The organism is Litorimonas sp. (genome assembly GCA_029936425.1).
Taxonomy (GTDB): Bacteria; Pseudomonadota; Alphaproteobacteria; order Caulobacterales; family Maricaulaceae; genus Litorimonas.
Genome location: JAPYSU010000013.1, coordinates 1 through 56995 on the forward strand (window position 1 = coordinate 1; position 56995 = coordinate 56995).

General features: G+C 52.5%; 55 protein-coding genes (1 of these 55 cut by a window edge). 33 read left to right on the plus strand and 22 right to left on the minus strand.

Translation table 11 applies throughout. The annotated features are described in order from the left end of the window. The first annotated feature begins 167 nt into the window (after positions 1-167). The 3 genes from ACN0IC_RS11005 to ACN0IC_RS11015 all read left to right on the plus strand — a co-directional run bounded on the left by ACN0IC_RS11005 (position 168) and on the right by ACN0IC_RS11015 (position 3076). On the plus strand, positions 168-515 hold the full coding sequence (locus ACN0IC_RS11005) for a hypothetical protein (protein ID WP_416878829.1): 348 nt from the start codon (positions 168-170) through the stop codon (positions 513-515). Positions 516-524: 9 nt separating this feature from the next. Beyond that, a complete protein-coding gene (locus tag ACN0IC_RS11010; RefSeq protein ID WP_416878830.1) occupies positions 525-2108 on the plus strand; it encodes an ABC-F family ATP-binding cassette domain-containing protein in 1584 nt (527 codons plus the stop codon). A gap of 137 nt (positions 2109-2245) precedes the next feature. After that, a complete protein-coding gene (locus tag ACN0IC_RS11015) occupies positions 2246-3076 on the plus strand; it encodes an EF-hand domain-containing protein (protein ID WP_416878831.1) in 831 nt (276 codons plus the stop codon). Here ACN0IC_RS11015 and ACN0IC_RS11020 read toward each other — a convergent pair. Next, positions 3060-4382, minus strand: coding sequence for a penicillin-binding protein activator (locus ACN0IC_RS11020; protein ID WP_416878832.1), 1323 nt, complete (start codon positions 4380-4382; stop codon positions 3060-3062). The two genes, ACN0IC_RS11015 and ACN0IC_RS11020, sit on opposite strands and share 17 nt — an antisense overlap. A 38-nt stretch (positions 4383-4420) precedes the next feature. On the opposite strand from ACN0IC_RS11020, the gene rsmI reads away from it, so the two are divergent. From rsmI to ACN0IC_RS11045, 5 genes are all read left to right on the plus strand, one after another. Beyond that, positions 4421-5317, plus strand: coding sequence for a 16S rRNA (cytidine(1402)-2'-O)-methyltransferase (gene rsmI, locus ACN0IC_RS11025; protein WP_416878833.1), 897 nt, complete (start codon positions 4421-4423; stop codon positions 5315-5317). A gap of 18 nt (positions 5318-5335) precedes the next feature. Further along, complete coding sequence (locus ACN0IC_RS11030; protein ID WP_416878834.1) at positions 5336-5713, plus strand: YraN family protein; 378 nt, start codon at positions 5336-5338, stop codon at positions 5711-5713. Between the two features lie 149 nt (positions 5714-5862). Continuing rightward, positions 5863-6897: a hypothetical protein gene (locus ACN0IC_RS11035; RefSeq protein WP_416878835.1), complete on the plus strand. Its 1035-nt coding sequence runs from the start codon at positions 5863-5865 to the stop codon at positions 6895-6897. 387 nt (positions 6898-7284) lie between these two features. After that, a complete protein-coding gene (locus ACN0IC_RS11040; protein WP_416878836.1) occupies positions 7285-7734 on the plus strand; it encodes a hypothetical protein in 450 nt (149 codons plus the stop codon). A 195-nt stretch (positions 7735-7929) separates the two neighbouring features. Continuing rightward, on the plus strand, positions 7930-8691 hold the full coding sequence (locus ACN0IC_RS11045) for a BON domain-containing protein (protein WP_416878837.1): 762 nt from the start codon (positions 7930-7932) through the stop codon (positions 8689-8691). A 2-nt stretch (positions 8692-8693) separates the two neighbouring features. Here ACN0IC_RS11045 and ACN0IC_RS11050 read toward each other — a convergent pair whose 3' ends face one another. The 4 genes from ACN0IC_RS11050 to ACN0IC_RS11065 form a co-directional block, all read right to left on the minus strand. After that, positions 8694-10796 (minus strand): TonB-dependent receptor, encoded by a 2103-nt coding sequence (locus tag ACN0IC_RS11050; protein WP_416878838.1) that lies wholly within the window; start codon positions 10794-10796, stop codon positions 8694-8696. Positions 10797-11251: 455 nt separating this feature from the next. Continuing rightward, positions 11252-11968 carry a ribonuclease PH gene (gene rph / locus ACN0IC_RS11055; protein WP_416878839.1) on the minus strand — a complete coding sequence of 239 codons (717 nt, stop codon included), beginning with the start codon at positions 11966-11968 and terminating at the stop codon, positions 11252-11254. A 90-nt stretch (positions 11969-12058) separates the two neighbouring features. Continuing rightward, positions 12059-12646: a hypothetical protein gene (locus ACN0IC_RS11060; RefSeq protein ID WP_416878840.1), complete on the minus strand. Its 588-nt coding sequence runs from the start codon at positions 12644-12646 to the stop codon at positions 12059-12061. Between the two features lie 74 nt (positions 12647-12720). Then, entirely contained in the window at positions 12721-15609 is a 2889-nt protein-coding gene (locus ACN0IC_RS11065; RefSeq protein ID WP_416878841.1) for a M16 family metallopeptidase, read from the minus strand. Positions 15610-15724: 115 nt separating this feature from the next. Between ACN0IC_RS11065 and ACN0IC_RS11070 the strand changes: the two genes are divergently transcribed. From ACN0IC_RS11070 to recF, 11 genes are all read left to right on the plus strand, one after another. Then, positions 15725-16234 (plus strand): MgtC/SapB family protein, encoded by a 510-nt coding sequence (locus ACN0IC_RS11070; RefSeq protein WP_416878842.1) that lies wholly within the window; start codon positions 15725-15727, stop codon positions 16232-16234. Next, positions 16227-16829, plus strand: coding sequence for a hypothetical protein (locus tag ACN0IC_RS11075; protein ID WP_416878843.1), 603 nt, complete (start codon positions 16227-16229; stop codon positions 16827-16829). Before ACN0IC_RS11070 ends, ACN0IC_RS11075 begins: the two co-directional genes overlap by 8 nt. Positions 16830-16879: 50 nt before the next feature. Beyond that, positions 16880-17971: a heat-inducible transcriptional repressor HrcA gene (gene hrcA, locus ACN0IC_RS11080; protein WP_416878844.1), complete on the plus strand. Its 1092-nt coding sequence runs from the start codon at positions 16880-16882 to the stop codon at positions 17969-17971. A 12-nt stretch (positions 17972-17983) separates the two neighbouring features. Then, positions 17984-18715: a nucleotide exchange factor GrpE gene (gene grpE, locus ACN0IC_RS11085; protein ID WP_416878845.1), complete on the plus strand. Its 732-nt coding sequence runs from the start codon at positions 17984-17986 to the stop codon at positions 18713-18715. Between the two features lie 66 nt (positions 18716-18781). After that, entirely contained in the window at positions 18782-19618 is an 837-nt protein-coding gene (mutM, locus tag ACN0IC_RS11090; protein ID WP_416878846.1) for a bifunctional DNA-formamidopyrimidine glycosylase/DNA-(apurinic or apyrimidinic site) lyase, read from the plus strand. A 101-nt stretch (positions 19619-19719) separates the two neighbouring features. Then, positions 19720-20496: an enoyl-CoA hydratase gene (locus tag ACN0IC_RS11095; protein WP_416878847.1), complete on the plus strand. Its 777-nt coding sequence runs from the start codon at positions 19720-19722 to the stop codon at positions 20494-20496. Between the two features lie 165 nt (positions 20497-20661). Then, a complete protein-coding gene (rpsT, locus tag ACN0IC_RS11100; RefSeq protein WP_416878848.1) occupies positions 20662-20925 on the plus strand; it encodes a 30S ribosomal protein S20 in 264 nt (87 codons plus the stop codon). Between the two features lie 473 nt (positions 20926-21398). Then, positions 21399-22919: a chromosomal replication initiator protein DnaA gene (dnaA, locus tag ACN0IC_RS11105; RefSeq protein WP_416878849.1), complete on the plus strand. Its 1521-nt coding sequence runs from the start codon at positions 21399-21401 to the stop codon at positions 22917-22919. A 69-nt stretch (positions 22920-22988) separates the two neighbouring features. Beyond that, positions 22989-24410 carry a phospholipase D-like domain-containing protein gene (locus tag ACN0IC_RS11110; RefSeq protein ID WP_416878850.1) on the plus strand — a complete coding sequence of 474 codons (1422 nt, stop codon included), beginning with the start codon at positions 22989-22991 and terminating at the stop codon, positions 24408-24410. Positions 24411-24577: 167 nt separating this feature from the next. Next, a complete protein-coding gene (gene dnaN, locus ACN0IC_RS11115; RefSeq protein ID WP_416878851.1) occupies positions 24578-25681 on the plus strand; it encodes a DNA polymerase III subunit beta in 1104 nt (367 codons plus the stop codon). 32 nt (positions 25682-25713) lie between these two features. Further along, positions 25714-26838: a DNA replication/repair protein RecF gene (gene recF, locus ACN0IC_RS11120; protein WP_416878852.1), complete on the plus strand. Its 1125-nt coding sequence runs from the start codon at positions 25714-25716 to the stop codon at positions 26836-26838. Positions 26839-26968: 130 nt separating this feature from the next. On the opposite strand, the gene ACN0IC_RS11125 is transcribed toward recF, so the two are convergent. Then, positions 26969-28195 carry an FAD-dependent monooxygenase gene (locus ACN0IC_RS11125; protein ID WP_416878853.1) on the minus strand — a complete coding sequence of 409 codons (1227 nt, stop codon included), beginning with the start codon at positions 28193-28195 and terminating at the stop codon, positions 26969-26971. A gap of 15 nt (positions 28196-28210) precedes the next feature. Between ACN0IC_RS11125 and xth the strand changes: the two genes are divergently transcribed. Next, a complete protein-coding gene (xth, locus tag ACN0IC_RS11130; RefSeq protein ID WP_416878854.1) occupies positions 28211-29131 on the plus strand; it encodes an exodeoxyribonuclease III in 921 nt (306 codons plus the stop codon). 1 nt (position 29132) lies between these two features. On the opposite strand, the gene ACN0IC_RS11135 is transcribed toward xth, so the two are convergent. Together ACN0IC_RS11135 and ACN0IC_RS11140 are read right to left on the minus strand one after the other, a co-directional pair. Beyond that, the gene (locus tag ACN0IC_RS11135) at positions 29133-30173 is read right to left on the minus strand and encodes a cupin-like domain-containing protein (RefSeq protein WP_416878855.1); all 1041 of its coding nucleotides are present in this window, start codon (positions 30171-30173) and stop codon (positions 29133-29135) included. Between the two features lie 27 nt (positions 30174-30200). Next, positions 30201-30908, minus strand: a complete 708-nt coding sequence (locus ACN0IC_RS11140) for a response regulator transcription factor (RefSeq protein WP_416878856.1) — start codon at positions 30906-30908, stop codon at positions 30201-30203. A 111-nt stretch (positions 30909-31019) separates the two neighbouring features. Between ACN0IC_RS11140 and ACN0IC_RS11145 the strand changes: the two genes are divergently transcribed. Next, complete coding sequence (locus ACN0IC_RS11145) at positions 31020-31550, plus strand: L,D-transpeptidase family protein (protein WP_416878857.1); 531 nt, start codon at positions 31020-31022, stop codon at positions 31548-31550. Here ACN0IC_RS11145 and ACN0IC_RS11150 read toward each other — a convergent pair. Further along, positions 31541-32245, minus strand: coding sequence for a YggS family pyridoxal phosphate-dependent enzyme (locus tag ACN0IC_RS11150; protein ID WP_416878858.1), 705 nt, complete (start codon positions 32243-32245; stop codon positions 31541-31543). The genes ACN0IC_RS11145 and ACN0IC_RS11150 overlap by 10 nt on opposite strands. On the opposite strand from ACN0IC_RS11150, the gene ACN0IC_RS11155 reads away from it, so the two are divergent. Together ACN0IC_RS11155 and ACN0IC_RS11160 are read left to right on the plus strand one after the other, a co-directional pair. Continuing rightward, the gene (locus tag ACN0IC_RS11155; protein ID WP_416878859.1) at positions 32244-32882 is read left to right on the plus strand and encodes a thiamine phosphate synthase; all 639 of its coding nucleotides are present in this window, start codon (positions 32244-32246) and stop codon (positions 32880-32882) included. The two genes, ACN0IC_RS11150 and ACN0IC_RS11155, sit on opposite strands and share 2 nt — an antisense overlap. Further along, positions 32872-33195: a GNAT family N-acetyltransferase gene (locus ACN0IC_RS11160; RefSeq protein ID WP_416878860.1), complete on the plus strand. Its 324-nt coding sequence runs from the start codon at positions 32872-32874 to the stop codon at positions 33193-33195. Before ACN0IC_RS11155 ends, ACN0IC_RS11160 begins: the two co-directional genes overlap by 11 nt. Positions 33196-33201: 6 nt before the next feature. Here ACN0IC_RS11160 and ACN0IC_RS11165 read toward each other — a convergent pair whose 3' ends face one another. Further along, positions 33202-35016 (minus strand): porin, encoded by a 1815-nt coding sequence (locus ACN0IC_RS11165; RefSeq protein ID WP_416878861.1) that lies wholly within the window; start codon positions 35014-35016, stop codon positions 33202-33204. A gap of 231 nt (positions 35017-35247) precedes the next feature. Between ACN0IC_RS11165 and ACN0IC_RS11170 the strand changes: the two genes are divergently transcribed. The 5 genes from ACN0IC_RS11170 to ACN0IC_RS11190 all read left to right on the plus strand — a co-directional run bounded on the left by ACN0IC_RS11170 (position 35248) and on the right by ACN0IC_RS11190 (position 41070). Further along, positions 35248-35712, plus strand: a complete 465-nt coding sequence (locus ACN0IC_RS11170) for a DUF3576 domain-containing protein (RefSeq protein WP_416878862.1) — start codon at positions 35248-35250, stop codon at positions 35710-35712. A gap of 168 nt (positions 35713-35880) precedes the next feature. Next, a complete protein-coding gene (gene leuS, locus ACN0IC_RS11175) occupies positions 35881-38565 on the plus strand; it encodes a leucine--tRNA ligase (RefSeq protein WP_416878863.1) in 2685 nt (894 codons plus the stop codon). Positions 38566-38574: 9 nt separating this feature from the next. Beyond that, positions 38575-39111: a hypothetical protein gene (locus tag ACN0IC_RS11180; RefSeq protein WP_416878864.1), complete on the plus strand. Its 537-nt coding sequence runs from the start codon at positions 38575-38577 to the stop codon at positions 39109-39111. Between the two features lie 10 nt (positions 39112-39121). After that, on the plus strand, positions 39122-40171 hold the full coding sequence (gene holA / locus ACN0IC_RS11185; protein ID WP_416878865.1) for a DNA polymerase III subunit delta: 1050 nt from the start codon (positions 39122-39124) through the stop codon (positions 40169-40171). Positions 40172-40176: 5 nt separating this feature from the next. Further along, a complete protein-coding gene (locus tag ACN0IC_RS11190) occupies positions 40177-41070 on the plus strand; it encodes a mechanosensitive ion channel family protein (protein WP_416878866.1) in 894 nt (297 codons plus the stop codon). A 24-nt stretch (positions 41071-41094) separates the two neighbouring features. Here the strand turns inward: ACN0IC_RS11190 and ACN0IC_RS11195 are convergent, their stop codons facing one another. From ACN0IC_RS11195 to mnmE, 5 genes are all read right to left on the minus strand, one after another. Then, complete coding sequence (locus ACN0IC_RS11195; RefSeq protein ID WP_416878867.1) at positions 41095-42057, minus strand: ParB/RepB/Spo0J family partition protein; 963 nt, start codon at positions 42055-42057, stop codon at positions 41095-41097. A 32-nt stretch (positions 42058-42089) separates the two neighbouring features. Next, the gene (locus ACN0IC_RS11200) at positions 42090-42899 is read right to left on the minus strand and encodes a ParA family protein (protein WP_416878868.1); all 810 of its coding nucleotides are present in this window, start codon (positions 42897-42899) and stop codon (positions 42090-42092) included. Continuing rightward, entirely contained in the window at positions 42900-43520 is a 621-nt protein-coding gene (gene rsmG / locus ACN0IC_RS11205; RefSeq protein ID WP_416878869.1) for a 16S rRNA (guanine(527)-N(7))-methyltransferase RsmG, read from the minus strand. After that, a complete protein-coding gene (gene mnmG / locus ACN0IC_RS11210) occupies positions 43510-45381 on the minus strand; it encodes a tRNA uridine-5-carboxymethylaminomethyl(34) synthesis enzyme MnmG (protein WP_416878870.1) in 1872 nt (623 codons plus the stop codon). Before mnmG ends, rsmG begins: the two co-directional genes overlap by 11 nt. A 102-nt stretch (positions 45382-45483) precedes the next feature. After that, a complete protein-coding gene (gene mnmE / locus ACN0IC_RS11215; RefSeq protein ID WP_416878871.1) occupies positions 45484-46836 on the minus strand; it encodes a tRNA uridine-5-carboxymethylaminomethyl(34) synthesis GTPase MnmE in 1353 nt (450 codons plus the stop codon). 180 nt (positions 46837-47016) lie between these two features. Here mnmE and ACN0IC_RS11220 point away from each other — a divergent pair, with 180 nt between their 5' ends. Next, entirely contained in the window at positions 47017-47817 is an 801-nt protein-coding gene (locus ACN0IC_RS11220) for a glycerophosphodiester phosphodiesterase family protein (RefSeq protein ID WP_416878872.1), read from the plus strand. 3 nt (positions 47818-47820) lie between these two features. Here the strand turns inward: ACN0IC_RS11220 and dnaQ are convergent, their stop codons facing one another. From dnaQ to ACN0IC_RS11245, 5 genes are read right to left on the minus strand one after another with little or no spacing between them, the layout of a single operon-like run. Next, on the minus strand, positions 47821-48546 hold the full coding sequence (dnaQ, locus tag ACN0IC_RS11225; RefSeq protein WP_416878873.1) for a DNA polymerase III subunit epsilon: 726 nt from the start codon (positions 48544-48546) through the stop codon (positions 47821-47823). Then, positions 48547-49143: a dephospho-CoA kinase gene (gene coaE, locus ACN0IC_RS11230; protein WP_416878874.1), complete on the minus strand. Its 597-nt coding sequence runs from the start codon at positions 49141-49143 to the stop codon at positions 48547-48549. After that, positions 49140-50009 (minus strand): shikimate dehydrogenase, encoded by an 870-nt coding sequence (gene aroE, locus ACN0IC_RS11235; protein ID WP_416878875.1) that lies wholly within the window; start codon positions 50007-50009, stop codon positions 49140-49142. Before aroE ends, coaE begins: the two co-directional genes overlap by 4 nt. Next, the gene (locus ACN0IC_RS11240) at positions 50006-50617 is read right to left on the minus strand and encodes a Maf family protein (RefSeq protein ID WP_416878876.1); all 612 of its coding nucleotides are present in this window, start codon (positions 50615-50617) and stop codon (positions 50006-50008) included. The genes aroE and ACN0IC_RS11240 overlap by 4 nt, the downstream gene beginning before the upstream one ends. After that, entirely contained in the window at positions 50604-51443 is an 840-nt protein-coding gene (locus ACN0IC_RS11245) for a pyruvate, water dikinase regulatory protein (protein WP_416878877.1), read from the minus strand. The genes ACN0IC_RS11240 and ACN0IC_RS11245 overlap by 14 nt, the downstream gene beginning before the upstream one ends. 474 nt (positions 51444-51917) lie before the next feature. Here ACN0IC_RS11245 and hemE point away from each other — a divergent pair, with 474 nt between their 5' ends. The 3 genes from hemE to rho all read left to right on the plus strand — a co-directional run bounded on the left by hemE (position 51918) and on the right by rho (position 54824). After that, a complete protein-coding gene (hemE, locus tag ACN0IC_RS11250; RefSeq protein WP_416878878.1) occupies positions 51918-52952 on the plus strand; it encodes a uroporphyrinogen decarboxylase in 1035 nt (344 codons plus the stop codon). Further along, positions 52945-53382 (plus strand): protoporphyrinogen oxidase HemJ, encoded by a 438-nt coding sequence (gene hemJ / locus ACN0IC_RS11255; RefSeq protein WP_416878879.1) that lies wholly within the window; start codon positions 52945-52947, stop codon positions 53380-53382. The genes hemE and hemJ overlap by 8 nt, the downstream gene beginning before the upstream one ends. 143 nt (positions 53383-53525) lie before the next feature. After that, complete coding sequence (gene rho / locus ACN0IC_RS11260) at positions 53526-54824, plus strand: transcription termination factor Rho (protein WP_416878880.1); 1299 nt, start codon at positions 53526-53528, stop codon at positions 54822-54824. On the opposite strand, the gene ACN0IC_RS11265 is transcribed toward rho, so the two are convergent. Continuing rightward, the gene (locus ACN0IC_RS11265; RefSeq protein ID WP_416878881.1) at positions 54821-55294 is read right to left on the minus strand and encodes a hypothetical protein; all 474 of its coding nucleotides are present in this window, start codon (positions 55292-55294) and stop codon (positions 54821-54823) included. The two genes, rho and ACN0IC_RS11265, sit on opposite strands and share 4 nt — an antisense overlap. A gap of 38 nt (positions 55295-55332) precedes the next feature. Here ACN0IC_RS11265 and ACN0IC_RS11270 point away from each other — a divergent pair, with 38 nt between their 5' ends. Then, positions 55333-56463, plus strand: a complete 1131-nt coding sequence (locus ACN0IC_RS11270; RefSeq protein WP_416878882.1) for a PQQ-dependent sugar dehydrogenase — start codon at positions 55333-55335, stop codon at positions 56461-56463. Between the two features lie 44 nt (positions 56464-56507). Here ACN0IC_RS11270 and secB read toward each other — a convergent pair whose 3' ends face one another. After that, on the minus strand, positions 56508-56995 hold the 3' portion of the coding sequence (gene secB, locus ACN0IC_RS11275) for a protein-export chaperone SecB (RefSeq protein WP_416878883.1). Its footprint extends 91 nt past the window's final position; the window shows 488 of its 579 coding nt (coding positions 92-579); its start codon lies off the right edge, out of view; the stop codon is at positions 56508-56510.

Consider the following 56995-nt stretch of genomic DNA (forward strand, 5'->3'; position numbering starts at 1 on the left):
TAAGAGGCCGCTCCGGTTCCAATCGCTGCCGCGGGGTTAGCGCCCTTGCGAAACATTACCAAATTCGGTCTCCGGCAAGGATACCGACCCCGCGGGCAGTCCACTTTATTCAAGGACGAACGCCAAAGCTGACCCCCCGATGGGCAGTGGGACGAAAGGTCTGGGCAATGCGCACTTCAGAAATTACCGTTGCATCCCTACCCATCGTCATTACCCGACTTGATCGGGTAATCCATATGGTGAAGGTGCAATTGAATAAGGTCTATCGTTGGCACTTCAATGCTTCTGCTTACGCTCAACGCTCAATTTACACCCCAACGAACGAGAACCGCATGGATTCCCCGGTTAAACCGGGGAATGACGGAAAAAACATCAGGCAGTCAATCGCTCAACCTTGCCCTTTGAAGACGCAGAGCCCCGCATCTTCGCTTTGCAGCCTGCAAAAAACAGGTCAATCTGCATTGCAGATGCCGCGTTCAGCGCTTTCCCCTTGCGTTTATACCGGCAGCCCTTAAGTCGCGCCCATGTTAGCAATTAATGATTTAGATTATGCCGTTCAGGGCCGTCCGCTTTTTGTCAAAGCCACAGCCTTCATTGCGGCCGGGTGGAAAGTCGGGCTTATCGGGCGAAACGGAACGGGGAAATCCACCCTGCTCCGGCTTATCCGCGAAGAGATCGAACATCCCACCGCCGACGCCGCCATCAAACTGAATAAAAATGCCCGCCTCGGCTGGGTGGCGCAGGAAGTGGCCGCAACGGATGACACCATTATGGAGGTGGTCCTTGCCGCTGACCGTGAACGCGCCGCCCTGATGAAAGCCAGCGAGACGGAGACCGACCCGGACAAGCTCGGCGATATCTTTGAACGCCTGACCCATATGGATGCGTGGAACGCCGATACCCGCGCCGCCATCGTTCTGACGGGTCTTGGCTTTTCACAGGAAGATTTCTACCGCGCGACAAAGGAATTTTCAGGCGGCTGGCGCATGCGCGCCGCGATTGCGGGCGTCCTCGTCAGCGAGCCGGATGTGCTACTGCTCGACGAACCGACTAACTATCTCGACCTCGAAGGCGCGGCCTGGCTCGAGGGCTATATTCAGCGTTATCCGCATACCGTCATCATGGTCAGCCATGACCGCGAAATGCTGAACCGCTCCGTCACCCATACGCTGGCGCTGGAACATCAGCAGCTTATGCTGACCCCCGGCGGCTATGATGACTGGATGACGCTGGCGGCGGCAAAACGCGCGCAGCTCCAGGCGCAGAAGGCCAAGCAGGACGCCGAGCGCGCGCATTTGCAGGCCTTTGTCGATCGCTTCAAGGCTAAAGCCTCCAAAGCCCGGCAGGCGCAATCCCGCGTTAAAATGCTGGAGAAGATGCAGGACATCGCAATTCCGATTTCCGAACGCGCGACGCCGTTTAATTTCCCCGAACCCAAAGGCAAACTCGCCCCGCCCATGCTCGAGCTGGAAAATGCGGATCTGGGATATGGCGAGGGCGCAAAGATTTTGTCCGGCGTGAACCTCCGGCTCGACCCGGATGACCGAGTCGCCATTGTCGGGGCAAACGGTCAGGGCAAGACTACTCTGGTCAAATCCATCGCGCAGCGCCTGCCGCTTATGGACGGAAAGCGCAAAGCGTCCAGCTCTTTGCAGATCGGCTATTTCTCGCAGGATCAGCTCGACGAGCTGACGGCGGGCGAGACCGTGCTTAACCACGTCACCCAGAAACTGCCCAAAGGCACGCCCGAACACAAGGCCCGCGGCGCGGCGGCGCAGATGGGGTTTTCACATGAAAAGGTCGAGACCAATGTCGAGAAGCTCTCCGGCGGAGAAAAGGTACGCTTGCTATTGGGCCTGATGTCCATTGACAAGCCGCATGTGCTTATCCTCGACGAGCCGACCTCTCATTTGGATATCGACAGCCGCGAAGCCTTGATCTACGCGCTCAATGATTTTCCGGGGGCCGTGCTGCTCATTACCCATGATGTCTATCTGGCCGAAGCGACCGCCGACCGTCTATGGCTTGTCAATAAGGGCAAGGCCAAGCGCTATGACGGCGACCTCCGTGACTATAAGAAATTAGTGATGGCTGCCGACAGGGCGTAGAGAGGTATGTTATTTTGCTTGGAGCAAAGCCTCCCTCCCAAGACAATCAAATTGGAAGCGTATAAGGCGTTACAGAAATAAAGCTGGAAATAAACAACTTTTGGTGTAATTCTTAGTCTCTAGCTAGGAATGACATTATGCATAAACATCTTTTCCCGATTGTCCTCTCATTTACCTTCGCGCTCTTGGCCTCAGAAAGCTTTGCCGCCCCGACCGCCGACGCAAATAATAACGGCGATATAACCCGGACGGAATACTTGAATTTTATGGCAAATAAGTTTGCGGAAACAGATAAAAACTTTGATGGTAAGTTGACCCAAGAAGAATTAAAATTCTCGAGGCAACATAAACTGGAAGAACTAGCGCGCGGAAACTTTCGTTTTTTAGATCAAGATAAAGACGGCATTCTTAAATTAGAAAACTTTTCAGAGCAATTCGAGACGATTGCGGTAAATCCAAGGATGGAGGAGTCCGCCGCCGACCAATTCTTTGAGCTTCTTGACAAAAATGGGAATGGAAATGTTTCACGTTCAGAATATATCGAATACGTTCAAGCCCAGAAACAATTGGCCACGGATCAACGAAAAGAAATGGCGGCGAATTATTTTAAGTCACTCGATTTAAATCAGGATGGTTACGTAGACGAAGACGAATTTATCTATAAAGGTCGTAATTCTAAGGCGACAATAAATGATACTAGCGCAAACCCTTTCTCTAACCTCCGCAACACCTCGTCTTCCCAGAATAAAAGTGTACGGCGGGACGGAAATAGCGACGGTATTATTACCAAATCGGAAGACAGGGAATATAATCTCTATCTATTTGAAAAATTTGACAGCAATGGTGACGGCATTGTGTATGAAACCTCCCATAGTGACTTCTTTTCCGACGTCGACAATATGAATATGGGGAACACCTCAAGCTTAGTAATCAGGGCTAGAGAAAAACTCTCTAACTCGGGCCCATGACGGTTCTTGGCGCTGGGTCGATGACTACAAACTTGCCGTTTCGGATTTGATAGACGGCGAGGCCGCGTTGCGGCTTTCCGTCGGCTTCGAACCGGATCAGGCCGTCCGCGCCGTAAAAGCCGTTCGGATCTTCGAGACGCTCCATCCGGTCACGCGGGCGGCCTTCGGCCACATAGGCGCCGATCGCCACGGCGTCATAGGCCTGACTCGCCAGTCGGGAATTATCTTCGCCGTAAGCCCGGTCATAGCTGGCCTCGAAATCGGCCTGTGCGTCCGGGTCCGGTCCGGCGAAGACCCCGCCATTCAAGGCCGGTTCGCGCACGGTGGCGTTATTCTTCCAGAGGCCGGTGCCGAGGAACTGAACGGATGAGGGGTCGACATTGTAATAAGGCAGGAGCGGCGCAAGGCTCCGCAATGCCGTTCCGCCTTCCGGCAGGATAATGGCTTGGTAACGGGTCGAACGATATTGATTGGCCATGCTCCGCGCCGGCTCCTGCATGACGGTGATATCATCACCGCTATAGCTCGCAGAGGCCGTAATCTCTCCGCCGTTTTCGCGGACGGCCTTACGGTAGGCGTCATTGACGCGGCGGCCATATTCGCTCGTCGGGCCAAAAAAGGCAAAACGGTCTACGCCCGTATCGGAGGCATATTCGACAATGCGTTCAACTTCCGCCTCGGGCGGGAAAGATAAAAGATAGGCCCCGTCCCCCGCCACTCTTTGATCGGTGGAGAAAGCCAGAATAGGGGTCCGGCTTGAGCTGGCAACCTGCTTGGCCGCATTGACTGAACCTGACAAGATAGGTCCAAGAATAACATCCGCCCCGGAATTTAAGGCCGCGCGCGCCGCGGATTGCGCCCCTTGCGCCGTACCGCCGGTATCCAAAGCGATCAAAAGAACATCCGCCGAGTCCCGTTCAAACACAGCCAGTTCGGCGGCCTTCATCATGGAGTCTGCTTCGGCACGAAGGCGTTCGGAAGAGGAGGAAAAGGGCAGAAGCAGGGCCAGCCGTTTAACGTCCCGTCCTTCCATATGCGGCGGGGTCAGACCGTCCCGGCGTTCTGCGTCCTCATATTCATCCACCTCTTCTTCAGGTGTTTCTATTTCCGGCTCTTGCGCTTCCGGCATCGGCTCAGGTTCGACTGGACGGGGCTGAACCGGATCCGTGGGATATTGCGGCGGATAGGTCGGCGTTGAGGAACAGGCTGCCATTAGAAGGGCAAAAGCGGACAGGGCTATGACGCTGCTGCCGACCTGAAGTCGTTTGTGAATTCCGTCATGGCCAAAACGCTTAAATTTCATCATAACACTTAAACCTTAGTTCAATGCCCCGGAGGGTTTCTTTGTCCATACCCAAGAAAAGCCCTGCGCCGCAACACCTATCAGAGGAAAGCCCTAAGGCCGAGGCAGTGCCGGAGTTGGCTCCGGGCTTATACATCGTTTCGACTCCTATCGGAAATCTCCGGGATATTACGCTCCGGGCGCTGGATGTGTTGCAGGCCGCCGAGCATATTCTGGCGGAAGACACCCGGCAAACCCGTAAGCTCTGCGAAGTCTATTCTATTTCGACTCCTTTATCGGCCTATCATGACCATAATGCGGCAGCGCGTGTGCCCGATTTGATTGAGCGGCTGAAAGCCGGCGCCAGGATTGCGCTGGTCAGCGATGCCGGGACCCCGCTCGTCTCTGACCCCGGTTTTCGCCTCGTGCGGGCCGCAGTCGAAGCCGGAATTGATGTTTGGCCCGTACCGGGCGCCTCTGCCCTTCTGGCCGGCTTGGTCAAATCGGGTCTACCGTCTGACGCCTTCCACTTTGCCGGGTTTTTGCCGCCCAAATCAGCCGCTAGGCAGGCCGCTCTTTCCAGGCTGTCAAATGTGCATGCTACACTCGTCTTTTTTGAGACCGGGCCGCGTATTGAAAAGGTCTTGGCAGATATCGCAAAGGTTTTAGGTGAACGTCCCTGTGTTCTGACTCGAGAACTCACCAAGCGTTATGAAGAATCTCGTCATGGTACGGCAAAAGAACTTTTAACGGGCGTTTACGAAATCCCTCCCAAAGGGGAACTGGTTCTATTGATTGCTCCGCCCGAGGCAGACAGTCTCTGGACAAAGGATCAAGTGACTTCCGCCTTACGAGAGCAGATTTCCGATGTCGGGGTAAAACGGGCCAGCGCAGCAGTCGCGGAATTGAGTGGCTGGCCGAAGCGAGACGTCTATGCCCTGGCTCTTAGCCTGAAATGAAGCCTTGTATTTTCAATTATGATTAATCGTGCTGAAAGTGAAAAACAGGGGCGGAAAGCCGAAGCGCGGGTTGCCAGCTATCTACGGCTTCGCGGATATAAAATCCTCGAGACCCGATTTAGAACCGCTTATGGTGAGGTCGATCTTATTGCCCGAAAGGGTAAAACTCTTGCCTTCATAGAAGTCAAACAACGCGCGACACAAAAGGCCGTTGAGGACGCCATGGACTGGCGAACCGAACAGCGCGTCATGTCGGCCGCGGAAATATGGGTGGAACGAAACTTCGCCAATATGCCCGATGATTTTGAAATGCGGTTTGATTTCGCTGCAATCATAGGCGTGGTCACTCCGGTTTCCCGTGTGCGGTATTTAAAAAACGCCTTTCGTCCGGACTAAAAGTTTGACAGGATTGAAAGAGACAGAAAAGGATCGGAAACGCCATCAAACTAATTGAAAGTTCAATGCTTCTCTGATTTAATAAACCATGCCTGTGGGGGATCTTAAGGAGCAAAAATATATTAAGCTTGCCTCATATTACTGAGCCTATGAAAACCTACTCTGTAGGCTCGGCTCAAATTCTTGCCGATAAAGTGTCTCACGACATGACCGTCTTTGTGAAACGCCATGTTTTCCCCGATTTACCTCAAGCGAACGCCCTGAATTGGCGGGATATATTTGTTCTGTCCCAAACCCTACGTTACCCAGAGGGCCTTACGCCTGCGGATATTTCTGCGAATACACGTCTGGACCCTGCAACCGTCTTAAGGGCCAACGAAAAACTTTACAAAAACCGTCTTATTACTATTCTTGAACAAGCTCGGGACGCTCGCTCCAACCTTGTCCAAGTTACCTCTGGCGGGGCAGATTTTCTGCAAAATCTTTTTTCCGTTTATAGAGAGAAGCAGGAAAAAGTTTTTTTACGCTTCCTGCCCAGATTGGAAACCAATGACATTAAGGAGATTTTCGAAACCTGTCTGAACGTTCAGGAACACGCAGAAAAATTTGCGTCATTGCGGCCAAACGGAAAAATTCGTCATGACGACCGAACGAGCTATTCCCGTCATGCCTTTCAGGAGTCTTTTGAAGAGTTTCAAAGGTTTCCGGAATTTATCCTTCAGGTCTATTGCCGACGCATTTCTTCAGATTATATGTTTTTTCTCAAGTCCCACGCCATGTCGAAAATGTCGGATAAGATTCTGCGAAAAAGCCGTGAGTTACTCACGCTCATGACGCTGGATTATATTGAACATGATGCAACAGCCATGGACGTCGTCAGGCTCTTACGGTTTGACCCCGCCACCGCGACGAGAGCTGTAGCCATATTGTCTCAAGAAGGATTTATTGCCCCGGCAAACGGTTACCGCGATGATGACCGAAAGAAACCGCTCATTCTTTCTGAAAAAGGCCGCAATGCAGTTGCCGAGTATAAACATCTTATGATTCAGGCATCTGTATTTTCTAATGAGACTCTTGGCCTGAAGCGGTCTCAAAAGGAGATTAATAAACAACTGGGTATTTTGGCCTTTATCAGCAATCGCACTGAGATTTTGGCGTCCATTAAACCAGGGAAGCTTGTCTAACGGTGAGCAGAAAGACCTTATCACCACCAGGTTTTCTTGAAACTTCAAATAGTTTATTGAATTTTCAAGCTATTGATAACATTGCGTTTTTTACAGCCACATTAACGTTTCCGTAAAGACTGATTTCTACTGTTCAGTTATTGTAAAGCTTGAATGCCAAGGCTCTTTTGGAGTCTGAATCGATCCGTAAGGTTTGTCTCCCGTGAGTCGCGCCTTGCCCCCGAATAGCGCAAGGATTGCGCTCCCGTAGAAATTTTTTTTTGGAAAGGCTGTTTCAGCCTTCTCTTCATACAATTTCACGGGCCTAAATTGTAACTTTAAACCGTCGCATATGTTTCAGCTCGCCCTCCCGGCTGATTAATGCGCTCCAATCTAGACCAAAGCTATATGAACAGATCTGACTCTTTCTTTGTCAAAATGAGCGTTCTTCTGGTTCAGCCAGAGGACTCATTCGGTCAAATCCTTCGCGAGAACTTGATGAAAGAAGGCTATGAAGTTGTGGGTCCTGTCAACACAGTTGCGGACGCCTATTTGGCAATTTTGGATGAAGATCCGGACATGGCGATATTAGACCAAAAAGTCTGCCAAGATCAGACGGAAATTATGTCTGATACGTTAATTCAGATTGGCATCGAACATTTGGTACACTGTCACAATCCTCCGCATATTCTCAAGCGTGAGATAGGACATGGGGCTATGCGAGGAGTCGTCATGGCGCCCCATAAAAATACCGCAGAAGGAATTAGCCATGAGCTCTGTTACATGCGTGCCGAAAAAATCCGCCGCGAAACGGAACGCTCAACTCATAAAGTTCGCGCCCAGAATTCACCTCTTTAGAGGGCCCGCCGCTTAGTGATTAATCGTCAAATCTATTGATGAGCTCCGCTAAGGTTCGTCTGATTGGAAGAAGGTCCCTGGCTTTTTGGTAAGACTTCATTCACCATAAAGCCTTAATCTGATGCTATGAAACATCTTATCTTACCCCTGCTCTGTGCCTCTCTTTTATCCGCCTGCTCAGTTACAAGCGCAGGTTTGAGCAAAAATGATGAACGCAGTTTTGCCGGAGCGCTTAATGATGTGAATGCGGGGCGGGCAATCAAGGCGCGCATGACCCGTGCCTATGATTATAACCTCAAGAACGTGGATATCGAAGTGGCCGAAGGGGTTGCGCTGCTTTCTGGAAATGTACCAGGTAAAGAAGACCGTATCGAGGCCGCCCGCATTGCCTGGTCCGCCCCTCATGTCCAGCAGGTTGGAAATGAAATCTTGTTAGGTGAAAAACGTGGCTTCATACGGGGGGCGAAAGACGGCGTTTTGGAAAAAGCCGTGCGCACCCGCCTCTTGGCGAATGGCGCCATCAAGTCTCAAAATTTCAACGTCGAAACACATCAAGGCATTGTTTATCTGTTAGGCGTCGCTCGCACCCCGGAGGAATTGGAACAGGCCGCTCAGACGGCGGCCCAGACGCGAGGAGCAAGAGAAGTTATCTCCTATGCAAGGCTTTCTGATGATTACGCCGGTATGGCAGCACAGCTCGGCCCCGATCCTGTGCCGCAGGGTTATCCGCCGGCGCAAACTCCTATGCAGCGGGAGTTGCCGGAATTTCTAAAGACCGAGCCGCTGGCTCCGGAGCAGGACTCCGCCCCGATCCGGAACGCGCCTTATGATGAACCTATCCGCCTGCACCGTAACCAGGCGGACGACTCCTCAGTGACCGAGGAGCCTTATTATATTGATCCGAATACGGGGAAACAAATTCCTGTTTCCAACATTATTCGAAAACATAAGAATTAGTCCTAAAAGCTCGTCCCGATTGAGAAACGAACATTTCGTCCCGGAAGCGGCACGACGTCTTTCAGGAAAGATGTATGCTGTCTGGCATCAACATCAAATGCATTATGCAATGAAACGCTGATACGGACAGGTTGAGCTTCAACAGGCGCGCGCCAGGTCGCGAAGAAATTCGTCAAAGCATAATCTTCGGTCGGTAGCTCGAATGGGCCAACATCGTTTTGCTCTGCTGCATAGTCCAGCTCCGCCCGGAATTTCAGACGATCGAACTCAGCTTCTATGCCGCCCAAGACGGATAGCGGCGGTATACGCGGCAGGTTTCCACTATCGGTTTCCGCCCGGACATATTCCACTAATCCGTCCACTTTGACATCAAAGTTCCCGACCCGCGTAATTGGCGCGCCGCCTTGAATTTCAAACCCTTTGAATGTGGCGTCCTCGCCTGTGAACTGGAAGACATCCAGACCGTCTTCGACATCGCCCGTGGCCGCCTCAAAGATATAGTCTTTATAATCGGTATAAAAAGCGTTCAGGGTCAGAAAACGTCCATCCTGACGGTAGCGAATGGCGGCCTCTACGCCCCGGGCCGTTTCAATATCCAGGGTGGGGTCGCCAAGTTCAAACTGTTCCGTCGCCAAATGTGGCCCATTGGAAAACAGCTCTTCGGTTGTCGGCGCGCGCTCCGTCCGGAACACCGTGCCTCCAAAACGCACCGTATCCGAAAGATGGTAATCCCCCCCTGCGGAGACGCTGATTCCTTCGAAATTCAGATTTTCGCCTGTGACGGAGTTTTCCTGATCCGTGGTCTCGTATCGGACAGCCCCTTCCAAATGAAGGTCTCCAAATTCCTTTTCCTGGAATGTGTAGAGGCCCAGCTCCTGCGTGCTCGTGGGCGGAACGAAAGCTTCATCGCCAATCGCGGCGAAATCACGGTCTCTGTATTGAACGCCGTAAGCCGCGCTCCATCCGCCGCGTTCGCGTTGTATCGCTTCGCCTCTTATCTCATAGCCTTCATTGGTGAAAACCGTCCCGGGTTCACCGGGGGCTTCAAATTCGGTATGTTTATAGTCGGCATAGCCGCCAAAGACCTGCAAGGTTTCGATAAAGCCGTCCAGATCCAGTCGTCCGTTCATATCGATCCGGGTTTGATCCAGACTGATCGTGACCTGCTCTTCGCCCTCTTCGCCATGTTCATGGCCTTCTTCTTCGTCGTCATGACCTTCTTCGCCATGACCATGGCCCCCGGGAATGCCGTAATCGGATTGGAAATTATGGACAGAAAAACCTAGGAAGCCGCGATTGCCGACATAGGACAGACCGCCCGTGACAGAATGTGATTTGGTCGCAGAGTTCTCGAGCGTACCGAAAGCTTCGGCTTCTTCCTCATGCTCATGCTCTTCTTCATGTTCTTCTTCTTCATGACCGTGTTCTTCTTCCTCGGCGGCCCGAAAAGCGGCACTTTCCGCAAAGCCCGGAATATCGTAATCATCGCTCTCTCTAAATGTGCCGTCCAGGTGGAGAACGAAATTCCCCAAGGCCTTGTCGACTGACCCGGCGACTTCACGCCCGGCATCCACACTGGAGGCGCCAATGCGAAAAGCTCCGTCGAGGCCGTCTTCCGGCAGGGCGTTCGGAATACGGCCATCAATCACATTCACAACTCCGCCGGAACCGGACGACCCATAACGGAGAAGCGCCGCCCCGCGCAGAACTTCAATCCGTTCCGCCTGCGCCGGTTCGGCCGAGACGGCATGATCCGGAGACGCCGCAGAGGCATCAATAGAGCCAACGCCATTTGTCAGGATACGTACACGGTCGCCACCTTGTCCGCGCAAGATAGGACGGGACGCCCCTGCGCCAAAGAAACTCGACGTCACGCCGGGTTCGGATTTAAGGGTTTCGCCGATCGTCGCTGCAAGACGATCCGCAAGCTCGTCTCCGCTCAGAACCGAAACACCTGTAATGGCTTCATCTACGGAGCGGTTAAGTGGAGATCCCGTGACAATGATTTCGTCAATTTCAGAATCGAGATTTTGCGCCATGGCCGGCGCGGTAATTATAAGGGTGGCAGAAAGCGCCGAAAAACTAAGCAAAGAAGACCGCAACATGGGTACACCTTTCATACAATAAACAAGAATAAGCCCATGCGAGAACACGGACAGAAATTAAGAGGTTTATTGTGCGAAAGGGGGCGCTCGGGGGGGCGGAGCGCGGCTCTGCGCTGAGGGAAGCCTGACCGAACGCAAGGTTTCGATGAACGTCTCTTTGAAGGGGACGCCCAAATAGTCAGGTAGAGCTGGCGCCGGGATAGGCGCAACACTCTCATGCGAGGTGAAATTTACAGCGCAAACCGCGTCATCATGCTGATGCGGGCCATCTCCATATGTCGTTGCGTGCGAAACAGAGAAAGACTGAGCAAGCAGAAACCATCCCGCCAATAGCAGGAGGAAAAAACGATATGTCCGAGACAGCGTCACGTTACCTTATTACACATAGTGGCAACAGGGGAGCAAGAGAGAATGCGGGTCTGACTGCATACTCTCAGTTGCCCCTTCCTTGGTGATTAGGCCCTTAAAGTCTCGGCCTGCATCTTACAAAGTTCTTCAATGCCTTTGGCGGCCAAACGGGTCAGCTCTGCCATTTCGGCGGCTGTGAAGGGGACGTCTTCGGCGCTGGCCTGGACTTCGATAATGCCGCCGGTTTCGGTCAGGACAAAATTGGCGTCAGCCTGTGCGTTGCTATCCTCAATATATTCCAAATCGAGGCGGCATTCGCCTTCGACAATTCCGCAGGAGACAGCCGCCATTTTATCCGTGATAGGACTCTCCGAAATCAGTCCTTGCTCCACAAGCTTATCGCAAGCTTGAGACAGAGCCACCCAAGCGCCGGTAATTGACGCTGTGCGGGTGCCGCCATCGGCCTGCATTACATCGCAATCGAGAATAATCTGGCGCTCGCCGAGCTTCGTCAGATCAATCGCGGCGCGTAAGGAACGCCCGATCAAGCGCTGGATTTCGACCGTGCGCCCGCCTTGTTTACCGCGGGCGGCCTCGCGGCTATTTCGGGAATGAGTCGCCCGGGGCAGCATGCCATATTCCGCTGTCACCCAGCCCTTGCCCGACCCCTTCATCCAGCGCGGTACATTTTCATCAACACTGGCTGTGCAGAGGACGTGAGTTCCGCCAAACTTGGCCAAACAAGAGCCTTCTGCGTAGCGGGACACTCCGGCCTCCAGGGTAACGGGGCGTAAATCATCACGGTTTCTGTTGTTCGGGCGCATGTTATAACCTTTCCTGACTGAGCCTTTGCGTTAGACATCTTGGCCCGCAAAGACCAGACCGAATTACGGCTAAACTCAACTAAAAAAGGTCTATGAAGCCGGCACGCGGCGCCACATAACCGAGTAGGGCAGCTCTTTTCCGGCGTCTTCCGCGACTTGGGTTTCGTAAATATAAAACCCGTTTTCCGGCGCTTTAAACCGGCTGATACCGCGTTTTGGACCTGCAACTTCCCGACTGGAAATCAGCACAGGCTCGCAATTTAACGCTTCTAACAGAAAGAAGCCTTTACATGACTTGATATTCAGAACCGCTGAATATCCTGCGGGAATATTATAATCCACCTGAAGCATTTGACCCGCGCGGAAATACCCTCGCTGGACATGAAATAAATCAAAGAACGGGGAAAAAACCGTGCGATTTTTTTCGTAATCGATCTTAGGTAATGTTTTGTCCTGAGTAGACACCGCCAGGACAGAACGATTGGACAGCATGGACGGCAGATAAAACAGGGAACTGTAACTTAGGCAGAGGCCGACAAACAAAGCCACTACGGTGGCCAGTAAGCGGCGATCACTCATGCTACGCCGCTTAGGCTCAATATAACCCTGCCTGAAGCGGGCGACTTCATCTTCGCTCCGCTTTATGACCTGGTTGATTTGAACGGTACGAAACGACATGTTTTCCTAAATCAGCTCCAAAGTTCCCCTGCCCTTATCAGGAAAACCTTAGAAAACCGTGAAGGATGAGAGGTCTACTCTTTGGTTTCAATCGCGTTTCCGTAAATATCGAGTTCGATGACGTCGCCTTTTCCGGCCTCTTTCGCAAAGCTCTGAACTGGCTCAAGCTGCGTTTTTCGATCCCCGACAACGAGGTAAATCATATCCTCTTCCTTCAGATATTTGGCGGCAATATTTTTGAAATCCTCTACCGTCATATCGACGAGTTCGGCCTGCTCGGCCTCGACAAAGTTTCGGCTTTTGTCAAAACGACTGATTTCGTTCAACAAGCCGAGCTTGGCATTCAGGGATTCAAAGGCGCGGGTACTGTCTTTAATGACCTTATTCTTGGTCAGCTCTGCCGCCGCCGCGTCAAACTCGGGGCCGTAATCCTGGAGCATACCGCGAATGACTTTAAGAGACGGCTCCGTTGCATTTGCGCGAACGCTCGTGCCGATACGGTATGGCTGGGCCATTTCTCCGGCCCCAATTCCGGAATAGGCGCCATATGTGTAGCCTTTTTCAATCCGGAGAGTCTGAGACAAATCTCCGCTAATCCCGCCGCCGAATTTTTCATTGGTAAAGTCAATTTTATTGAAATCAGGGTGGGTCGCGGGGACCCCTAACCGTCCGATATAAAGCACGCTTTGCTTGCTTTCGGGTACATCGATAAAGAAGACCTTTCCGGCGTCATCCTGCTTGGGAATTGTGAAAGACGGCGCTTCGAAGTCGTCCTGATTCAACTCTGTTGCCAGCGGGGCGAATGCCGTTTCTGCCTGCTCCGGTGACACGTCCCCGACAATATGGAATGTCGCGGGGACACTGAAAAGTTTGGAATGGACGGATGTCATATCCTCCAATGTCAGGGCAGAAACCGTTTCTTCGGTTCCGTCGCCAGGAAGTCCCATGGGATTGTCATCGCCATACACACGTTTTGAAAATGCCAATGAGGCGATAGAATTCGGATTGGCTTCACGGCCTTTAATGGACGTGAGAGCGGCCGACTTCACCCGTTCGAACTCATCGCTCTGAAAGCGGGGCTGTAAGAGAATTTCTTCTACCAGCTCTAAAGTGGGGGCAAGATTTCGGGCCAGGGACGTACCGTTAATAGAGACCGTCTCGCGTCCGGCGGAGACGCCGACAAATGAACCTAAAAGCCCTAATTCCTGTTCAAGCTCTGCTGCGGATTTTGTTGCCGTACCTTCCTCCATCAAGCGGGAGAGAAGCTCAATCGAGCCTTTTTCGTCTAACGTTTCGAGCTCGTTTGATCCGGCAGCAAATGTAATATTGAAAGCCACTAATGGCGTTTCGTTATTTTCTATTCCGAGCAAAGTCACATTATTGGCCAGCTCTGCGTCCCAGATATCGGGCATTTTCACCAAAGGCAGTTCCCCGAAAGGCGGCTCCGAGCGGTCAAATTCGGTCGGTGTTTTTTCATATTCCGCTTCTTCGCCCTGACTGACCTCTTCGCTGGCCACATCAGACTTGACCTCTTCTATCCAGACCTCCGCCAATTCAGAGCCTTCCAATGCCAGTTCCGCTTCGCCCTTGGGGACAAAGCTGGTCATGATGGCGGGCTTATCTTTGAGGTATTTATTATAGACCGCCATAACGTCTTCGGCTGTGACGGACTTTAATAATTCGGCTTGAACCGTAGCATAGGCCGGATCACCGGCAAATTCATTGGATTGGGCCAGCTCTTGGCCTTTCCCCAATATCGTCGCGACACTGGAATAAAGCCGGGTTTCCTGCTCCGCCTTAATCCGCTGAAGGTCTTTGGGGTCAACGCCGTTTTCTTCGAAATTATCTAGCGCAGCCTGGAGCGAGGCATAAACGGCATCAAGATCCATGGCGGCATTGGCGCGAATCCGGAAAACGAACTCCCCGGCCAGTTCCATGCTGTTATTATAGGCACTGACAGAAGGGGCGAGTTTATCCGTCTCGACAACCTGTTTGAACAAGGCCGAGTTTTTACTTCCGGCAATAATTTCCCCGAGAACCCGAAGCGGAATTTCGTCTTCATTATAACTTTCAACTGTCGGGAAGGTCAGGCGGAGCTCGGGAAGTTTGGCAAAGCTGTCTTCGAAGTAGAGCTTCTTATCGGCTTCGAGCGTGACCGGCATGGGCGGAAGCGCGTCCACCTCCTGCCCTTTCGGGATTTCGCCAAACCATTGGCGGACTTTACGCTTGGTCTCCTCGATATCGATATCGCCCACAATAGAAAGTGTGGCATTATTCGGGCCGTAAACTTCCCGGTAAAAGGATTTCAAATCTTCCAGGGTCGCCGCTTGTAAATCGGGAAGGGATCCGATGACTGTCCAGTTATAGGGATGGCCTTCCGGATAGAGCGCTCCGCGTATAACCTCCTGCGTATAACCGTAAGGCGCATTATCAACGCGCTGACGCTTTTCGTTTTTAACGACCTGTTTTTCCCGGTCGAGAGCCGCCTGTGTCACCGTGTTGAGCATATAGCCGAGCCGGTCGGAATCGATCCAGAGAATTTTATCAAAAGCATCTTTCGGGACAACTTCATAATAAATTGTGCCGTCGCTCCAGGTTCCGCCATTTCTTAGCCCGCCCCATTCAGGAATGGCTTTACGGTTCCACCCACGCGGAACATTCTCAGAGTCATTAAAAGCCATATGTTCAAAAAAATGGGCAAAGCCTGTCCGGCCCGGCTTTTCGCGGTTGCTACCCGCATGGATGACCGTCGTTACCGCGACAATTGGATCGGATTTATCGACATGGAGAATAACTTCCAGGCCATTTTCCAGCGTGAACTTCTCATAGTCGAGTTCAAATTCGGAAGATTGAACTGCGGATTCGACGCTCGGCTCGGTCTGCGGAGCGGCATGAGCGATGCCTCCAAAGGCTCCGAGGATAAGCGCCGCAGCGCCGGTATATAAAGTAGTTTTAAATGACATAAAATTTCTCCTTTCCGGTGTCTTAGCGGGCTAGAGCCGCGCTGTCACCTCACTCAAAAATCTGAGCTTTTGGCGTGCCCTCGGAACCTGTCATGCCGCCTGTCGTTAAGTTCCTATGACGGAAATGCTTTCATCGGAATATTTTGACTCGCTTTCTCTTTGGGAAATGGTCGCTCGATTAAGCCTGGCGTGTCTCTTGGGCTTTGCCGTCGGATTTGACCGGGAACTGAAATCCCGGGCGGCCGGACTCCGCACCCATATGCTGACCTCTCTGGCCGCCGCAATCTTCATGATTATTGCCCTGGAGTTGATTGCCGCTATCGGATCAGACGATGACCGCACCCAGTTGGACCCCTTGCGGGTCATTGAGGCCGTGACCGCCGGCGTGGCGTTTCTCGCCGCCGGGACAATCATTCAGGCCAAAGGGTCGGTCAAAGGGTTGACGACCGGCGCGAGTATGTGGCTATCCGGCGCGGTCGGGCTGGCCTGCGGGTCGGGCTTTTACGTTTTAGCGCTTCTCGGCACGGGCTTGTCCTTAATCGTCTTGATTCCCATTCGCTATTTCGAGCGACACCTGCCGAAAAAAGACAAATCCGATATTTTAAGTCAGTCTGAAAATGAGTGATCGGGACGTCACCTATGAATTTCGCATTTGGGATAAGAACATTCAAATTTCGCCGGACGATTTAACGGCGCTTTTTGGCTCTCCCCGCCGAGAGGCCCGGACAGATTTATACTGGCCCCCAAAAGAGCCTTACCTTCCGAAATTCAGGTCCCATGACCGCCTTGAGCTGAAAGAGAGGATCGCAAAGAAAGGCGGGCTGGATATTTGGAAGCGTTCTGTCAGCGCAGAATTCCCTATACCAGAGCGAGACCTAAAGGCATTTTGCGTCTGCTCGCCCGAGCTCCCTCTCGCCGCGAATGACTTTGCAAGCTTTGAAGCGGCCATGAATTATCTGATGAATAAAGTTCCTCTGCTGCCGGTCACGAAACAAAGAGCGCTTTATCAGGCGACTGAAACCGGAGAGGAAAAGGCAGAAATTGAAGTGTCCGAAATTCTGGTTTTAGGGAAATCTCACACAACACTCGCTATTGAATGCTCTTCAAAAGATGCGGCTCTTGATTTGGTGTCTCAATTGAATCTCTTTGAATTTGACAATATGTCCTATCTTGACTGGTTCGCAGAGAGAAAAGGATTCACTTTCGATAAAAGTGTTTAACTCTGCTGCCTCTTGCAAGGCTTACGGAAACTGACCACATAAGAGCCGATATGAGTGATGTTTTCTCTACATTTACGCTGTCTGACCTCGACAGCCGCGCGCGGCATATTTTCCGCGACATTGTCGAGAGCTATTTAGAGACCGGCGTCCCCGTCGGGTCAAAAACGCTGGCCTTGTCCGGCGGGCGATCCCTCTCTCCGGCGACAATACGAAACACAATGGCCGAGCTGTCCCGATACGGCTTATTAGCCTCGCCCCATGTCAGCGCAGGACGGGTCCCGACTCAGGCCGGACTGCGCCTGTTTGTCGATGGTCTTTTAGAAATCGGAGATTTGGGCGGGGCCGAACGCCAGAGACTCGAAGCCAGACTGGCAGGAACAGAGCAATCCTCGGATCAGTTTCTGGAACAAGCCAGCGGAATGCTCGCCGGATTGGCCGGCGGTGCCGGCCTAGTTCTCAGCCCTTCTGCCGCGCCGCAATCTCCGCCCTTACGCCACGTTGAATTTGTCGCTCTGGATGACGGGCAGGCGCTGGTCGTACTTGTTTATACGGACGGGCGAATTGAAAACCGCCTCATGCCGAGACCCGAAGGTCTCTTGCCCGCCTCACTGGAACGGGCCGGGAATTTTCTGTCTGCCCGCCTGAAAGGCCGCCGCCTGGAAGAGGCCCGCGCCGATATCTTGGAAGAAATGGCAAACGGTCAGGCCCAAATTGACGCCGCTGCCGAAGGCCTTATCAAGCAAGGACTGGCCGAATGGTCAGGAAGCGAGGAGGCAACTGACAATAAACGCGCTTTAATCGTGCGCGGACGGGCACAACTCCTTGACAATTTGGAAGCGCAAACCGATTTGGAGCGCATCCGTCTCTTATTCGAGGATTTGGAACGCAAGGAAGAACTGATAGCCCTTCTGGACAGGACCGAAGAAGCGGACGGTGTAAAGATTTTTATCGGCACGGAGAATCCCCTATTCTCTTTGTCGGGATCGAGCCTGGTCATCGCGCCTTACCGTGATGCGGCTCAAAACATTTTAGGGGCGGTGGGCGTGATTGGCCCGACCCGCCTGAATTACGCGCGGGTTATTCCCATGGTGGATTATACCGCACAACTGGTTGGGCGCAGGCTCGGCCCGAATGCAAGATAAAGAGAGACAGATATGTCCGACCCGAAAAAACCGACCATGCCAAACGTAAAAGGCATGGATGATTTTCCGAGCGACTCCGAACTGGACGCCCTGCAGGCCGAAATAGAGAAAGCCAAAAAAGGCATGGGCGATCATGAAATAAATCTGGGCGAAACCAGTCTGGGCGCTCACGCCGAAGCGGCTGCCAAAGCGGATTTCGAAGCAGAAAGCGCCGAAGAAGCCAATTCCGAGTTCGACACGAACGCCCCCGATGCCGGGGCTGCCGCTATTGCGCGCATTCAGGAACTGGAAGCCGAAATCGCCAAGATCAAGGATCAGTCTCTTCGCGCTCTGGCGGATGCCGAAAACACCAAACGCCGCGCCGAACGCGAAGTGAAAGCCGCAAAAACCTTCGGGATTGAAAAATTTGCCCAGGACATGCTCTCGGTACACGACAACCTCTCCCGTGCTTTATCGACGCTCGAAGGCACAGATAAAAGCGATTTGGGCGAAAACGCCAAAAACCTCGTGGACGGTATCGAATTGACAGAAAAAGACCTGATCATGGTGCTCTCCCGTCATGGCGTGAAACCGGTGGCCGGGGTTGGCAGCAAATTTGACCCTAATGTCCACCAAGCCGTTGCCAATATCCCGTCTTCCGAAGAAAAAGGCCATGTCGCAACAGTCATGCAAACCGGCTTTACACTCGGAGACCGCACCTTGCGCGCTGCTATGGTGGCCGTCAGTACGGGATCTGCATCCTAATCTGCCTGTTGTATCCGGCTGTTAATACATAGCCGGAGATTACAGGTTTAAGTGAGGAGAGGCGCCATGCCAGAGCTCCCCGAAGTTGAGACGGTTCGGCGCGGGCTTGCTCCCGTCATGGAAGGACATGTCTTTCAAACGGTCACTTTAAACCGTCCAGACCTTCGTTTTCCCTTTGACCCTGAATTTATAGACCGAGTGCAAGGTCAGCGCCTGATCCGTCTCTCCCGACGCGCCAAATTTCTACAGGCCGAGCTGTCCAGCGGGGAACGTCTTTTTATGCATTTAGGCATGAGCGGACGCTTTATAATCGAAAACGCCCCGACCGCTCGATTTGTGCATGAGCACAAGGCGGATCCGAAACACCACCATGTTGTTTTTACAATGGAAAACGGTACGCTCATTACGTTCAATGATCCGCGCCGCTTTGGCTTTATGGAACTCGCCGCCAAGGGAGCCGCTTACCGTCTTGACCATATCGGGCCGGAGCCGCTTTCGAATGCTTTCAACGGCCCGGTTTTGCGCGAGGCGCTCCGCGGTAAGACCTCCAAAATCAAGGCGGCTTTGCTTGACCAGCGCGTGGTCGCGGGGCTGGGTAATATATATGTCTGCGAAGCGTTGTTCCGAACGGGGGTTTCGCCGCGCCGCGCCGCCGGACGATTGAAAGTGGCCGAAACCGATGCTCTTGCCCGCAACATTAAAGATGTTCTTTCCGAAGCGATAGAAGCCGGGGGGAGCTCTCTCCGGGACTTTTCCAATACGGACGGAAAGCTGGGCTATTTTCAGCACAGTTTTGACGTTTACGGACGGGAAGGACAGCCTTGCCCCGCCTGCGCGGCGCCGATACAGCGAATTGTACAAAGCGGACGCAGCAGTTTTTTCTGCCGAAACTGCCAAACTTGAGGCCAGTTCGGCAGAAGGGAACACGCCTTGCCACCCTTGGGTCTCCTGCGTTACAACCCGTTCACAATAAAAGGGCAATATTCCCTAAACGAGAGAGAGTTATGGCTTACAAATTGATTGATCTGACGCGCGATGGCGGGGTTGCTGTTATCCAGCTGGATAGACCCAAGGCGCTAAATGCCCTTAATACTGAAATGATGGGCGAAGTTGCGGACGCGCTTGCCGCCCTGGAGGCAGATGACGCGATTGGCTGCGTTATTCTGACCGGTTCCGAGAAAGCCTTTGCCGCAGGCGCGGACATTAAGGAAATGTCCCAGAATGATTATCTCTCAATTTATAAAAACGACACGTTTGAGGAAAACCACTGCGCGATTGAGCGTTTTCGCAAACCTATCATTGCCGCGGTTGCCGGATACGCGCTCGGCGGGGGCTGCGAGATTGCGATGATGTGCGACTTCATCATCGCGGCAGATAACGCCAAATTTGGTCAGCCTGAAATAAATCTGGGCGTGATGCCCGGTATTGGCGGCACGCAGCGGCTGATGCGCGCTGTCGGCAAAGCCAAGGCGATGGACCTCTGCCTGACGGGCCGGATGATGCCTGCCGAAGAGGCTGAACGCGCCGGACTCGTTAGCCGGATTGTCAAACTTGATGATCTGATGAGCGAAGCCAAGGAAGCGGCCACAAAGATTGCCGGCCAAAGCCAGCCCGTGGCCATGATTACCAAGGAAACCGTCAATGCCGGGTTCAATATGACCCTGGAACAGGGCATAAGGTTTGAGCGCCGCTTGTTCCAAAGCCTGTTCACGACACAGGATCAGAAAGAGGGCATGGCCGCTTTTATTGAAAAGCGCAAACCCCACTTTAAAAACAAATAGGCGATTTACTCTTACAGCGCTGAGTTTTAACGAACCGGTTTTAAATCCCGTAAGTCTCTGCGATTGCAGAGTTGACGGGGTCAATTCGGGCGCGTATAGGCGGCGCTTGAAATTCGGGTAGATCAATGGATCTGCCTCTTTAGGATATGAAGATAGAGGAATAACATGGCAAATACGTCATCTGCCAAGAAGAACGTCCGTAAAATGGCCCGCAAGACCGAGGTCAACCGGAATCGTCGCAGTCAAGTTCGCTCGTTTTTGCGCCGCGTTGAAGATGCGATCACAGCCGGCGACAAGTCTGCTGCGAATGAGGCGCTGAAAAAAGCTGAGCCGGCTTTGATGCGTGCTGTCAATCGGGGGATTTTTCACAAAAATACTGCGGCCCGGAAAATTTCTCGTTTGAACAAGCGCGTTAAAGCCATCGGGTAAGCCTTATTGCTTTCGGCTTTCCGCCAATCTAAAATTTATACAGCCGGGCAATAGCCCGGTTTTTTTTATGTCTGAAATTTTGAGGGCTCCCAAGGACGGCTAATCCGCTCGTTGAAGAAAGTTGGGCTGATAGCTCTGCTCAAATAGACAGCGCTGACACTCAAAATGTGTAGCTTTGAAACATTGTCTGATAAAATTTTTAAGAAATATGAATTTTTTGCAACGCCAGCTTTTTGAGATTCTTACGTTTTTTTGAGTCAACAGAAAAGGCATAAAGAATCAGGACTTTTCGCCGTTGACGGGAGCGAAAAGAGTCGGTTTATTAGGGAGGTCAGCGGCCATGGGGGGAAGCTGGCGGTCGAGGGAGTTCTGGACGGAGAAGGGTATCACCTTCCCGGTTGGATCCATGAAATATTTATAATAATCAAGGGTTTAGTCAATTTACCCTCTGGGTTCGTGCGGAGTAAATTTCAATGCAGGATGCGAAAGTCAGTCCCAAACTGTCCAATATTTCTAATCAAAATACCACACCCGATTTATATACGGGAGAACCGCCTTTGAAGAGTGCTAACAATACGTGGGCAAAAGTAAAAACCGATCTTGGCTATGCGCTCGGACCTAATGTGCACCGCTCCTGGACGGGCCAGCTCCGCGTTAGCCAGGCCAATGACCGTATCGTGACTCTTGCGGCTCCCTCGCGTTTCATTGCGTCCAAAATTGAATCCAATTATGCGGACACAGTGCGCCGTCTCTGGAAAAAATATGATATGGTCGCGCCGCCGCGTGATATTATTTTTTCCGCAGCAACTGATCGGACGGCCCAAACAAGCGGCCAGTCAAGAGGTCAGGGCTCACATAAATCGGTCGATACCGCGCAGCCTTTAAGGCCGATTAATCCGTCCGCACGTCAGGCGGCTCAAGCCAGTTTAGAAACATCCGCCCCTAAAACCGAAAACCCGCGGGACCGTTTTACTTTTGATAATTTCGTTGTGGGCGCATCTAACGAGCTGGCCTTTGCCGTGGCGCGCCAGATTGCGTCCTGCCGCGCGCCGCAATATAATCCTATTGTTATTCACGGCGCCAACGGCATGGGCAAAACCCATTTGCTTCATGCCATTGAGGACGCGATCACAGAGTCTGATCCGAATTATCGCGTAAAACTGATTTCTTCGGAAAGTTTCGTGTCCGCCTTTGTCTCTTCCGTTCGCGGCGGAGGTCGGGACGCCATAGATGACTTTAAAAAGAGTCTTCGCGATGTGGATCTTCTGATTATCGACGACGCCCATTTTATCGCAGATAAGCCCGGTTCTCAGGAGGAGCTCCTCCACACATTAGTCAGCCTGGTCGCGCAGGGACGTCAGATTCTGATCGCCGCTGACCGTCACCCCGATAAAATCGACAAAGCATCTGATCGATTGAAATCCTATCTATCCTCCGGTCTGGTTTGCCGCATTGGCGCGGCGGATTACGAATTGCGTCTGCGCATATTGGATCGTTTGATCCAGCGCCGCCGGGCTTCCGGAAATCCGGCTCTCGCCATCCCGCAAACCGCCCGCGACCATCTTGCGGCGCGCATGAATGCCACGCCGCGCGACCTCGAAGGCGCGTTTAACCAGATTGTGGCGCAAAGCGAATTTCTCGGCACGCCAATTACGTTGGAAACTGTGCAGGAAACCCTGTCAGACTCTCGTTACATGGCCGGACAACGCCTGACCGTTGACCGAATTCAACGCGCCGTCTGCGAGGAATTTAATGTTACGCTCACAGATATGACGTCCAAGCGCCGCGCGCGGGTCATTGCCCGCCCAAGGCAGGTCGCCATGTATCTGTCCAAAAAACTGACCAAGCGCTCCCTGCCCGATATCGGCAGACGTTTTGGCGGACGCGATCACACCACGGTGATGCACGCCGTCAAACGAATAGATGAGCTTCGCGCAGCGGATACGGAATTCAACGCGCAAATTGAAACGGTTGAAGGCGTTTTAAAGGCATAAGGGCCGCGCCCTCTTGGGGGCGGGGCTTTTGATAGGCCTTTATTCCCGGGGCAAGGATTTGATCCTGATATGAAATATCTTAAAAGGTCTATTGCCCTTCTTATTTTTGTTTTTATCGCATTTTTTGCGGCTTGTCACAGCTATAAACCCTTACCGGAAGGCCTTGCCCATACCGGCCAGAAATTCCCGGCTTCAGAAGTGACCTTTCTCGGCGATAATTCCTGGATAGATGAGGCCGGAAACCGCCAGCTTGATCACGAAATCTTTGACGCTGTTTTTGAACTTATAGGCGAGGCCCGGCGGCTCGTTATATTGGACATGTTTTTGTTCAATGACTTTCAAGGCCCGCAGCCGGAAAGGCACCGCCTTCTCTCCTCGGAACTGACGGCGGCTCTCTTAGCGCAAAAGGCCGCCTATCCCGATATCCGGATTGTGGTCATCACTGACCCCCTGAATACAATTTACGGAGGGCAGGAGTCGGCGTATTTTCAGGACATGCGGGCGGCAGGAATTGATGTCGTGATGACTGACCTTGCGCCATTGCGGGATAGCAATCCGATCTATTCCTGGTTCTGGCGACTTTTTATTCGCCCGTTTGGCAATGAAACAGGAGGTGTATTTCCGAACCCGCTGGGGCAGGGCAAGGTCACTGCGCGTAGTTATTTGGCGCTCGCCAATTTCAAAGCCAATCACAGAAAAACCCTCTTCGCCGATACACCGTCCGGTTACGCCGGTCTTGTCACTTCGGCAAATCCCCATGACGGCAGTAGCGCTCATCGAAACACAGCCGTCCGTTTTACGGGCGCAGCCGCGATAGATTTGCTTAAAACCGAAAATGCGGTTTTGGCTTTATCGGGCCGGGCCCCCATCCCCTTGCCCAAGCCCGCGCCTCAACGTGACGCCGAAGCTTACGTTCAAATCGTCACGGAGCGCGCCATCAAAGCTTCTGTGCTCAACCATATAAACGCGGCCGGCCGCGGCGATCAGATAGATTTGATAATGTTCTATCTCTCCGAAGACGACATTATTGAGGCTCTCCTGGCGGCCAAGGAACGGGGCGCGAATCTGCGTTTACTACTGGATCCTAATAAGGATGCATTCGGTCATGAAAAAGACGGCGTTCCCAACCGTCCTGTTGCGGCCAAACTTCACAAACAGGACATAAAAATTCGTTGGGCCAATGTTAAAGGGGAGCAGTCTCATACAAAAATGCTTCTGCTCACAGCTGAGCAAGGGGAGTCCGTCATGATTGCCGGATCAGCCAATTATACGCGCCGCAATATAAATAATTATAATCTGGAAACCAATGTGGTCGTGACAGGGCCGGCAGAGGCGGAGGTCTTTTCAGAGGCCCAAAGCTATTTTGAGACCTCATGGAAGAACAAAGACGCTCAGAGTTACAGCCTCCCCTATACTGCCTATGCCGATGACAGTCTGTTATTGCGCCTGAAGTCCGGATTTATGGAAAAGAGCGGCATTAGCACATTTTGAAATTCAATTTTGCCGGAGTCCCTTTCTCTGGCTCAAAGCGTAATTTCTCCCCACCTCTCACGGCATTGCCTCTTGCCTATAACCCACGCATGATTATGGTTAGCCTCCACGTTTTCGGAAGGGGTCGAAAGCCTTTCCCACATGCCAAATAGAATGGAACATAGCAGATGAAACTGTCCATTGAACGCAGCGCCTTGATGAAGGCCTTGGGCCATGTCCAGAATGTTGTGGAACGCCGCAACACGATCCCGATTTTGTCCAATGTCCTGATAACCGCCGAAGAAGGCCAGGTTAATATGGTGGCGACCGATCTTGATATTGAAATGTCCGAAGCGACAGAGGCCGATGTCAGCCAACCGGGCCAGATTACTGCCCCGGCCCATACGCTCTATGACATTGTTCGTAAACTGTCTGACGGAGCGCAGGTGGTTTTGCAGATAAATAGTGAAGACCGTCTCGACGTCGATGCGGGGCGCGCCCACTTCACTCTGCCGCTATTGCCCTCCGGAGACTTCCCCAAAATGACGGCGGAAGGCTTTACACATGAGTTCGTTCTGCCGGCCAAAGCTCTGCTGCGTTTGATCGACAAAACAAAATTTGCCATCTCGACCGAAGAAACGCGCTATTACCTCAACGGCATTTATATGCACGCCAATGCGGGTAAATTACGCTGCGTCGCAACAGACGGCCACCGCTTGGCTCTGGCCGAGGCGGAGCTGCCTGCCGGCGCAGACGGACTTCCCGGCGTCATTGTCCCGCGCAAAACAGTTGCGGAAATTCGCCGCCTGATTGACGGCTCTGACGCCGAAGTCGCCATCAGCGTGTCCGAGGCCAAAATCCGCTTCACAACCGGAAACGCGGTTCTGACGTCTAAACTGATAGATGGTACTTTCCCGGATTACGAGCGGGTCATCCCAAAGAACAACCCGAAAGAACTGACCATCGACAACAAAGTTTTCGCTGATGCCGTAGACCGCGTCTCGACCATTTCAGCAGAAAAATCTCGGTCTATTAAAATGGGCCTGGGCGACGACAATCTGGCTCTGACAGTGAATAACCCTGAATCCGGCCATGCACGCGAAGAGCTTAAAGTCGATTACAGCGAAGAGGCGCTGGAAATAGGGTTCAACGCCAAATATTTGCTTGATGTGACGGCGCAGATCGAAGGCCGCGACGCGACTTTCTATCTCGACAGCCCGGCCAGCCCGGCTTTGGTCAAAGACAGCGAAGACCCGGACGCTCTTTTTGTGCTCATGCCGCTTCGTGTTTAAGGTTTGAAGGCTTTTGAATTTATAGGTGACGTGTGACTTATATCGCGTCTCTACGCCTTTCAGACTTTCGCAATTACAGCTCGCTGGATATCAATTTCGGGCCGGAACCTGTTGTACTTTACGGCCCGAACGGCTCAGGTAAAACCAACCTTCTTGAAGCGCTTTCCTTTCTTTCGCCCGGACGCGGTCTGCGGCGCGCAAAAGTCAGCGATATTGCAAGACGGGATGGCGCCGGGCAGGCCCCGGCCTGGGGCCTGAATGTCACCCTCCCGGATGAAACCCGTATCAATATAGGCCAAATTCCAGAACACCCCGGACGCCGCGTGCTTCGTGTAGATGGCAGCCCGGCGACAGGGACGCAGCTTGCGGAACGACTTAATCTAATGTGGCTGACCCCGGCCCAGGACAGACTTTTTACAGGCCCGGCCGGAGACCGCCGAAAATTTCTGGATAGATTCGCCATGGCGCATAACTCCGGACATGGGCTGACAAGCTCCCGCTATGAAAAAGCCCGTTCGGAACGCAACCGTCTGCTTTCGGATCAAATCAATGATTCCCGCTGGTTTGACGCTTTGGAAACGGATCTCGCCTATCACGGCGCGCGAATTGCGGAGGCCCGCGCCATAACTCTGACAGCGCTTCGCGATGAAATTGCGGCGCGTGACACCGTCTTTCCGAAGGCCGGATTGTCGCTAGACGGAGACTATGAAACCGCAATTCTGGAAGGGCAAAATGTTGAGGTGGTAGAAGAAAGTCTTCGGCGAGCCCTGCGAGATGGCCGGAGCCTTGCCCAGCGGGCCGGGCGCACCTTGATAGGACCGCATAGATCCGATCTAAAAGTAACGCATATAGCCAAGTCCATGCCCGCCGAAGACTGCTCTACCGGAGAACAAAAAGCTTTGTTAATCGGATTATTTCTGGCTCAGGCGCGGTCTAAACAATCGGGAGCGCAACAAGGCCGTAAACCGATATTACTTCTGGATGAAGTGGCGGCCCATTTGGATGAAGGGCGCCGCGCCGCCATGATAGAGGAGCTCCTCGCCCTGGAGACGCAACTTTTTATGACCGGCACAGACCGTCATTTGTTTGAGGCGTTTCAGGGGCGCGCACAGTTTTTCGAGGTGTCCGCTGGCGAGGTCGAAAGGAAAGCTTCCTGAAATCGCTAAACTTCAAATAAAATGCCCTGACACGCGAAGGTGACAGGGCAAAGCATCGGAACGGGGCACAATGTCCGATGGTAACTTAGTTACGTTCCATATCGGAAGAGGGGGCAATAAAAAACTGAGTTTATTTGCTTAAAAGTTCAGGCAGGTCACCTAAGTCCCCTGCCGCCTCTCGCATAATCAGGTCTTTCAGGCCCTCGGACCCATTAACGGCGCTAAGACCTAATCGCCGAATGTGGCCTAGCGCCTTGCCAAAAGGACGGCGTAACGGAGATGTAGACGGATTGAATATATAAGACAGCCCATCTGTCGCGGTGGCAAGCGCCGTCACGTCGCTCCGCCGCCAATCCTGATAATCTCCCAATATGGCCCCGCCAATATCCTGCCCTGTTTGCCGCGCAGACTTGAGAACATCATGCAAGGTCGCCGCGTCGCGCAGACCCAGATTTAGCCCCTGACCCGCGAGCGGATGAATGACGTGAGCCGCATCCCCGACCAGAACCAGGCGTGTTGCGACATAATCCTGCGCGAGTTGAAGGTGAAGTGGATAGCTTTGGCGCGGCGCGCTCAAAGACAGCTCGCCGAGATGATCGCCAATCCGCAAAGTCAGCTCCGTCAAAAAGTCGGCGTCGGAAATGGTGATTGCCGCTTTCACGGCCGCGCTCTTATCGCTCCAGACAATCTGGCTGCGCTGGCCCGTGAGAGGGAGGACGGCCAACGGCCCGCCCGGCAAAAAACGCTGCAAAGCCAGGCCGTCATGCGGGAGGCTATGGGAGATCGTTGTGACGAGAGCACTTTGTCCGTAATGCCGCCCGTCTATGGCGATGCCTGCGCCGCCCCGGATTCCTGACTTCGCGCCGTCCGCGGCAATGAGAAGTTTTGCCGTAACGCTTTTACCGTCAACTTCCGCCGTTACGCCGGAAATAGTGTGAGTGACATTTTTTACCTGCGCCGGAGAGATTATGTCTATCTGATCGGCTGACTTGAGCTTCTCTTGCAGGGCTAAATAAAGCTGCTTGTTCTCAATCATCTGAGCCGTATCGGAGTCAGAGACTTCGGGCCCGAAATGCAATCGCCAAACCGGATCGTCTCCGACATTTCCGTCAGTAATCAGCATGTCATGCATCGGCTGCAAATGGTTGGAAAGCGGCAATTCAAGTCGGTTTAAAAACCGCAGTGAAGACGCAGACAACGCGGAGGCCCGGCCGTCATCTTGTCCGGACGTATTGGATAGAATATCCCGCCCATCTGCCAGAGCAATTTTCAGCCCGTCAAGTTTGGCGCAGGCCAGGGCTGTCACCTGACCCACCAGACCACCCCCGACAATCAATATATCATATTCATTTTTCACGAGATGAAACCTAACATGAAAACAGTTGGGAAACAGGGCCTAAAATTGCGGCATTTAGGGTTACAATTGCGCCCTGAACCGCCTATCCCTGCTCTTATGAAAATTAAACTCGCCAGCTGGAACATAAATTCCGTTCGTCTCCGGATCGATCAGGTCATCCGTTTTTTAGAGGAGCAGAAACCGGATATACTTGGCCTTCAGGAAATCAAATGCCAGGAAGAGCAATTTCCTTTCGAGGCGTTCAAAGAAGCCGGTTATCCCTATATCGAAGTGTCCGGACAAAAAGGCTATCACGGCGCGGCGACAGTCTCCCGCCTACCCATGGAGCGCCTGCCGACCAGCTTCTGTCCGCTGGATCATGCCCGCCATGTCAGTACACGCGTTATCGCCAAAGGCGAAAATTGCGATCAGGACTTTGAATTTCATAATTTCTATATTCCCGCCGGCGGAGATATCGCTGATCCCGAAATAAATGATAAGTTTCGGCACAAGCTTGATTTTCTTGAGACCATGCGCGTTTATTTCACCGAACGCTTTGCCAAGGGCGATAACCAGCAGGTCCTGGTCGGAGACTTTAATATCGCGCCGCATGAAAATGACGTTTGGAGTCATAAACAGCTTTTGAAAGTGGTCAGCCATACCCCTATGGAAGTCGAAACCTTGGCTACGCTTCAAGCGACGCATGACTTCACGGATACGGCGCGGCTGTTTCGCGAAGACGACGAAAAACTTTACAGCTGGTGGTCTTACCGCGCGCGGGACGTGATGAAATCAAACCGGGGCCGCCGTCTGGACCACATCTGGGTCAGCCCAGCGCTCAAACCCTGCGTCGAAGCGGTGGGTCGAGAGGGGTACGAAATCCACACGCCTTGCCGGATTTGGGAAAAACCGTCAGACCACGTTCCGATTACGCAGGTCATGGATTTAACAGATTAGGTTAGGAGAGGGGCGGGGGAGATAAACCCAGAATAGGCCCCAAAACTGTGAGTAATTGATGCGCCGCGGCCCGGCGGTCTGCTTCACTTAGCCCCCCAAGCATACCTCTTGCCTCTTCAGGTAAATGGGACATTGGCGTTTCGTCCTCGGGGCGAAATACAAATCTTTCAAAAACACCCTGCCAGACAGATCTTTCTTCGGGTTGAAGGCTGTGAAACGCCATAATTGCATGAAGCAAAGCGGCTTTTGGGTTGTTTGTCAGAGGGCGGCTGTCTGACCACCAATAATTTATGAGCATATTAAGCGGGGCTGTTGCCTGCATATGATGCCACCAGCCATAGGGAATATAAAGCGCGTCTCCGGCTTTCAGCTTTCCCCGAAGGGCTGCGCTCAAAGCCTTTTCAAACCTGGGGTGTTTTTCAAAATCCGGTTCCTCGACATTTGCTGTACTGACAAAAACACCTCCCGGAGCTGTCTCGAGGGGTCCGGGATAAAGATTTGACAATTGTTCCGGCGGGAAAAGTGTAGCGGTTCGCTCCCCCATCACTACGAGAGCAATATTTTCGCTTGGGTCAAAGTGGGTCTGAACCGTTGTTTCTCCGCCGATCCAGGCTCTGGGAGCTACATCCTTCAAATAAGGCATGACATTTTCTGCAATAACGCTAGGCATATAATCTGCCATTGGAACAGACTGCACATATCGTGACGGCGACCCAATTTCCGCCGACTCTCTCAAAATGTCCTGAAGCGCAGCCGAAAGTGTTTGCGGCACATATTCAAAATTCTGTGTTCGAAAGTTTTCTGAATAATAAAACTGACCTTTAACCTCCGGCGGAGCCAGAAGAGATTGAAGTTCGCGGCCCGTTTCTTGGGCGCTCAAATAGCTGAATAAGGCTGCGGGGCCTTTTTTCGCCTTTTTAATCAGAGGCCAGTCCAAACAGACCCGCCTCAAAATAGCAGGTTGGCCGAGGGGGCGAATTTTCGAGTGAAAGTCTTCCGGACTCGGCGAGAAATATTCAGAAATGGGCGTAAAATCAGACATTAATTACGATTGAAAATTTAAAATTAATTAGTCCAAAGCCAGCCGGTAGCCGCCTGGTTCTGTCATGAGCAAGGTCGCCACGCCTTTCTCAGGCTCGATTTTCTGGCGTAGGCGGTAAACATGGGTTTCCAGCGTGTGCGTTGTGACGCCGGAATTATACCCCCAGACTTCTTCCAACAGCTCTTCGCGCGCAACAGGCTTTCCGCCCGCGCGGTAAAGATATTTCAGAATATTGGTTTCTTTTTCAGTCAGGCGAATATCGCGCACCGGGCGCGCGCCTTCCTCTTGTGGCGGGGTGAGGCGCTTGAAGGCAGGTTTGAAGGCATAAGGCCCAATCTGGAAAATGGCTTCTTCGCTTTGCTCGAAGCTACGCAGATGCGCGCGCAAACGGGCAAGCAGAACAGAAAACCGAAACGGTTTGGTGACATAATCATTCGCCCCGGAATTCAGGCCCAGAATTTCGTTCATTTCGCCGTCATTTCCGGTCAGCATGACAATAGGCGCCGCGACGCCGGCCTTTCGCATCAACTCGCAGGCCTCGGTGCCCAGCATGTCCGGAAGGTCCACATCCAGAACGATCAAATCAAATGTCTGGTTTTTCGCGGTTTTGATACCGTCCGTCGCGGTGCCGACATCGACGGTTTCAAACTCATCATAAACCGCGAATTGATCTACCAGCTCGGCCCGCAGAGTTTCATCATCATCGACCAGTAGAAGTCTTTTTTTCACAGCCATAATAGTCGTCCTTTAGCGGAAATTCTCAAGTTTTGGCGTGTTTTATTCCCTCAACAGCCTTAAAGCTAATCGCAGTTCATACAAGTGGCATCACAAAAAAGAGAGGCGTGCATGAGTGAAAAACCCGAATTACGAATTAATTGCGCCTCAGAAACCGCCAACCTTGGAGAGCTTGTCCTGCCTTGCCGCATTGGAAAGGGCGGCTATATTGACGGTGCCAAAGGCCGTGAAGGGGATGCAAAATCCCCTCTTGGTCTATATCATCTGCGGTGGGGATTTTACCGGGCGGACAGACTGCCCGGACCGCCGCGGCACTTTGAGGCCCCACTTACATGGCGGGCGATGGAAAAACTTGACGGTTGGGCAGATGACGTTACCGACCCGGCCTATAATCGCTTTATCAAGCTCCCCTGTAATGCGAGCCATGAAGCCCTTTGGCGAGAGGACGGGGCTTATGATATTGTTCTCGTCATAAGCCATAATGACAGCCCGCCGACTGCCGGCTTGGGCAGCGCCGTCTTCCTTCATATCGCGCAGCCGGATGACCGGCGGACTTTGGGCTGCATTGCATTTGCGCCGGAAGACATGACGCGCCTCCTGCCGCATCTACAGCAAGACATGGCGGTCAGGCTTTATGAATAATCGCGCTCGCCGAATAAGGCTGACCCGACGCGCACGGACGTGGCGCCAATTTCAATCGCTGTTTCGAAATCGGCGCTCATTCCCATGGAAAGCTTTTCAACTCCGACATCCGCGGCCAATTTCTTGAGCAGCCAGAAATGCGGTGACGGCGCTTCATTCAGAGGAGGGATACACATTAACCCTTCGGGTGTCAGATCATATTCCTCTCGCATTTTTTTGATGAAGGTCGGAAGGTCTTCAGGTGAAAGGCCGGACTTTTGCGGCTCCTCCCCTGTGTTCACCTGTACATAAAGGCGCGGGAAATTGGCTGCCGTCTCTTTCGCCTTGGCCAGGGTTTTAAGGAGTTTTTCTCGGTCCACCGTTTCAATCACATCAAACAGATCGACGGCGTCCTGGGTTTTATTACTTTGCAGGGGGCCTACCAAGCGCAGTTCCAGCCCATCCCGTTGAGACTGGAACGTGTCTCCCCAGCGGGTCTGCGCTTCCTGTACCCGGTTTTCGCCAAATATCTTCTGTCCCGTTTCGAGCATAGCCGCGACCCGCGCGTCAGGCTGCACCTTGCTGATCGCGACCAAGGCAATATCCTCGGCCGAGCGGTCTGAACGCTTTGCCGCCTCGCCCATTCGGTTTAAAACCTCTTCCCGCTTGGACTTAATATTGGATGTGGTAGTATCGGATGTGGTCGTATCTGGCATGACATCCCCTTACGAAACCTGGCCGGGTTTGCAAAGCCATCCCTTAGGGCGGGAGGCGCTAAAAATTCGGCAGGCATACTCTAAGTCCTGCCGTCTTTCCCCGCTTATCGCTCTGAGCGATCCGGTTCGAACGCCTGATATAATTAGCTGGGCCAAGGCCCTGCCGGAGCATTGCGCAGTTATCTATCGGTTTGAGACCTTTGACGCCCAACTTGCCAAAGCGCTGCGGGAAATTACGAGGGCCAAATCTCAGCAATTTCTTATTCGCTCTGAAACCCATTCCGATCTTTCCGATGGTCATCATTTTAAACGCAGCGCTGATCTCGGAAGAATTACCAAAAAGCGAAGCGATGACCCCGGCGCCCTGTTGACGCTGGCGGCGATAAAAGAGGGTCGCTATTCAGAGCCCCTGCCCGCTTTGGACGGATTACTGGTGTCCGCTATTTTTCCGAGCGAAAGTCCCAGTGCAGGAACGCCCATCGGGACTGACGCGTTAAAACAGAGAACACAAAAATGGGATGTCCCGATTTTTGCACTGGGCGGGGTCACGGTTCAAACGGCCCCAGCCTTAATAGGTACAAATATTGCCGGAATTGCAGCTATCGGGGCCCTGAAGGAAGACAAAAATGGCCGATAAAGACATAGATATCACCAAAGAAGAAGGCGGCGACACAATTACGTTCAAAGCCACACTGCCGGACCACTCGGACGAGGCGGAATTGGTTTTATCCAATATTTCCGATAATCTCTATAATGCCCATCATACGGGCGTGCCGAAATCCATGGGCGGCAAAGGCGTCGGGACGGCCCTTGTCAAAGCCATGTCCGAAGACGCCCGCGATCTGGGCTATAAGGTTGTACCCGGCTGCCCTTTTGTGGAGGCGTGGTTCAAGCGGAAACCCAATTGGGCGAAAATGGCGGCGGCGGAGCCGGAGCTTTTCACAAAATAGGGGTTCTTAAAACTCGAAGCCGCCTTCAATAAAGAGCGCTGTCGCTTTTTCCTTTTGCGGACTCAAAGTGGTGCCTGAAAGGCCCTGTGTTTCGCGCTCAATATATTGGGCCCCTGCCCCCACTCTGAATTTATCAAAGTCATATGTGAGTCCGGCGACAAATTGGTCTGATGTCAGATTGACGTTTTTATCCTTGGCATGGCCATAACCAAGGGTCACGCCTAGGTCAGAGGGCTTCCAGGTGGCGCCAATGTCCCAAGCCTCATAATCCCCGTTTTGCAGTCCGTTATTGGATTGCAGAAATGATCCGCCAAGCGTGATATCCATCCAGGACGCCTCGGCCCCGAGATTAAAGCTTTCCAGATCATCCAGACCGGCAAATCCGCTTTGTTCTGACCCTCTGGCATATGTCGCCGTGCCTTCAATGGAGAGGCCGTTATCAAATGTTCTGTCGAGAGCCAGACCGACTTCGAAAATATCTTCCAGATCAGGAGCCAATGTTCCGGTTTCGTCATTGCGTTTGACGCAATAATCGACGCCGCAGGCGCGGGCATTGAGGGCGTAGGATCCGCCAAATTGCACGCCAAAGCCAATGCTATCACCCAAAAGGCGCGGGCTGGTATAGGTAACCTTCTCTGAAAATCCGGACGCGTCATTGACGGTTTTGACGCTATCAAGCCCTGTATAGTCGACAGAAGAGTTTGACGCCCCCACAGCCAGAAGACTTGGCGCGCCGAGACTGAACAAATAAGCCGCCCCGTCATCGCGCCCAATTGTAACATCGCCATAAGCGCTGCGAAGGAATAAGTGGGCGCTTTCGAGGGCAATGCGTCCGTCTTCGGCCACGTCCGGACCATCGGTGTAGAAACGGGAGGTGTGTCCGCGAAGCGCGGTCGGAACGCCGTTCACCAGGGCCGAAGAACAGCCCGCGACGGTCGGCGGACAATCTGTAATCCGGCCGCCAAAGCCGCGGCGGAATTTATCATATTGCGCCCGCCCCTCGAGATTTATGCCGTATTCATAGCCTGTATCGGTGATCGCGCTGACTTCAAACTCCGCTTTGGCGTCGCCGACAAACTCCTCGCTCCAGTCGGACTCTGAGGACACATCATCGTCGCGGGTGACAGCCGCCACGCCGCCTTTGATAAAGCCTCTGAGAATTGTTGTCAGATTACCGAGCCCCATTCTGTCTTTCCAGCTTCGCGGCGCCATAGGCCCGGATTGCGGAGGGTAGTTCTGCGGCGGAGCGCTTTGGGGAGGATAGTTTTGCGGGGCGGCTTGACCATAGGCCTGATTATAGGTCTGGCCATAGGGCGAGCCCTGCGGCGCAGGATATCCACGGCCCGGTAACTGCTCCGGCGGGACATAGGCATTGGGCTGCGTTGAGCGCGTCTGTGGATATTGGCCTGTCCCGTATTGCGCGGGTTTGGACGGCGCAAAAGGAGAGGCCGAAGGCGCGCCGCTATATTGATACGGGCTGGATCCGCTGCTGGGGGGATAGTTTTGCAGGGCTTGTGTTTGAGAGGGTTGAGCTGCTCGGGACGCGGGCGCGTTTTGAGGTGGGTACGCTTGAGACGTTACGGCTCGTTGAGAATTTTGCTCTGGCGCGCGATATTGCGGGGACGGGTCCCGTCTCTGCGGTTGAGGCGCTTGAGTTTCGGGCGTCTCCCACGCCTGCGAATTTCCGGTATTTGCAAAAGGCGACTGCGCGCTGGCGATGGTCATACCGCCAAGAACCGCGACGATGACCGGCCCTAGAAAATAAGCATAGCGAGGCGCAGCAAACCGGGACTGATCGTCATATGAGTTTGACTGGGTCAATATCTGCCGCCTTCCTGCTTTCTGTCGTTGGGGCCTAGAGAATCACAACAGGCCCGCATTAACCTTTTGTGTGGCAGAGTCCCCCCTAAAAAATGGTTAACAAAGTTTAAAATCTGCAGTCTTAAGGGGTTTTTCTCTGTCCGCCCAAACCGCTTTCCTGCAAACAGAGTCTGGCCCTGTCAAAATTTTACGTTATAAGCCGCAAAAGCTTTCTTATATTCGGAGCCTTAAATGTCTTTCAAATTCTCACGCCCTCTCCTTTTGAGTGCTGCCTTTGCCCTTATCACGGCCCCGGCCCTGTCCGCCTGCGGCACACTAGGTATTGGCGGCAAGAAAAAAGCCCGCGCTGTCTCTCAAACGCAAGCGCCGAATATGGGTGTGAATTCTTATTTGTGGCGCGCGTCTCTCGAAACGCTCAACTTTATGCCTCTGGCCGAAGTCGATCCGTTTGGCGGCGTGATCGTCACAGACTGGTATGCGTCTGAAAATGCCCCGAATGAGCGCTTCAAGGCCAATGTCTATATTCTGGACACAGCGCTTCGCGCAGATGCGTTGAAAGCCTCAATTTTCAAACAAACCCGCGGCCCCGCAGGCTGGTCAGACGCGTCGGTTGATGCCGATACGGCTCGTCAGATCGAAAACTCTATCCTGACACGCGCCCGCCAGCTTTATATCGCGACCGTCGATAGCCAATAGGCATTTTGGAAAGCTGTGAAGTGAATTCTCCCGGTCCCCGCGTGCCGGGATTTTCGTTTGTGGGCCGGGATTTTTGTTAGCCCGCGCGGCATTAGGGCCGTTGCGCCTCGCGCCTGATGCTATAGAGACAGGTTTACAATCATAATCTGAATGAGTTCGAGAGTTTTCATGTCCGATAAAGACACATCCCGATATAATGCCGCAGAAGTCGAGCCGCGCTGGCAAAACGTCTGGGCCGAACGCGATGTTTACCGCGCCAAGGACGATAGCGGCAAACCGAAATTTTACGCGCTCGAAATGTTTCCTTACCCCTCTGGCCGCATTCACATGGGCCATGTCCGTAACTACGCCATGGGCGATGTCGTCGCGCGCTATAAAAAAGCGCAAGGGTTTGAAGTGCTCCACCCGATGGGCTGGGATGCATTTGGTATGCCGGCCGAAAACGCGGCCAAGGAAAACGGCGGCCATCCGAAAGATTGGACTTACGGCAATATCGACGCCATGCGCGCGCCGATGCAGCGGCTTGGCTTTGCGCTGGATTGGTCGCGCGAATTCGCGACCTGCGACGAGGCTTATTACAAGCAGCAACAGGCCATTTTCCTGAAATTCTGGGATAAGGGTCTTGTGTACCGTAAAACCGCCAAGGTGAATTGGGACCCGGTCGATAACACCGTGCTTGCCAATGAACAGGTCATTGACGGCAAGGGCTGGCGCTCCGGCGCGGTCGTCGAGCAGCGCGACATGGATCAATGGTTTTTCAAAATTACCAATTACGCGGAAGAACTTCTCGAAGGCCTCGATACACTGGATCGCTGGCCGGAAAAGGTCCGCACCATGCAAGCCAATTGGATTGGCAAGTCCGAAGGGCTGGAGATGCGGTTTGAATGGGCAAGACCTTACTCGTTTGCACATTTACAGCCCTCACCAGAGGCTGAACCCCATCAAAACATATTAGAGGTTACTGATTATGGGCCTCCTGAGGCCATTCTAGCAACAACTGAAAATCCGTTTCAAATGGGCGTTGAAGTTTTTACAACCCGCCCTGATACACTTTTCGGCGCATCCTTTATTGCGCTTTCACCTGACCACCCATTTACGAAAAAACTAGCTAAGCAAAACTCTAAAATCGAAAGTTTTCGGAAAGATTGCGCAAAAATCGGGACAACCGAAGAAGCCATTGCGACTGCCCCCAAGCTTGGTTTCGATACGGGATTGAAAGTTAAACATCCTTTTATAGACGGCAAAACCCTTCCTGTCTGGATCGCGAACTTTGTCTTGATGGGGTATGGGACCGGCGCGATTTTCGGCTGTCCGGCTCATGATCAACGCGACCTTGATTTTGCGCGGAAATATGATCTCGACGTGACTCCGGTGGTTCTCCCTGAGGGCGAGAGCGCGGAGAGTTATGACGTCGAAAACGAAGCCTATACGGGCGAAGGCATATTATTTAATTCCGACTTCCTAAATGGTTTGAATAAAGAAAAAGGTATTCCGAAAGCTATCGATGCTATCGAGGAAGTTGGTTTTGGTCACGGCGTGACAAATTACCGTCTGCGTGATTGGGGCGTGTCGCGCCAACGTTATTGGGGCTGCCCGATTCCGGTTATTCATTGCGAGGATTGCGGCGCCCTGCCCGTACCGGAAAAAGACCTGCCAGTTGCCCTGCCCTATGATAATATCGACCTGACCATTCCGGGTAATCCTCTGGACCGCCATCCGACATTCAAACATGTCGATTGCCCGAAATGCGGAAAAGCGGCGCGGCGCGAAACGGATACGCTCGATACATTTGCCGATAGTTCCTGGTATTTTGCGCGCTTTGCCGGCGGCAATACGGACGATAGACCGTTTGATAAAAAAGCGGCGAGCGAATGGCTCCCCGTCGATCAATATGTCGGCGGCGTGGAACATGCCGTGCTTCACCTTCTCTATGCGCGTTTCTTTACGCGCGGCCTGCGCGATTGCGGCCTGCTCGACTTGCCAAGCGGCGAACCTTTTGCGGGTCTGTTCACTCAGGGCATGGTGACTCACGCAGTCTTTACCGATGAAGACGGGAACTTTATTGTTCCTGCTGATGTCGATGAAAAAGACGGACAGCTTATCAATCTGAATTCAGGCAAGCCCGTCACCAAGGGCGATGTCATCAAGATGTCGAAGTCCAAGAAAAATGTCGTCGACCCGGACGATATTATAAAAACTTACGGCGCAGATGTGGCGCGCTGGTTTGTGCTCTCCGACTCTCCGCCCGAGCGGGATGTGGAATGGACAGAATCCGGCGTTATCGGCGCCTGGCGGTTTTCCAAAAAGGTCTGGTCACTTGTCGCGGGTGTTGAAAAAGGCGACCCAATGGTCGTAGCCGCAAACGCTTCGGGCGAGGCCCTTGAGCTTCGCCGATTTGCGCATAAGGCAATGGAGAAAATCACCAGCGGCATCGAAGCTTTCCGCTTCAACACCTCGGTCGCGCAAATATATGAGCTGACCAACGCTCTGTCCAAATACAAGACCAATGACGATGCCAAAATGGAAGCGCTCGGCATCCTTATCCGCTCAATCGCGCCCTTCATGCCGCATCTGGCCGAGGAATGCTGGCAAGCGCTTGGCGGAGACGACCTCGTCTATCACGCGCCCTGGCCCAAGGTGGATGAGGACATGCTGGTCGAAGACACGGTCACCCTGCCCGTTCAAGTTAATGGCAAGCGACGGTCGGAAATTAATGTGCCCGCCGATATGGCAAAAGACGACATTGAAGCGCTCGCCAGAGCGGATGAAAGTGTTGTTCGGTCCATAGAAGGTCTGACTATCCGAAAAGTCATTATTGTCCCGGGCCGGATTGTGAATATAGTAGCGAATTAGGAGCCCGTTATGCGTAAATTTGCTGTTTTAACCACTGCCTGCCTCAGCCTCGGAGTTTTGGGATTATCTGCCTGCGGGTTTACGCCGATGCATTCCCCTCAGGCGCTTTCGCTGGACGGGGCGCAGCCTCTCCAGATGATTACGGTCGACATGAAAGACGGCAAAGACGTCAATGACAAGGAAGCGGGCTTTTTTGTCCTCCAACGTCTTCGTGACCGCGTCGGAACGAATAGCGGTAAATACACGCTAACCGTGACGCCGTCCTGGCGCCGGGGGCGATTGGGTATTTCCGCCAATGATGTGGCGTCTCGCTATGACGGTACGGTGACGGCTAATTACGTCCTGACCGAAACTAAGACCGGAAATATTCTCGACAGAGGCCGCGTTACGGCGGTGTCAACCTTTGCCGCTTCCAGAGATCCTTACGGCGTTATCGCATCCAATGACAACGCCATTCAGACCACAGCGGCAGAAGCGGCAGATCGCCTGATTGTCAAATTGGCGGGGTATTTCTCAGATTCGAAAGACGCGCCCGAAGCCGAATGAAGCCGCCGACATGAAACTGACCGGCACGCGCGCGACAAAATTTCTCGACTCCCCGCCCTCTGACATTATCGGCGTGTTGCTCTTTGGGCCGGATCGGGGCTTGGTCAAATCCCGCAGTGCGGCGCTTTCGCAAAAGTTTATGCCCAATGAGGATGCGTTCGGCACGACCATTCTGACGGCAGATGATCTCTCTGGCGATCCGGCCCGCCTCGCCGATGAGATGAGCGCGCTGTCTTTACTTGGTGACGACCGATTGGTCAGGCTGCGCCTCGATCACGAGCGAAACGGCGCGGTGATTTCCAAGCTCATAAAACAATTCGATACGGAGCCTGAAAAAGCGGAAGCCAAACTTATCATCGAAGCCGGGGACATGACCCCGCGTTCCGCTATCCGTAAGGCCTGCGAAGCCGCTGGGAATTTTGCCTCTATCGGCTGTTATGCCGCCAGTGCAAAAGATCTGGCCCAGCAAATCAAATCCACCTTTTCAGAGTTGAACATAGGGATAGACCCCGACGCGCTTGAACACTGGCTGCCCTTACTGGAGGGCGATCACGCCCTCGCCACGAATGAAATTGAAAAAATGGCGCTTTATAAAGGCTATGGCAAAGCTGCAGGCGCGGTTGTGACAATGTCGGACATACGGGCGGTAGCCGCCGGCGGGCAAAGCGCTTCAATAGATTCGATTGTTATGCAAACCCTAAGCGGTGATGTCGAAAGCGCGGATGCCAGCTATCGCCGGGCCATGAGCGGAAAGGTCAATCCGGTTTCCGTTCTCATTGGACTGCAGCGCCATCTTTTGCGCCTTATCGAAGCGTCCATGTCCCTCGAAAGCGGTGAAAATATGGGGCAGGCCTTGCGATCGCTTCGCCCGCCCGTCTTTGCCATGCAGGAAGATTTATTCAGGCAGCACCTTTCCATCTGGCCTTTGACTATGTTACGCCGCGCTCTGATACAAAGCCAAAAGGCGGAACGAGAGATTAAAACCGCAGCCTCCCCCGCCGAGGCGATTATGGGCCGCCTATTACTGGCCCTGTCCTCTTACGCCGGAAAAAGGATCTAGGATTGATGGAAGAATTTAGTCAAATGTGGACCAAAACAACGGAACAGTTTCCTCTGCTGATTGCAGGGATTATGACTGTTGCAGCCGCTCTCGCTATACTGGTTATCGGGTGGGTTTTTGCGAGATGGGTTAGGGGGCGTGTCAATAAGGTCAAATTCGGAAAACACGAAATAGACCCGACATTACGGCCTGTTATAGCTTCCGTTGTCTTTTACATTGTTATGGCAATGACGCTTTATGCCTTCCTGATAAAGTTGGGCGTACCGCCGGCATCTCTCTTGGCCGTATTTGGCGCCGCAGGCCTGGCGATTGGTCTCGCGCTGAAAGACACGCTCTCCAATATTGCCGCCGGCGTCATGATGCTGATTCTCCGCCCTCTTGCCGTGGGGGACTTTGTCGAAACGGACGGTTTCGCCGGAACGGTGACGGAGCTTGGTCTGTTTGCCACGACCGTAAAGTCGTTTGATGGCCTTTTCATGTATGTCCCGAATTCGCAGGTCTGGACAGATAAGCTTGTTAATTATGGACGGCACCAGAACCGGAAGGCGATTATTGATATCGGCGTCGGCTATGATACGGATCTCGCGAAATGCCGGGATTTGATGCTGGAAGCGATGTCCAATTTTGAAGGCGTCACAGAAGAGCCGACCCCGCCCGAAGCTTATGTGATGGGATTTGGAGATAGCGCTATTGATATGAATTTCCGATGCTGGATGCCGGGGGATAACTGGTTCAAACGCGCATCAGATCTTCGCATTCATATGAAAGAGACGCTCGATAAAGCGGATATCGAAATTCCATTCCCGCAGCGCGTCCTGACTATGACCGAAGCGCCGGTAAAGGTGGATATGAAGACCCCGCCAAAACGATCTTCCACGACGAAAAAGTCTTCTAAATAATTATTTTGACGCGGCGGGCCGTCTTTAGCTTTTCAGCCTTCGGATGATTTCCTCAAGCTGGTCGCCGCTTTTATAGGTTATTTTCAGGCTGCCGCCTGGGCCTTTATGGTTCAGATCGACCTGTAAGCCGAGCGCGTCCGTCATTTTGTGCTCAAGCGCCTGAGTATCGGCGTCTTTATAGTGTCTGGCTTTCGTCGCTTTTCCATCCGATTTTTTTATGCGGCGCACCCAATCTTCGGCTTCGCGCACACTCAGTTTCTTATCTGCGATTTCACCGGCCAGAGCGAGGGGGTCAGGAGCAGAAATAATCGCTCTCGCATGACCGGCCGAGATTTCGCCTTTCGCCAGCATTTCCTGAGCCAGTTTCGGAAGTTTCAAAAGGCGGAGCATATTGGCAATATGTGAGCGGGACTTGCCGACGGCCTCTGCCACCTCTTCCTGTTTGCGGTAAAAATCGTTTATCAGCGATTCATAGGCTTGGGCCTCTTCGATCGGGTTGAGATCTGCGCGCTGAACATTCTCAATAACGCCGATTTGCAGGACTTCCTCATCGTTCAAATCCCGAATGAGAACCGGCATGGCTGTTAAGCCCGCGGCTGTGGCGGCTTGCCAGCGGCGTTCCCCCGCAACAATCTGAAATCTGGTATCTTCTTTATTCGACAGAGGGCGAACCAATATCGGCTGCAAAACGCCTTTGGCTTTGATGGATTCCGTCAGCTCGGAGAGTTTTTCCTTGTCAAAATACCTTCTTGGCTGCTCCGGGTTTCGTTCCAATCTGTCGATAGATAAAAACTGCACGCGGCGGCTATTGAGGTCCGGGGTTTCAGCTACGCCCCGCTCTTTCGGTTTGGCTTTGCTCTCAGTTACATTTTGCTCTTTAGAAAGTGGGCCGACATCACTCATCAAGGCAGAAAGACCCCGCCCCAATCCCCGGGCGGAGGTTTTCTTTTTTTCTGTCCCGGATTTATCTTTGGAAGAATTGGACATAGTCTAAACCTTTGAAATAAAACAATTATCAGTCATGAAGACTTTGTTTTCTGATGTCGGGACAATATCTCAGCGGCCAATTGCCGATAGGCGACTGACCCTGCGCATGTCGGATCATAAGTCAGAACCGGCTGTCCAAAAGACGGCGCCTCGGCAATTCTGACATTTCGCGGAATCAGCGTTTTAAAAACAGCGCGGCCTAAATGCTTTCTGACGTCGTCTGCCACCTGTGAGGACAGACGGTTTCGTTGGTCATACATGGTCAGCATCACGCCATCGATCACCAGATTTGGGTTTAAATTGGCTTTGGCCATTTCAACGGTTTTCAAAAGCTGACTCAGACCTTCCAGGGCAAAAAACTCGCACTGTAGAGGGACAATAACGGATCGGGCCGCGCAAAGAGCGTTAATCGTCAGAAGGTTGAGGGAAGGGGGGCAATCCACGAGCACGTAATCATATTTTTCTCCGCCCTGACGTACCATTTCGGCAATAGCGTCGCGCAACAGGACCGTCCGGCCTTCTTTATTGCCGATTTCCATTTCGGCAGCGGACAGATCAATATGAGAGGGGATGATAGATAAGCCGCTAACGGAGGTCTCAGAAATGGATTCGCGAAGGGGAAGTCCGTCAGTCAACACGTGATAAATTGATTTGTCTCGATTTTGACGCCCGACCCCCAGCCCGGTAGACGCATTGCCCTGCGGGTCGATATCGATCAAGAGAACAGACTGGCCTTCCAACGCCAGAGCCGCCGCAAGGTTGATAGAGGTTGTCGTTTTTCCAACACCGCCTTTTTGATTCACAATCGCAATAACGCGCATTTCATCAACCTTTTCCGTCACTTAACGGCGGGATACATTTTCGATCCTTAAAATGCAGCCGCCTTCATCAGACAAACTTTTTACCGCCTCACACTCAAATGTCCATTGCGTGCGGGCTATTTCCAACTCTTCGTCCACAGCCGCTCCTTTCAATAAAATGAGCTGTGTGTGGTCGGCAATAAATCGTTCGGAATAAGAAAACAGCCGATTAAGCGGGGCAAACGCCCTCGCGGTGATGACATCTGCCGGGAAAGGATCGAGCGATTCAATCCGGCCCGAGTGAATTTCAGTTGGCAAATCCAGTTCCCGGCTGACAGTCTTCAAGAAACTCGCTTTTTTACCTGCAGACTCCGTTAAAAACACCCGGGCTTTCGGAATGGGGGATTGCGCAATCGCGACAGAAAGGCCCGGAAACCCTCCGCCTGATCCAAAATCCAGGCAGTTTTTGTCATTTTCTCGCAAAAAAGGGGTGATCTGCCAACTATCTAGCGCATGACGTGTCCAAAATTCGGGAAGTGTCGATTTTGCAACAAGATTAATCTTGGCATTCCACTTTACCAATAGCTTATGCCAAAGTTGGTACTTCTCAAATGTTTCACGTGAAACATTGGTTTCTCTCAGAAATTTGTCCTCAGGCCGCACGGTTTTGTTTTTTAATAAAAGCCAATACGGCCATTAAGGCTCCAGGCGTAACGCCTTCCATTTTAGACGCTTCCCCAAGAGTTTCAGGGCGTTGCGCCGTCAACTTCTGGCGCACTTCGTTAGAGAGACCTCCGATTTTTGAATAGTCCAAGGAGTCGGGGATTCTCAAACCTGCATCCCGCCGAAAAGCTTCGATATCCCGCGCCTGCCGTTCCAGATATCCGGCATAAGTGGCGTGTGTTTTCAAATATTGTTTTTGTTCTCCTGAGAGATCGCCAAGCTCGGGCCAGATTTGAGTCAGGTCGCTGATTTCAATATCCGGATAGGATAACAGATCAATTACATTTCGGCTGACGCCATCCTGATTGATTGACAGACCTTTGCTTTTGAGGACGTTAGGCGACTCTTCCAAACTCTCTGCCAGAGATTTTGCCTTTGCATAACCCTCGTGTTTCACGTGAAACATTTCCTCGCGGGCTTCAGTCACCATACCAAGATCAATCGCTATAGGTGTCAGGCGTGTATCGGCATTATCTGCGCGAAGGGCCAATCTATATTCAGCGCGAGATGTGAACATACGGTAGGGCTCAGTAACGCCCTTCGTCACAAGGTCGTCAATCATGACGCCGATATAGGCCTGACTTCGATCCAGAATAAGCGCCTCTCGCCCTTGCTCCGCCAGTGCCGCATTAGATCCGGCAATTAGCCCTTGAGCCCCTGCTTCTTCATATCCGGTCGTTCCATTAATTTGGCCTGCCAAATACAGACCCCCAAGCTTTTTGACTTCCAGAGTTCGGCGTAACTCTCTTGGGTCCACGTAATCATATTCGATAGCATAACCGTAGCGCTCCACGACAACATTTTCCAAGCTCCTCATCGTTCTCAGGAATTTATCCTGCACTTCTTCAGGAAGGGAGGAAGAAATTCCGTTCGGATAGACCACGTCTCCATCTGGGTTTCCGGGAAGGCCTTCTGGCTCAAGGAAAACCTGATGACGGTCACGATCGGCAAACCGAACAACTTTGTCTTCGATCGAGGGACAATATCGAGGCCCCCGGCCGGATATCGACCCATTATTGACGGATGACAAAGTAATATTGTCCCGAATGACTTTATGTGTCTCTGCATTTGTGTGGGTAATCCCGCATTCAATTTGAGGGACAGAAATTTTGGAGTTCAGGAAAGAAAAGGCAATGGGCTCGGCATCAGCCGCCTGCATTTCAAGCGACTCCCAATCAATGGAGCTTTTCCGAAGGCGCGCCGGCGTGCCCGTCTTGAGCCGGCCCATATCTAGTCCGAGATTATAAAGCCTCTCACTCAATCCGATAGCTGGAGCTTCGCCGACGCGGCCCGCCGGGATGCGGGTGTCACCAATATGGATCATGCCCTTCAGAAACGTTCCTGTTGTCAAAACAACCCGGCTTGTTGCCAAGTGCGATCCATCTTCCAGTAAAACGCCGCAAACGCGCCCATCTTCAACAATGAGATCCTCCGCTGCGCCCGCCATCAGAGTCAGATTTTCGGTCTCAGCCATCGCCGCCTGCATGGCGTTGCGATACAAAAACCGGTCGGATTGGGTGCGCGGTCCTTGCACAGCAGGGCCCTTTGATCTGTTTAGCAAACGAAACTGAATGCCGGATTGATCCGCGACCACCCCCATCACACCGCCCATAGCGTCGATTTCTCGAACCAGGTGACCTTTGCCCAAACCGCCAATAGCGGGGTTACAAGACATTTCGCCAATCGTTTCGAGTTTATGTGTCAAAAGAAGGGTATTTGCACCCAGCCGCGCCGATGCGCTCGCCGCTTCACAGCCTGCGTGCCCGCCCCCAATAATAATGACATCCCATTTTTGGGTCATAAGGTTGTACTCAATGTTTCACGTGAAACAAAAAATCCGTAGTTATTTCCCGCCCCAATAAGGCTTTCCATCTACTCTGTCGAGAGGAGGGTAACAGCTCGCTTACTTACCTACACAGAAACGCGAAAAGATACGATCAAACACGGCTTCGATATCTGTTTCCCCAGCCAGCTCCGATAAAGACCGCAAAGCCACCCGAAGATCGTCCCCCGCAAGTTCCGGGGCAAACCCCAAATGTGTTTGGGCCCGCAAAATCGCGTCCTGCGCGCGCCGGACACAATCGCCATGTCTCGCGCGGGTCAAACCGGAATCCTGCCCCACAGAGTAGTTTTCTCTCACTATCTCCTCAAGGCGGGTATGGAGCGCCGTTTCTCCGCCCTGTTCCAGTAAATTGCCTTTTAAAGCCCCGAAAAAATTGGCTTCGCTAATATCGTCATAACCTATTGTTTTATTTATAAAAATTATATCGTTTTCTGTTAGGCTATGGGCAATAGCCGGATCAAATTCGGTTGTACCGGGACGCACCACGTAAATCGTGATTTCGGCCTCCGCCGCCCGTTTTTGAGCCCTACGGACGCCCTCTGCCTCTATGGCATTGTCAGAAACTCGCAAGCCGGCTGTATCTGACAGGGTCACCGGAAGGCCGGCAATCACCATTTGCGCCTCAACAACATCACGTGTTGTTCCTGCTTCTGGTGAAGTAATCGCGACCTCCCGCCGGGTGAGAGCGTTAATCAGTGTGGATTTGCCCGCATTGGGCGCGCCGATGATAGCAATATCCAATCCAGACCGAATGGCTGCTCCGCGACCCATATCCTCCAAAGCTGTCTTCATCTCAGACGCAAGCTCCCCCAGCGGCGCATACGCCCCATGAGAAAGGCTGTCTGGAATATCGCCTTCATCTGGGAAATCGATCTCGCCTTCAATCTGCGCCAACGCATCCAGGAGCTGTTCACGCCAGCCTTCATAGATATCACGCAGTCCGCCGCCCATCTGCCGCAGAGCCTGAACCCGCTGCCCCGCGCTTTGCGCGTCTATCAGATCCGCCAGGCCTTCGGCCTCGGTCAGATCCATCTTGCCGTTCTGTACGGCCCGACGAGTAAACTCTCCGGGCTCTGCCTGCCGCAACCCTAATGAGAGTAAAGCTTCGCTAAGTCCATTAATGACCGCCGGACTGCCGTGAGTATGAAATTCCACGCAGTCTTCGCCTGTAAAACTGGCCGGCCGGGGAAACCACAAGGTTAAAGCCTCATCAATCGGCTCTCCGTCCGGCGACATGAGCTTCCGTAAAGCCGCATAGCGTGGCTTTGGAACAGACCGACGGCTTAGCTTGGTGACGCTCTCGGCGCAGGCCGGGCCGCTTAGGCGAAAAACGGCCACTCCGGCCCGGCCCGAAGCAGAGCTGAGCGAAAAAATCGTCTCGCCAGTCGCGTTTATGGTCTCTGGATTCTCCATGACCGAGCCTATAAAGACAAAGTCGAACCGGCGCAAAGCCGTAAACCCTACCGGACTTCGTTTATGAGACCCCTAACATCCAATCCCCTTTATTTTTCATTAGCCATCGGTACACTGTTAGCCCTTTCATCCTGTAGCCAAAAGGCTACCCAGCCGGCGCCGGACTTCAGCGCTGCCGACATGACGGTGAACAGCGAAATATCTTCAATAAAAACAGCTATTGCCTGCCTTCCTGAAGAATCTGCGCTGATTGCCGCGCATCGCGGCGTTTCAGAAAATTGGGACTTGCCGGAAAATAGCGCCTCAGGGCTTCAGCGCCTGATTGATGAAAACTACCTCGTCGCCGAAGTTGATGTCGCCTCAACCAAAGACGGCACGCTTTTTCTGTTCCATGACGGCGTGTGGGAGGATACCAGCACAGGGCAGGGGCCGGTTGCCGCCAGCATGGCCGCAGACCTTGATAAAATCCTGTTAAAATCACGAAAAGGCACTTTGGCGAGTGAACGGCCTTTGACCCTGGATGATGCTTTGCACCTCGCCAAAGACAAGCTCTATCTGGAAATCGATTTCAAATCGAGCGCGTCTGAAACCGAGGTTGTCCAGGCAATCAAGGAGAAGGAAATGGGTGATCAGGTCATCCTCATTGCCTACACGTCGGAACAGGCCGCTAAGCTGCAAGCCTTGGCCCCTAATATGGTACTCTCCGCACCGGGTCAGGATGAAGGCCGCGGTTTGAACTCTGAAAACACCTTGCTCTGGATGGGCCGCGATATTTCCGGCGTAAGTAATTCAACAAATACACTCGGGCATATTGGAATGATTGGGCGCGCCAGCGAAACGGCTAGGCCCGGACCCTTACGGAAAGGAAAGCTTCTCGTCACAGATTTCCCGGACGAATTTCCGCCTATTCTCGGGCTGACAGATGAGAAACTGGAAACCTATAAAAGCTGTCTGGCGGCTGGAGAGCCTCGTGAGAGTTAAGCCTTAGGCATCTGCCTCGGCTCTCTCCCAGTATTTTGCCCATATCATCTCGTCGCCCATTTTTCCGATGAAGGCGCGGTGGGCCTCTAACTCTTCCTTGGTCGCAGAATGGTTGAGCGGCTGCGGTCTCTGGCGCGCCATTTTTGTCGGCGCGTTCCTGTAAGGGTCGTGCGTTTCTGCTGGTTTCGTATCCAGACCAAGCGAGCGGGCGCGGCCCCCTTTCAACTCCAGATATACAGCCGCCAAAAGTTCCGAGTCAATAATCGCTCCATGTTTATCACGTGACGATAAAGAGATATCGAAACGCTTACACAGCGCGTCTAGCGAAGCGGGCGATCCAGGAAATTTGGCGTTGGCCATTGCCAAAGTGTCTTTGAACCGGGACGAGGGCAGAGGGTCAAACCCGGCCCGAACCAATTCCGCATTAATAAACCCCTCATCAAATCGGGCATTATGCGCAATCAGTGTCGAGTCGCCGATAAAATCCAGAAAATCCTGAGCCCTGTCCTTGAACAGAGGCTTTCCTCTCAAGAACTCTGTTGTCAGTCCCGTAATCTCGACGACTTTGTCCGGTACCTCTCTTTGCGGGTCCAGATAGGCATGAAATTGCTCTCCGGTCGGGAGCCAATCGATAAGTTCCACACAGCCCAGCTCGGTGATACGGTCATCCCCCTGAGCGTTAAAACCAGTTGTCTCCGTATCAAAGACAATTTCCCTGACAGAACTCATTTAAGCCTCTTTTGCCCTTAGCTTACGCATTAACTCTTGCACCTGTTTGCGCGTTTCGGGAATAGAGACGCCTGTGGACAGAACATAATCGGCCCGTCTTCGTTTCTCTGAGTCCGGCAGCTGACGAGACAGAAGCATTTCAAAGAGCTCCTCCGTCATGCCCGGACGGGCCATGACACGCTCTTTTTGAACCTCCGCCGGAGCCGTGACCGTCACTGTATAATCGACTTTCCTGTCTCCCCCTGTTTCAAAAAGCAGAGGGATATCCAATACGACAATATCCGCCTTGTTTTCCCGTGCGGCAGTAAAAAATGCCTGCCGCAAATCCTCCACCCAGGGGTGGATAAAGCTTTCAAGAACTTTCAAATTAAGTGGGTCAGCCCGCATATGAGCGCCAAGCACGCTGCGCTCTACGGCGCCGTCTTTTACTGCGTCAGGAAATACGGCGTCTATGAGCGGCACAGCCTTGCCGCCTTTGGCGTAAAGCTGGTGAACGGCTTTATCCGCATCGAAAACAGGACAGCCCTCATCAGCAAAAAGGCCCGCCGTGGTCGTCTTGCCCATGCCAATTGACCCCGTCAGGCCCAGAATAATCATCTGACCCCCGATTTGAGCGCGGCGTAAAGCGTCTCCGTCGGATCCATGTTTTTGGGGGGCGCCTCCCCAAAGAAATGGCGAAAGCTGGGCCGGGCCTGTTCGATCAGCATGGACAAACCGCCCAGCGTTTCGCAGCCCTGGCGTTCCGCTTCTTTTAAGAGCCCCGTTCGGCGCGGCGTATAAATAAGATCATAAACTAAAGTACCAGATTGCACGCGCTCTAAAGATAGGTCCAAATCCGGATAACCGCTCATACCGGCCGAACTCGCATTTATGATAATCTGACTGGACGCCACCGCCGCATTGCGGCTTTCCCAGGGAATTGAATATAGGCTTGGCAAGTCCACGGACTCCGCAAGGCTTTCTGCTTTACTGTCCGTTCTATTGGTAATTTTAATTTCCGGGACATTTAAAGACAGTAATGCCCCAATGACCGCGCGGGACGCCCCGCCCGCGCCGATTAAAAGAACGGAGCTTTGCGATAGCTTGGACGCCGCAATTTTTGACAGGAGAGGCGTGGCAAATCCTTCCAGATCCGTGTTGTGACCAATCAGCTTGCCGCCGCGTTTAAAGAGGCAGTTTGAAACGCCCAGCTTTAACGCATCCGGCGTATGATCATCCGCCGCCAGAAAGGCCTGTCTTTTGAGCGGCAAGGTGACATTTACGCCCGAAATAGAGGTCCGCTTTAAAGACTGAAATGCCTCCACCGCCTTATCGGGGCGCACCGCAAAGGGGATATAGGCCCCGGATATGCCTGCCCCTTTGAGCCAGTAATTATGCAAAACCGGAGAGAGCGAATGATGAATAGGCCACCCGCAAACGCCCGCAAGTTTCGGGATTGGTACGTCCGTCTCGGCGCGGCTCATGACGGAACAACTCCGCGCATTCGGAGATAATCCAGCAGGGGCAAGAGCGGCAATCCCAATATGGAAAAGAAGTCTCCCTCTACTTGAGAGAAAAGATGCGCGCCGGGTCCCTCAAAACGATACGCCCCAACAGACCGCGTCAGACATTCGCCCTCCAGCTCGATATATTGATCCAGAAACGCGTCACTAAAATCACGTACGGTCAGCTTCGTCACAGAGAGGTGGCGCCAAACCACTTGTCCGTTCTCGCAAACCACAACCGCGCCCATCAGTTTGTGGGTTTTTCCGCGCATCTCTTTCAATCGCTGCCGCGCCGCCTCTATCGTAGGAGGTTTGTCAAAGAGAGTGTCGTCCATAACCATGATCTGATCGGCCCCGATAACGAAGCCCGGCTCCGTGCGGCTCACGCGCAAAGCTTTGGCTTCGGCTAGGGCATCGGCAATATCGCGAAGGCGAGATCCTTCGCCGAGCATGGCCTGCTTTATCGCCGCCTCATCTACAGGTTTACTTATGACTTCATAGGTTAGGCCAGCTTCGGAAAGGATTTGCGCCCGAATAGCCGAGCCGCTGGCCAGGATGAGTCGTTGTGAGCTTTCAAAGCGAGTCATGATGCGCCTTATAAAGATTGATGATTTGAGCGGCCGTTTCCTCGATTGATTTTCGGGTGACATCAATCACCTTATAGCCCTTTTTCAAAAACATGCGTTTGGCCTGACGCATCTCGTCGCGCACACGGTCCTGATCAATATAGTCTGTTTGCTGAGTTTGTTTCAAACCCATCAAACGCTGTTGCCTTATCTGCACAATCCGATCCGGTGAGGCTACCAATCCCACAATGAACGGGTTTTTATACTGATCCAGAATAATGGGCAAAGGCGCCCCCGGAACTAAGGGAATATTTCCGGCTTTATAACCGCGATTGGCGAGGTAGATACATGTCGGGGTTTTGGACGTCCGGCTGACGCCCAGTAAGACAATGTCAGCCTCTGCCAGTCCTTGGACATTTTGCCCGTCATCATGCGCCATGGCGTAATCAAGCGCTTCAATCCGGTTGTAATATTCCGCATCCAGATTACGCTGTGCGCCCACTTCCGAAATAATAGACGCGCCGAGATAACGGCCTAACATGGCCAAAGTGGGATCCAGAACAGAAATGGCCGGAATACGGCGTTCGGCGCAGAAGCTTTCCAGTCTTTTGCGGCGATCCGGATTCACGACGGTATAAAGAACCACCCCCGGTTTGCTGCCGATCAAATCTAGCGCCTGTTCCATCTGGGCTTCGCTGCGCACCAAGGCATGTATATGTTCCAGCGCGGTGGCATTTCGAAACTGGGCCGTAGACGCTTTCATGAGGCCCACCAAAGTCTCGCCTGTCGAATCAGACACCAGATGAACATGGAAATAGATCGATATATTGGGGTTTTTCTCCGACATGGGACTCTCTTAGCCGCGCCAAGAAAAAACCACAACCAAGGTTAGAAGAGCGTAAATATCGACAGCTATCCACATGCCTCCGGCTCAAAATAGTTTTCCTGTGAATTCAGGGGGCGGTTTTGAAGCTTAAGGCTATTTTATCCATGGGGAGTGTTAGGGTGTATTAACAAATTGAGTCCGGGGGATAAAATTCTGCGACGCTTTTATCCCGCAAATTTTCAACATATGGCTTTCGACTTCATGTCGCATTGATCTGGAATAAAGATAGGTTATCCCCGTTATTCCTGTTAAGCACAGAAAAAGTTATGGTCTGTGACTTATACCACTTTATCCTGTGACCATTAAGATTGGTTACTAAAACGTTAAGACTGTCCACATATCCCGCTTTCTACATCTATCACTTCTTTTTTAAAAAATTTAAGAGGAGATAAGAGAGTTCGGATAACTATCGGGCATAACCAAAGGATCTCTAAAATGGCCTCTCTTCTCGATGTGCTTAGCGGACAAAGAACCGAGACACCGCCTATCTGGTTTATGCGGCAAGCCGGTCGGCATCTTCCGGAATATTTGGAAGTCAGATCGACCGCGAAAGATTTTATCGATTTTTGCTTTAGTCCTGAAAAAGCGGCCAAAGTCACGCTCCAGCCCGTCAATCGATACGATATGGACGCCGCTATCCTCTTTGCCGATATATTGCTGATTCCAATCGGTTTGGGCCGTGAGGTTCGTTTTATCAAAGGAACCGGTCCTGTTCTCGATCCTATCGATGTAGAAGGTATTAAGGCCCTGACCCTGGACGGCGCTGCAGATCGAGTTTCATCCGTCTATGAAACGGTCTCGCGTGTGAGAAAAGACTTGCCTAAGGAGAAGGCCCTTATCGGCTTTTGCGGCGGTCCCTGGACGGTGGCGACCTATATGATCGAAGGGAAGGGGAGTCCGAAAAAAGAGATTGCTAAACGATTTGCCTATGAAAATCCACGGGCCATGGCGGACCTGATGGAAGCGCTGGTTATTTCCAGTACGGATTATCTTATCGGACAGGCCAAAGCCGGGGCGGACGTGCTGAAAATTTTCGAGAGCTGGGCCGAAGGCCTGTCGCCGGAATTATTTGATCGTCTGGTTCTAAACCCGACCCGGGATATCATCACCCGCATAAGAAAGGCCGGAATAGACAAACCCATAATCGGCTTTCCGCGCGGCGCCGGGCTGAACGCTATCCGCTACGCCCATGAGACAGGTATCACAGCCATTGCGGCGGGCACGCAAATGCCGCTTGATGATTTTAGATGCGCGATTCCCGAAAACATGCCGGTACAAGGCAATCTCGATCCTTTGGCCCTCAGAATTGGCGGTGACGTCCTCCGCAAAGCTGTTGACCGGGTTCTCGAAGACGGCAAAAACGGCCCGCATATTTTTAATCTGGGGCACGGCGTGACTCCAGATGTGAAAATCGATAATGTTCAGGCTGTGGTCAACCATATCCGCGGCAAGGAAGCGCGTTATGTCTAGTCTCTATCTCTGGCTGAAGGCCTTTCACCTTATCGCGGTGATTTTCTGGATGGCAGGACTGCTCTATCTACCGCGTCTTTTTGTCTACCATTCAGCGGCTAAGCCCGGAGGCGAATTGGAAGCCAAGATGGAGGAGGCTGAGGTGAAGCTTCTTCGCACCATCATGAATCCGGCTATGATTATTGCGCTTCTTCTTGGACTTGTTTTAATATTCACCAATATAGGGCTTTATGCAGGATCGGGATGGCTACATCTGAAAGTGCTACTGGCCTTAGGGTTGATCGGCTATCATGGTTATCTCGCAAAAACCCGAAAAAGCTTTCTGGACGGCGGACGTCCGCGCTCGGAAAAATTCTTCCGACGCATCAATGAAATCCCGGCCATTATCGCCATCATTATTGTGGTCCTGGCCATTGTTGAGCCGTTTTAAACCGGATAATTCCTGATAATAATTTAAATTGACATTATAAAAACAACGTCTATTTCTAACTCAACGCCACTCGTGCGTATTCTTTTCGAACATATTCCGCTGAGACGGACCTGAAGAGACAACCCCCCATTAAAGAAACGACTATGACAGAACCGCATAAAATAGAGCTGGAGGGAATGACCTCCATCAGTCTTGATGATCTCAAGAAATTCAAACCCCCGGAATTGATCAAATTTGCAGAAGAAGTCGGCGTTGAAAATGCCGCTTCCATGCGGAAACAGGATATCTTTTTCGCCATTCTGAAAGACCTGGCCGAAGAAGACATCAAAATTAACGGTAGCGGTGTGCTGGAAGTTCTTCAGGATGGGTTTGGGTTCCTGCGCTCCCCTGAAGCCAATTATCTCGCCGGGCCGGACGATATTTATGTCAGCCCGAACCAGATCCGTAAAATGGGTCTTCGGACCGGAGACACGGTCTCAGGTGAAATCCGCAGCCCTCAGGACAATGAGCGTTATTTCGCTCTGACCCGTGTGACATCGATGAATTTCGGGCCGCCAGAGCAGGCGCGTAACAAGGTTCACTTTGACAATCTAACGCCGCTCTATCCGGATCAGAGATTCCAATTGGAAATCGAAGACCCAACCCTGAAAGACAATTCCGGCCGCGTGATTGATATTGTCTCTCCTATCGGGAAAGGACAGCGAGCTCTCATCGTGGCGCCGCCCCGGACGGGTAAAACGGTGCTCCTGCAGAATATTGCCCACTCGATCGAACGCAATCACCCCGAATGTTATGTTCTCGTCCTTCTGATTGACGAACGCCCTGAAGAAGTGACGGATATGCAGCGCTCGGTCAAAGGCGAAGTTGTCTCTTCAACTTTTGATGAACCGGCCACGCGCCACGTTCAAGTCGCAGAAATGGTCATTCAGAAAGCCAAACGCCTGACAGAACATGGTAAAGATGTTGTCATTCTTCTTGACTCCATTACCCGTCTTGGCCGCGCCTATAACACGGTCGTGCCAAGTTCAGGCAAGGTTCTGACCGGCGGTGTCGACGCAAATGCGCTACAACGCCCAAAGCGTTTCTTTGGCGCGGCGCGGAATATCGAAGAAGGCGGGTCTCTGACCATTATTGCCACCGCCCTTATCGATACGGGCTCCCGAATGGACGAAGTTATCTTTGAGGAATTCAAAGGCACAGGTAACTCGGAAATCGTGCTTGACCGTAAAGTCGCGGATAAGCGCATCTTCCCGGCGATTGATGTCACCAAATCCGGCACGCGTAAGGAAGAGCTCCTTATCGGCCCGGCGGAATTGCAAAAGACGTATGTCTTGCGGCGCATCTTGAATCCAATGGGGACGATGGACGCGATTGAGTTCCTTCTGTCCAAACTCAAGGACAGCAAAACCAATTCAGACTTCTTTGAGAGTATGAATACTTAATTGAATTCGGGCGGTTTGGGGCGCGTTAAAAGCGCAAAGACCAGACCGCCTAGTATTCCGGCGAGAATTTGCAGAATAAAGCCGGTTCCGTCTCTAGCGCCGGCAACAATTTGAGTTCCAAAAAAGACGTTCTTCATCGCCCAGAGCATGACGGACATGGAGACAGCCGCCGCGACGCCGAAAACGATTAAGCGATAGATATTCTGGCTCCGTAATTTCGTTATCCACAAGAGAGCTGACCCGGCCAAAAAGGCAATAAAAAAGCCTATAGCGACGAAAATGAAATATAACGTTCCAAAATGTAAGGCGTCATAAAACACCATTGAAAGGGTCTGACCAGAACCCGAATTGCCGCCGATATTGTTTAAAAGGGCAATGACCCTCAAACTTGAAAAAACAGATCCCAAAAAGGCCGTGAGGATTGCGGCAACCAACCAGGCGAGAATCCATTTTGTAATTGCTCTAAGCATGGCTACAGTCGTGCTGAACAAAAGTCAGGTCGTCAAGTATGAAACATCAAGTCTTGTTAGTCTCTTTTCTGCTCTCTGCGGGCTTATCTGCTTGTATGGAGCCTCAACCTGCGCCGGATCTGACGGAAATACCGTCTTCCGAATTTGCGCTTGAAACTCTGGCAGAGGGGCTAAGGTCACCTTGGGCAGTCGCTGAACTCGCTGGAAATGAATATTTGATTACGGAAAAACCCGGAAACCTTATTCGTTTTGCGCAAGGCCAGCGAAGTGAAATCCAAGGACTACCGGAGGATATTCTTGCCGAAGGTCAGGGCGGTCTTTTGGATATAAAGCTTGCGCCTGACTTTGCAGAGACAAGAGAAGTCTACCTCTCCTATGCTTACGGAACAACGGAGGCGAACGGCACCGCGTTGTTGCGGGCCAGTTTGGACGGTAACGAGCTCAAAGACGCGACCCCTATTTTCCGGACCAGCCCGCCGAAAAGCGGTTCTCAGCATTTTGGGTCAAGAATTGCGTTTTTACCGGATGAGACGCTTATCCTAACCTTCGGGGATGGATTTGCCTTTCGCGAGGACGCTCAAAAACCGGGAACACATCTGGGTAAAATTGTTCGGCTGACGCGTGACGGCGGCGTGCCGCAGGACAACCCCTTTTTGGGGCAGGACGGGTATAAACCTCAAATTTATTCCATAGGTCACAGAAATGTTCAGGGCCTGGCCTATGACGCTGAGACCGATACGCTTTGGGAGCATGAACACGGCCCGCGCGGTGGGGATGAATTAAACATTATTTCAGGAGGCGAAAATCACGGCTGGCCTCTTGTGACCAAGGGCGTCGATTATAACGGCGCGCGGATTTCACCTTTTGAGGAAAAAGACGGATTTGTTGACCCTATTCATTCCTGGGTGCCGTCCATTGCGCCGAGCGGATTGGTTATTTACCGCGGAGATATGTTCGCAGATTGGAATGGCGATGCCTTGATCGGCGGGCTGGCGTCCCGCGATTTACGGCGCGTCGATCTTGAAAATGGAAAATCGGTCGGAGAGATCGACCTCTTAAGTGATCTGGATATGCGGATACGGGACGTCAGTGTGGCCGCAGACGGCGCTGTTCTTGTTTTGACCGATGATCCCGAAAACGGACAGCTTATCCGTCTCAGTCCCAAATAAAAAACCCGCCTCTGAGGGCGGGTTAAAAGAGCTGCTGTAAAGCTTTAGTTTTTGGGCTGATCCGCGGCGCGGCGCATCATTTCCTCACGGAACATGGCAGCAAAATCCGGCGGCTCAAGCATGATAGGCGGGAAGCCGCCGTTCTGTGTCATCTCGGCCATAATCTGACGCGCAAACGGGAAAAGAAGGCGCGGACATTCGATCAGGATCATCGGCTGAATCTGTTCAACATTGATGCCCTGGAACGCAAACAAGCCGGCATATTCAAGCTCGGCAATGAAGGCGACATTTTCGCCGCGGCGTGCTTCGGCGCGAAGCATCAGAGTCACTTCGACATTATCGTCATCCATCATCTGACGACCGATTTCGATATTAATGTTAATCGCCGGAGCTTCCAGTCCGGAGCGAAGGCTTTCCGGGGCGTGTGGATTTTCGAAACTTTGGTCTTTGGTATATTGCGCAAGGATGCTCAGCATCGGGCCAGAGGCGGCCTCCCCATTTGCCTGAGGTTCTTTGCCTTGAGCTGGAGCAG

Excerpts from the sequence above, each read along its gene's own strand:
- rph (WP_416878839.1), bottom strand. The coding sequence starts at position 11,968 with ATGCGCCCGAACAACAGAAACCGTGATGATTTACGCCCCGTTACCCTG.
- ACN0IC_RS11005 (WP_416878829.1), top strand. The coding sequence starts at position 168 with ATGCGCACTTCAGAAATTACCGTTGCATCCCTACCCATCGTCATTACC.
- ACN0IC_RS11265 (WP_416878881.1), bottom strand. The coding sequence starts at position 55,294 with ATGCTTAGAGCAATTACAAAATGGATTCTCGCCTGGTTGGTTGCCGCA.
- ACN0IC_RS11015 (WP_416878831.1), top strand. The coding sequence starts at position 2,246 with ATGCATAAACATCTTTTCCCGATTGTCCTCTCATTTACCTTCGCGCTC.
- ACN0IC_RS11135 (WP_416878855.1), bottom strand. The coding sequence starts at position 30,173 with ATGTCTGATTTTACGCCCATTTCTGAATATTTCTCGCCGAGTCCGGAA.
- dnaA (WP_416878849.1), top strand. The coding sequence starts at position 21,399 with ATGCAGGATGCGAAAGTCAGTCCCAAACTGTCCAATATTTCTAATCAA.
- ACN0IC_RS11075 (WP_416878843.1), top strand. The coding sequence starts at position 16,227 with ATGAGTGATCGGGACGTCACCTATGAATTTCGCATTTGGGATAAGAAC.
- dnaN (WP_416878851.1), top strand. The coding sequence starts at position 24,578 with ATGAAACTGTCCATTGAACGCAGCGCCTTGATGAAGGCCTTGGGCCAT.
- ACN0IC_RS11140 (WP_416878856.1), bottom strand. The coding sequence starts at position 30,908 with ATGGCTGTGAAAAAAAGACTTCTACTGGTCGATGATGATGAAACTCTG.
- leuS (WP_416878863.1), top strand. The coding sequence starts at position 35,881 with ATGTCCGATAAAGACACATCCCGATATAATGCCGCAGAAGTCGAGCCG.
- xth (WP_416878854.1), top strand. The coding sequence starts at position 28,211 with ATGAAAACAGTTGGGAAACAGGGCCTAAAATTGCGGCATTTAGGGTTA.
- hemE (WP_416878878.1), top strand. The coding sequence starts at position 51,918 with ATGGCCTCTCTTCTCGATGTGCTTAGCGGACAAAGAACCGAGACACCG.
- ACN0IC_RS11060 (WP_416878840.1), bottom strand. The coding sequence starts at position 12,646 with ATGTCGTTTCGTACCGTTCAAATCAACCAGGTCATAAAGCGGAGCGAA.
- ACN0IC_RS11245 (WP_416878877.1), bottom strand. The coding sequence starts at position 51,443 with ATGTCGGAGAAAAACCCCAATATATCGATCTATTTCCATGTTCATCTG.
- ACN0IC_RS11020 (WP_416878832.1), bottom strand. The coding sequence starts at position 4,382 with ATGATGAAATTTAAGCGTTTTGGCCATGACGGAATTCACAAACGACTT.
- ACN0IC_RS11155 (WP_416878859.1), top strand. The coding sequence starts at position 32,244 with ATGACATCCCCTTACGAAACCTGGCCGGGTTTGCAAAGCCATCCCTTA.
- rho (WP_416878880.1), top strand. The coding sequence starts at position 53,526 with ATGACAGAACCGCATAAAATAGAGCTGGAGGGAATGACCTCCATCAGT.
- mnmG (WP_416878870.1), bottom strand. The coding sequence starts at position 45,381 with ATGACCCAAAAATGGGATGTCATTATTATTGGGGGCGGGCACGCAGGC.
- dnaQ (WP_416878873.1), bottom strand. The coding sequence starts at position 48,546 with ATGAGTTCTGTCAGGGAAATTGTCTTTGATACGGAGACAACTGGTTTT.
- ACN0IC_RS11050 (WP_416878838.1), bottom strand. The coding sequence starts at position 10,796 with ATGTTGCGGTCTTCTTTGCTTAGTTTTTCGGCGCTTTCTGCCACCCTT.
- ACN0IC_RS11220 (WP_416878872.1), top strand. The coding sequence starts at position 47,017 with ATGACGGTGAACAGCGAAATATCTTCAATAAAAACAGCTATTGCCTGC.
- grpE (WP_416878845.1), top strand. The coding sequence starts at position 17,984 with ATGTCCGACCCGAAAAAACCGACCATGCCAAACGTAAAAGGCATGGAT.
- ACN0IC_RS11030 (WP_416878834.1), top strand. The coding sequence starts at position 5,336 with ATGATTAATCGTGCTGAAAGTGAAAAACAGGGGCGGAAAGCCGAAGCG.
- mutM (WP_416878846.1), top strand. The coding sequence starts at position 18,782 with ATGCCAGAGCTCCCCGAAGTTGAGACGGTTCGGCGCGGGCTTGCTCCC.
- holA (WP_416878865.1), top strand. The coding sequence starts at position 39,122 with ATGAAACTGACCGGCACGCGCGCGACAAAATTTCTCGACTCCCCGCCC.
- ACN0IC_RS11035 (WP_416878835.1), top strand. The coding sequence starts at position 5,863 with ATGAAAACCTACTCTGTAGGCTCGGCTCAAATTCTTGCCGATAAAGTG.
- ACN0IC_RS11070 (WP_416878842.1), top strand. The coding sequence starts at position 15,725 with ATGACGGAAATGCTTTCATCGGAATATTTTGACTCGCTTTCTCTTTGG.
- ACN0IC_RS11195 (WP_416878867.1), bottom strand. The coding sequence starts at position 42,057 with ATGTCCAATTCTTCCAAAGATAAATCCGGGACAGAAAAAAAGAAAACC.
- ACN0IC_RS11150 (WP_416878858.1), bottom strand. The coding sequence starts at position 32,245 with ATGCCAGATACGACCACATCCGATACTACCACATCCAATATTAAGTCC.
- hrcA (WP_416878844.1), top strand. The coding sequence starts at position 16,880 with ATGAGTGATGTTTTCTCTACATTTACGCTGTCTGACCTCGACAGCCGC.
- aroE (WP_416878875.1), bottom strand. The coding sequence starts at position 50,009 with ATGAGCCGCGCCGAGACGGACGTACCAATCCCGAAACTTGCGGGCGTT.
- rpsT (WP_416878848.1), top strand. The coding sequence starts at position 20,662 with ATGGCAAATACGTCATCTGCCAAGAAGAACGTCCGTAAAATGGCCCGC.
- hemJ (WP_416878879.1), top strand. The coding sequence starts at position 52,945 with ATGTCTAGTCTCTATCTCTGGCTGAAGGCCTTTCACCTTATCGCGGTG.
- ACN0IC_RS11040 (WP_416878836.1), top strand. The coding sequence starts at position 7,285 with ATGAACAGATCTGACTCTTTCTTTGTCAAAATGAGCGTTCTTCTGGTT.
- ACN0IC_RS11240 (WP_416878876.1), bottom strand. The coding sequence starts at position 50,617 with ATGACTCGCTTTGAAAGCTCACAACGACTCATCCTGGCCAGCGGCTCG.
- ACN0IC_RS11190 (WP_416878866.1), top strand. The coding sequence starts at position 40,177 with ATGGAAGAATTTAGTCAAATGTGGACCAAAACAACGGAACAGTTTCCT.
- ACN0IC_RS11145 (WP_416878857.1), top strand. The coding sequence starts at position 31,020 with ATGAGTGAAAAACCCGAATTACGAATTAATTGCGCCTCAGAAACCGCC.
- ACN0IC_RS11270 (WP_416878882.1), top strand. The coding sequence starts at position 55,333 with ATGAAACATCAAGTCTTGTTAGTCTCTTTTCTGCTCTCTGCGGGCTTA.
- coaE (WP_416878874.1), bottom strand. The coding sequence starts at position 49,143 with ATGATTATTCTGGGCCTGACGGGGTCAATTGGCATGGGCAAGACGACC.
- ACN0IC_RS11170 (WP_416878862.1), top strand. The coding sequence starts at position 35,248 with ATGTCTTTCAAATTCTCACGCCCTCTCCTTTTGAGTGCTGCCTTTGCC.
- ACN0IC_RS11010 (WP_416878830.1), top strand. The coding sequence starts at position 525 with ATGTTAGCAATTAATGATTTAGATTATGCCGTTCAGGGCCGTCCGCTT.
- mnmE (WP_416878871.1), bottom strand. The coding sequence starts at position 46,836 with ATGGAGAATCCAGAGACCATAAACGCGACTGGCGAGACGATTTTTTCG.
- ACN0IC_RS11065 (WP_416878841.1), bottom strand. The coding sequence starts at position 15,609 with ATGTCATTTAAAACTACTTTATATACCGGCGCTGCGGCGCTTATCCTC.
- ACN0IC_RS11160 (WP_416878860.1), top strand. The coding sequence starts at position 32,872 with ATGGCCGATAAAGACATAGATATCACCAAAGAAGAAGGCGGCGACACA.
- ACN0IC_RS11110 (WP_416878850.1), top strand. The coding sequence starts at position 22,989 with ATGAAATATCTTAAAAGGTCTATTGCCCTTCTTATTTTTGTTTTTATC.
- ACN0IC_RS11095 (WP_416878847.1), top strand. The coding sequence starts at position 19,720 with ATGGCTTACAAATTGATTGATCTGACGCGCGATGGCGGGGTTGCTGTT.
- ACN0IC_RS11180 (WP_416878864.1), top strand. The coding sequence starts at position 38,575 with ATGCGTAAATTTGCTGTTTTAACCACTGCCTGCCTCAGCCTCGGAGTT.